Origin of the sequence: Mucilaginibacter endophyticus (assembly GCF_003351025.1) — a bacterium.
Classification (GTDB): Bacteria; Bacteroidota; Bacteroidia; order Sphingobacteriales; family Sphingobacteriaceae; genus Mucilaginibacter; species Mucilaginibacter endophyticus.
Genome location: NZ_QPCG01000001.1, coordinates 288358 through 346028, shown reverse-complemented (window position 1 = coordinate 346028; position 57671 = coordinate 288358). Strand labels below are relative to the sequence as shown.

48 protein-coding genes (2 of these 48 only partly in view) are annotated in these 57671 nt (G+C 42.8%); 18 read left to right on the top strand and 30 right to left on the bottom strand.

The features are described from left to right. Together porG and DUL71_RS01460 are read right to left on the bottom strand one after the other, a co-directional pair. On the bottom strand, positions 1-272 hold the start of the coding sequence (porG, locus tag DUL71_RS01465) for a type IX secretion system protein PorG (RefSeq protein ID WP_114936420.1). The gene continues 514 nt to the left of window position 1, outside the view; the window shows 272 of its 786 coding nt (coding positions 1-272); the start codon lies at positions 270-272; the stop codon falls past the left edge of the window. A 9-nt stretch (positions 273-281) separates the two neighbouring features. Beyond that, positions 282-1163 carry an NAD kinase gene (locus DUL71_RS01460; RefSeq protein ID WP_114936419.1) on the bottom strand — a complete coding sequence of 294 codons (882 nt, stop codon included), beginning with the start codon at positions 1161-1163 and terminating at the stop codon, positions 282-284. 273 nt (positions 1164-1436) lie between these two features. On the opposite strand from DUL71_RS01460, the gene DUL71_RS01455 reads away from it, so the two are divergent. Beyond that, the gene (locus tag DUL71_RS01455) at positions 1437-2099 is read left to right on the top strand and encodes a response regulator transcription factor (protein WP_244228676.1); all 663 of its coding nucleotides are present in this window, start codon (positions 1437-1439) and stop codon (positions 2097-2099) included. Positions 2100-2168: 69 nt separating this feature from the next. On the opposite strand, the gene DUL71_RS01450 is transcribed toward DUL71_RS01455, so the two are convergent. The 6 genes from DUL71_RS01450 to ubiE form a co-directional block, all read right to left on the bottom strand. Then, complete coding sequence (locus DUL71_RS01450; RefSeq protein WP_114936418.1) at positions 2169-2831, bottom strand: CBS domain-containing protein; 663 nt, start codon at positions 2829-2831, stop codon at positions 2169-2171. Next, positions 2832-3605 (bottom strand): alpha/beta fold hydrolase, encoded by a 774-nt coding sequence (locus DUL71_RS01445; RefSeq protein WP_114936417.1) that lies wholly within the window; start codon positions 3603-3605, stop codon positions 2832-2834. Between the two features lie 216 nt (positions 3606-3821). Further along, positions 3822-4271: a GatB/YqeY domain-containing protein gene (locus tag DUL71_RS01440; RefSeq protein ID WP_091172583.1), complete on the bottom strand. Its 450-nt coding sequence runs from the start codon at positions 4269-4271 to the stop codon at positions 3822-3824. 35 nt (positions 4272-4306) lie between these two features. Beyond that, the gene (locus tag DUL71_RS01435) at positions 4307-5065 is read right to left on the bottom strand and encodes an SDR family oxidoreductase (RefSeq protein ID WP_114936416.1); all 759 of its coding nucleotides are present in this window, start codon (positions 5063-5065) and stop codon (positions 4307-4309) included. Positions 5066-5317: 252 nt separating this feature from the next. Then, positions 5318-6052: a type IX secretion/gliding motility protein PorT/SprT gene (gene porT / locus DUL71_RS01430; RefSeq protein ID WP_114936415.1), complete on the bottom strand. Its 735-nt coding sequence runs from the start codon at positions 6050-6052 to the stop codon at positions 5318-5320. Then, a complete protein-coding gene (gene ubiE / locus DUL71_RS01425) occupies positions 6049-6780 on the bottom strand; it encodes a bifunctional demethylmenaquinone methyltransferase/2-methoxy-6-polyprenyl-1,4-benzoquinol methylase UbiE (protein WP_114936414.1) in 732 nt (243 codons plus the stop codon). Before ubiE ends, porT begins: the two co-directional genes overlap by 4 nt. A gap of 358 nt (positions 6781-7138) precedes the next feature. Between ubiE and DUL71_RS01420 the strand changes: the two genes are divergently transcribed. Together DUL71_RS01420 and DUL71_RS01415 are read left to right on the top strand one after the other, a co-directional pair. Further along, entirely contained in the window at positions 7139-8509 is a 1371-nt protein-coding gene (locus tag DUL71_RS01420; RefSeq protein WP_114936413.1) for a Gfo/Idh/MocA family protein, read from the top strand. A 23-nt stretch (positions 8510-8532) separates the two neighbouring features. After that, positions 8533-9270 (top strand): 3-keto-disaccharide hydrolase, encoded by a 738-nt coding sequence (locus DUL71_RS01415; protein WP_114936412.1) that lies wholly within the window; start codon positions 8533-8535, stop codon positions 9268-9270. A 215-nt stretch (positions 9271-9485) separates the two neighbouring features. Here DUL71_RS01415 and DUL71_RS01410 read toward each other — a convergent pair whose 3' ends face one another. Continuing rightward, a complete protein-coding gene (locus DUL71_RS01410) occupies positions 9486-9974 on the bottom strand; it encodes a VOC family protein (RefSeq protein ID WP_114936411.1) in 489 nt (162 codons plus the stop codon). Between the two features lie 149 nt (positions 9975-10123). Between DUL71_RS01410 and yihA the strand changes: the two genes are divergently transcribed. From yihA to DUL71_RS01385, 5 genes are all read left to right on the top strand, one after another. Further along, the gene (yihA, locus tag DUL71_RS01405; RefSeq protein ID WP_114936410.1) at positions 10124-10750 is read left to right on the top strand and encodes a ribosome biogenesis GTP-binding protein YihA/YsxC; all 627 of its coding nucleotides are present in this window, start codon (positions 10124-10126) and stop codon (positions 10748-10750) included. Between the two features lie 12 nt (positions 10751-10762). After that, on the top strand, positions 10763-11617 hold the full coding sequence (locus tag DUL71_RS01400; protein ID WP_114936409.1) for a UbiA-like polyprenyltransferase: 855 nt from the start codon (positions 10763-10765) through the stop codon (positions 11615-11617). Beyond that, positions 11605-12210, top strand: a complete 606-nt coding sequence (locus DUL71_RS01395; RefSeq protein WP_114936408.1) for a Crp/Fnr family transcriptional regulator — start codon at positions 11605-11607, stop codon at positions 12208-12210. Before DUL71_RS01400 ends, DUL71_RS01395 begins: the two co-directional genes overlap by 13 nt. A 271-nt stretch (positions 12211-12481) precedes the next feature. Then, positions 12482-13408, top strand: a complete 927-nt coding sequence (locus DUL71_RS01390) for an NAD-dependent epimerase/dehydratase family protein (RefSeq protein ID WP_114936407.1) — start codon at positions 12482-12484, stop codon at positions 13406-13408. 232 nt (positions 13409-13640) lie between these two features. Next, positions 13641-15344 carry a M3 family oligoendopeptidase gene (locus tag DUL71_RS01385; RefSeq protein ID WP_114936406.1) on the top strand — a complete coding sequence of 568 codons (1704 nt, stop codon included), beginning with the start codon at positions 13641-13643 and terminating at the stop codon, positions 15342-15344. Between the two features lie 149 nt (positions 15345-15493). On the opposite strand, the gene DUL71_RS01380 is transcribed toward DUL71_RS01385, so the two are convergent. The 12 genes from DUL71_RS01380 to DUL71_RS01325 all read right to left on the bottom strand — a co-directional run bounded on the left by DUL71_RS01380 (position 15494) and on the right by DUL71_RS01325 (position 28513). Continuing rightward, positions 15494-16501, bottom strand: coding sequence for a glycosyltransferase family 4 protein (locus tag DUL71_RS01380; RefSeq protein WP_114936405.1), 1008 nt, complete (start codon positions 16499-16501; stop codon positions 15494-15496). Continuing rightward, on the bottom strand, positions 16502-18778 hold the full coding sequence (locus DUL71_RS01375; protein WP_114936404.1) for a glycosyltransferase family 4 protein: 2277 nt from the start codon (positions 18776-18778) through the stop codon (positions 16502-16504). A gap of 403 nt (positions 18779-19181) precedes the next feature. Next, a complete protein-coding gene (locus DUL71_RS01370) occupies positions 19182-20375 on the bottom strand; it encodes an aspartate aminotransferase family protein (RefSeq protein ID WP_114936403.1) in 1194 nt (397 codons plus the stop codon). A gap of 343 nt (positions 20376-20718) precedes the next feature. Further along, positions 20719-21225 carry a hypothetical protein gene (locus DUL71_RS01365; RefSeq protein WP_146749958.1) on the bottom strand — a complete coding sequence of 169 codons (507 nt, stop codon included), beginning with the start codon at positions 21223-21225 and terminating at the stop codon, positions 20719-20721. Positions 21226-21241: 16 nt separating this feature from the next. After that, entirely contained in the window at positions 21242-22273 is a 1032-nt protein-coding gene (locus DUL71_RS01360) for a hypothetical protein (protein WP_154402291.1), read from the bottom strand. Positions 22274-22336: 63 nt separating this feature from the next. Further along, the gene (locus DUL71_RS01355) at positions 22337-22891 is read right to left on the bottom strand and encodes an RNA polymerase sigma factor (protein WP_114936401.1); all 555 of its coding nucleotides are present in this window, start codon (positions 22889-22891) and stop codon (positions 22337-22339) included. A 31-nt stretch (positions 22892-22922) separates the two neighbouring features. After that, positions 22923-23888: a transketolase family protein gene (locus DUL71_RS01350; RefSeq protein ID WP_114936400.1), complete on the bottom strand. Its 966-nt coding sequence runs from the start codon at positions 23886-23888 to the stop codon at positions 22923-22925. A 102-nt stretch (positions 23889-23990) separates the two neighbouring features. Beyond that, entirely contained in the window at positions 23991-24836 is an 846-nt protein-coding gene (locus tag DUL71_RS01345; RefSeq protein WP_090531971.1) for a transketolase, read from the bottom strand. A 52-nt stretch (positions 24837-24888) separates the two neighbouring features. Further along, positions 24889-25350, bottom strand: a complete 462-nt coding sequence (gene bcp, locus DUL71_RS01340; RefSeq protein WP_114936399.1) for a thioredoxin-dependent thiol peroxidase — start codon at positions 25348-25350, stop codon at positions 24889-24891. 15 nt (positions 25351-25365) lie between these two features. Further along, positions 25366-27087, bottom strand: coding sequence for a M23 family metallopeptidase (locus tag DUL71_RS01335; RefSeq protein ID WP_114936398.1), 1722 nt, complete (start codon positions 27085-27087; stop codon positions 25366-25368). 2 nt (positions 27088-27089) lie between these two features. Next, the gene (locus DUL71_RS01330; protein ID WP_114936397.1) at positions 27090-27701 is read right to left on the bottom strand and encodes a fumarylacetoacetate hydrolase family protein; all 612 of its coding nucleotides are present in this window, start codon (positions 27699-27701) and stop codon (positions 27090-27092) included. Between the two features lie 368 nt (positions 27702-28069). Next, positions 28070-28513 carry a T9SS type A sorting domain-containing protein gene (locus tag DUL71_RS01325; protein ID WP_161964353.1) on the bottom strand — a complete coding sequence of 148 codons (444 nt, stop codon included), beginning with the start codon at positions 28511-28513 and terminating at the stop codon, positions 28070-28072. 269 nt (positions 28514-28782) lie between these two features. Here DUL71_RS01325 and DUL71_RS01320 point away from each other — a divergent pair, with 269 nt between their 5' ends. Further along, positions 28783-30732: a KUP/HAK/KT family potassium transporter gene (locus tag DUL71_RS01320; RefSeq protein ID WP_114936395.1), complete on the top strand. Its 1950-nt coding sequence runs from the start codon at positions 28783-28785 to the stop codon at positions 30730-30732. A 179-nt stretch (positions 30733-30911) separates the two neighbouring features. Here the strand turns inward: DUL71_RS01320 and DUL71_RS01315 are convergent, their stop codons facing one another. Both DUL71_RS01315 and DUL71_RS01310 read right to left on the bottom strand, forming a co-directional pair. Beyond that, positions 30912-31325, bottom strand: a complete 414-nt coding sequence (locus tag DUL71_RS01315) for a DUF5655 domain-containing protein (RefSeq protein ID WP_244228675.1) — start codon at positions 31323-31325, stop codon at positions 30912-30914. 7 nt (positions 31326-31332) lie between these two features. Next, positions 31333-33267: an amino acid permease gene (locus tag DUL71_RS01310; protein ID WP_114936394.1), complete on the bottom strand. Its 1935-nt coding sequence runs from the start codon at positions 33265-33267 to the stop codon at positions 31333-31335. Between the two features lie 79 nt (positions 33268-33346). Between DUL71_RS01310 and DUL71_RS01305 the strand changes: the two genes are divergently transcribed. Beyond that, positions 33347-34027 (top strand): phosphatase PAP2 family protein, encoded by a 681-nt coding sequence (locus tag DUL71_RS01305; protein ID WP_114936393.1) that lies wholly within the window; start codon positions 33347-33349, stop codon positions 34025-34027. On the opposite strand, the gene DUL71_RS01300 is transcribed toward DUL71_RS01305, so the two are convergent. Continuing rightward, positions 34024-34692 carry a hypothetical protein gene (locus DUL71_RS01300; protein ID WP_114936392.1) on the bottom strand — a complete coding sequence of 223 codons (669 nt, stop codon included), beginning with the start codon at positions 34690-34692 and terminating at the stop codon, positions 34024-34026. The two genes, DUL71_RS01305 and DUL71_RS01300, sit on opposite strands and share 4 nt — an antisense overlap. Before the next feature lie 318 nt (positions 34693-35010). Then, on the bottom strand, positions 35011-36471 hold the full coding sequence (locus DUL71_RS01295) for a glycoside hydrolase family 130 protein (protein ID WP_114936391.1): 1461 nt from the start codon (positions 36469-36471) through the stop codon (positions 35011-35013). Between the two features lie 199 nt (positions 36472-36670). On the opposite strand from DUL71_RS01295, the gene DUL71_RS01290 reads away from it, so the two are divergent. Both DUL71_RS01290 and DUL71_RS01285 read left to right on the top strand, forming a co-directional pair. Then, complete coding sequence (locus DUL71_RS01290) at positions 36671-37348, top strand: response regulator transcription factor (protein ID WP_091221836.1); 678 nt, start codon at positions 36671-36673, stop codon at positions 37346-37348. 13 nt (positions 37349-37361) lie between these two features. Next, positions 37362-38681: a sensor histidine kinase gene (locus DUL71_RS01285; RefSeq protein ID WP_114936390.1), complete on the top strand. Its 1320-nt coding sequence runs from the start codon at positions 37362-37364 to the stop codon at positions 38679-38681. Between the two features lie 124 nt (positions 38682-38805). Here DUL71_RS01285 and DUL71_RS01280 read toward each other — a convergent pair whose 3' ends face one another. The 3 genes from DUL71_RS01280 to DUL71_RS01270 all read right to left on the bottom strand — a co-directional run bounded on the left by DUL71_RS01280 (position 38806) and on the right by DUL71_RS01270 (position 41407). Further along, positions 38806-39726, bottom strand: a complete 921-nt coding sequence (locus DUL71_RS01280) for a DUF58 domain-containing protein (RefSeq protein WP_114936389.1) — start codon at positions 39724-39726, stop codon at positions 38806-38808. Positions 39727-39832: 106 nt separating this feature from the next. Continuing rightward, positions 39833-40153, bottom strand: a complete 321-nt coding sequence (gene trxA / locus DUL71_RS01275) for a thioredoxin (protein WP_090531998.1) — start codon at positions 40151-40153, stop codon at positions 39833-39835. A gap of 489 nt (positions 40154-40642) precedes the next feature. Beyond that, positions 40643-41407: an SDR family oxidoreductase gene (locus DUL71_RS01270; RefSeq protein ID WP_114936388.1), complete on the bottom strand. Its 765-nt coding sequence runs from the start codon at positions 41405-41407 to the stop codon at positions 40643-40645. 132 nt (positions 41408-41539) lie between these two features. Between DUL71_RS01270 and DUL71_RS01265 the strand changes: the two genes are divergently transcribed. Then, positions 41540-41950 carry a winged helix-turn-helix transcriptional regulator gene (locus DUL71_RS01265; protein ID WP_114936387.1) on the top strand — a complete coding sequence of 137 codons (411 nt, stop codon included), beginning with the start codon at positions 41540-41542 and terminating at the stop codon, positions 41948-41950. A 290-nt stretch (positions 41951-42240) separates the two neighbouring features. Here the strand turns inward: DUL71_RS01265 and DUL71_RS01260 are convergent, their stop codons facing one another. After that, positions 42241-42441, bottom strand: coding sequence for an addiction module protein (locus DUL71_RS01260; protein ID WP_114936386.1), 201 nt, complete (start codon positions 42439-42441; stop codon positions 42241-42243). A 12-nt stretch (positions 42442-42453) separates the two neighbouring features. Beyond that, positions 42454-46038, bottom strand: coding sequence for a DNA polymerase III subunit alpha (dnaE, locus tag DUL71_RS01255; protein WP_114936385.1), 3585 nt, complete (start codon positions 46036-46038; stop codon positions 42454-42456). A 212-nt stretch (positions 46039-46250) separates the two neighbouring features. Between dnaE and DUL71_RS01250 the strand changes: the two genes are divergently transcribed. The 5 genes from DUL71_RS01250 to DUL71_RS01230 form a co-directional block, all read left to right on the top strand. After that, positions 46251-51422, top strand: a complete 5172-nt coding sequence (locus DUL71_RS01250) for a translocation/assembly module TamB domain-containing protein (RefSeq protein ID WP_114937432.1) — start codon at positions 46251-46253, stop codon at positions 51420-51422. Positions 51423-51426: 4 nt separating this feature from the next. Beyond that, the gene (gene tamL / locus DUL71_RS01245) at positions 51427-53709 is read left to right on the top strand and encodes a translocation and assembly module lipoprotein TamL (RefSeq protein ID WP_114936384.1); all 2283 of its coding nucleotides are present in this window, start codon (positions 51427-51429) and stop codon (positions 53707-53709) included. Between the two features lie 109 nt (positions 53710-53818). Beyond that, positions 53819-54283 (top strand): aspartyl protease family protein, encoded by a 465-nt coding sequence (locus DUL71_RS01240; protein ID WP_244228674.1) that lies wholly within the window; start codon positions 53819-53821, stop codon positions 54281-54283. A gap of 277 nt (positions 54284-54560) precedes the next feature. Then, positions 54561-55391, top strand: a complete 831-nt coding sequence (locus tag DUL71_RS01235; RefSeq protein WP_114936383.1) for a M57 family metalloprotease — start codon at positions 54561-54563, stop codon at positions 55389-55391. Between the two features lie 103 nt (positions 55392-55494). Further along, positions 55495-57671, top strand: the 5' portion of a protein-coding gene (locus DUL71_RS01230; RefSeq protein WP_114936382.1) for a S8 family peptidase. The gene runs 625 nt beyond the window's last position; 2177 of the gene's 2802 nt are visible here — the first part of the coding sequence; its start codon is at positions 55495-55497; its stop codon lies off the right edge, out of view.

Below are 57671 nucleotides of genomic sequence, written 5' to 3'. Positions count from 1 at the left end.
TTGAGGTTACGTTCGCGAAACTGAGGATAGCCGGAACGGTTGTCATAAGCTGAGATAGTGCCAACGCCTACATTAAGCTTAGCCGAAAAATAGCCGTCGAAATTTCTTTTACCAAATATGCCTGCTGATACGCCACTTATTTTGACAGGGTTATTGGGGTTAAGATCACCAATATAGCCTGCACCACCTATCGAGCCGCCTATTTCCCAGGTTTGGGCCTGCAGCTGATAAGTTAAAAACAAGAATATCGCTAAAAGTAGATATTTAGGCATTAATCAAATTTAGTAGTTACGGGCGTCAAGACCCCAAAGCAGTTTATTTCTTAACGTAGTTAAGTAACTTTCATTACTAAGCCGTATTAAATTTAACTGAAAACTGGCCTTTTGTACATGAAACTTAACTGTTTGATCCAAAACTTCTGTCCGCGAATCGCATGAAATGATGTAATTGGCACTCCGGCTTTCAACCTCGAAGCAAAGCTTGCTCGTATCCGGGATCACTATAGGCCGCACGTTAAGGTTATGCGGTGATACAGGGGTTACCACAATACTGTTTGACTGCGGAAAAATAATAGGGCCACCGCAGCTTAACGAATAAGCCGTTGAGCCGGTTGATGTAGAGATAATAAGCCCATCGCCCCAGTATGAATTTAAAAATTCATCATTTAAAAACACATGGGTTATAATCATGGCAGCATCATCGCGCTTATGGATAGTTATATCATTAAGTGCGAAATTATTACTGCCAAAAACGTTAGGGTTTGAGTCGACAGTGAGCAGCTCCCTGCAATCGCAGGTAAATTGCCTGTTTACCACAGCATGAATAGCCGCGGTAATATCGCTTTTATTAACACTGGCTAAAAAGCCAAGGCGCCCAAAGTTGATACCTATAACAGGGATCCCCGAATCGCGGATCAAGGTAACCGTATCAAGCAGGGTTCCGTCACCACCAAGTGTTATAAAAATATCGATAAAACCTTTCAATGTTTCGGCCGGGCGCAATACTTTATATTGTACTGTGGTTAGCTTATCCTGCAAGTATTCGTGAAGTTGCTGATGCACGTAAATATCAACACTGTGTTGTGCAAGGCTATCAAAAACCTGCTGTATAAAAGGTAAAACAGATGGCTCATTAAATGGCCTGCCGTAAACTGCTATTTTCATTTTTTAAAAAAGCGAATATCGAACTTTGAAAGTACATTAATGCAGCAAGGCATAAATAATTAATACCGGCACAACCATTACATTCCAATTGCCTCCTGATTTGCCTGTTATATGAACTATACCTCTATAAAGACAAACCCCATGCTATTGTTTGCTTATATTTCCGAATACGGGCGATTTAATTGCTTTAACAGATAAATAACTTCAAAGTAAAATAATTAAGTTTAACTATTTTGGCCTATCTTACAGATATTAAACAACGGTTATTTATATATGGATCAAACCTTTACACAAAAATTATCCCATATACAGTCAATTGCAGATGAACTTCCCTCGGCCCTGATCATACATGAGGTTGAAACTTTGCAGATAGTGTATATGAACAGTGTAGGCCTTAATATATTGGGTACAACGCTTAACGAGTTAAAGGCTATGGGGCCGGAAACCTATCACATAAAATATTTCAACACCGAAGATAGCGACGAATACGTGCCTAAAATATTACATCTTATAAAAAGCCGCACCCAGGACCATGTATCTTATTTTCAGCAGGCCCGCGCCTCACAACATGCAGAATGGCAGCTTTTTGTTAGTACCACAAATGTTTTTTCCCGTAATGAAGCAGGCGATGCCACTCACATTTTAACTTTGGCCAGCATGCTGGATCCTGTTCACCACATCACTACCAAAGTGAACCGCCTTATGGACGATATCTCGTTTTTAAGGCAAAACAACCTGCTGTTTTTAACCCTTACCCGGCGTGAGAAAGAAGTGTTGAAATACATAGCCATGGGCATGAGTTCGGCAGAGATAGGCACCAAACTGTTTATTGCCCCAGCCACCGCCGAAACCCATCGTAAAAACATCAAGAATAAGTTGCGGTTAAAAAATCACTATGATGCCGTGCGGTTTGCACAAGCTTATAATTTGGTTTAGTCTCAAGTCGGAAGTTCTGAGTCCTAAGTCAATAATTTAAATTGCAGATATCCGACTTCGGGCTTAAGACTACAAATTAAGATAATTCATGAGCGAATCATACCTGTCGCGGGCGGTATCGTTGATATCTTTGTGATTGAAGGTGGCTTTGATATCATATTCATACCTCAGGAAACTGGCTATGATGCCAGAAATATCCTGCTTATTGATTTTAAGCGTAACCTCCATCCGGGTTGAATCGGGGAAAGACTGAACGTAGGAGCTCAGGATCTGCGCATTATCCGACTCAACTATCTGAGCCATGTGCGCCAGCGAATTATTTTTATTATTAATCTCGAGCACAATGATCCCTCCCGGCTGTGCTACCGAGGTTATCTGTGCAAAATATTCTGTAATGGCGTTAATGGATATCAGGCCAAGGTAATTGCTTTTGGCGTCAAGCACCGGTACAACAGTTAGCTGCTGTTCGTAAAACAAACGGATAACATCATAAATATGCTGATCTTCCAGTACGTACGGATTCACCAGCGAAAGTGCCAATGATCCTATTGGCGCCTGGTAATCGCTTTCGCCTATAAGGTCATCCTCGGCAAGCAACCCTAAAAACTGCTCTTCGTTTACAATAGGCAAATGCCTGAGGCGAAACTCAACCATACGGTCCAGCACTTTCTGAATAGAATCAGAGGTGTGTACCGGTGGTATCGAGTCAGCTATCAGGTCAAGTGCTATCATCTACGCATTTACTTTGGTCTCTAATTTAGTTAAAAACTGCTTAAGTAAAACATTAAATTCTTCAGGATGCTCCATCATTGGGGCATGACCGCATTTATCAATCCAATGCAGCTCTGAATCCGGAAGCAATTCGTTAAATTCAACAGCTACCTCTGGCGGCGTGATCTTATCATTACGGCCCCAGATCAAAGATACCGGGATAGTGATCTTATGCAGATCTTTTTTCATATTATGCCTGATGGCCGATTTTGCCATCGCCAGCAAGCGGATCACCTTATGCCTGTCGTTAATGGTCTGGAAAACATCCTGCACCAGGTCATCAGTAGCTATAGCCGGATCGTAGAAAGTGAACTGCACTTTTTCGCGCACAAAATCTATACTCTCCCTACGTGGAAATGAACCACCAAAGGCGTTTTCGTATAGGCCCGAACTTCCGGTTAAAACCAACGCTTTTATATTTTCGGGATGTGTAGTTAAATAAACCAGTGCCACATGTCCGCCAAGCGAATTGCCAAGTAAAGTAATATTACTAAGCTTTTTAAATTTTATAAACTTATGTACAAATTTCGATAAACTTTTCACCCCGGTGCTAATCAGTGGCATGTCGTAAACCGGCAACATGGGGATAATAACCCTGTACTTTGATTTAAACTCGTTAATAACTCCATCCCAATTACTCAACGCCCCCATTAAACCATGCAGCAGTAACAGCACTTCTCCTTCGCCCTCATCGATGTAACTAAAACCGTGTTCCTCTTTAAGCACGAACTCCATATAAATATCAAAAATTAATTTCTAAATTATCCTATACCAAATTCACTTTCAGTATAAATTCCCGTTATTCCGCTGCAAAATTAGTTTATTACCAACGGCATTTAGCAAGTATAGTAATTATTTATCAATGTAGTAATGTTAAGCTTTTATTAAACAAGTTAACATTAAAACAACATAAACATTTAAAAAGCTCAGTAATAATTGAATGCCGATTGCTTAGCCCAGCAACTGTTTAACTACCTCTGATATTGTTTTGCCATCGGCCTTGCCAGCAAGTTCTTTACTGGCCATACCCATTACACGGCCCATATCTTTTACCGATGTAGCACCTATCCTGCCAATGAGTTCTTCAAGATAACCTTCAATTTCAAACTTGCTCATTTGTTGCGGAAGGTACTCTTCAATAACCAGCATTTCGGCTATCTCAACCTGGTAAAGATCATCACGATTTTGCTCTTTATAAATATCTGCCGACTCTTTACGCTGTTTTACCAGCTTTTGCAATACTTTGATCTCCGCGTCTTCGGTAAGTTCATCAGCAGCACCTTTTTCGGTTTTAGCTAATAACAATGCCGATTTAATGGCACGTAAGCCCTGTAAACGATCTGCCTGCTTGGCAAGCATAGCCAGTTTAATGTCCTGGTCTATTTGTGTAATTAATGACATATCTTTAATTAGTGAATTGTTTTTGATGTGCAAATTTACCCCCTGAATATCGTACCCGCATTTGCCTGTGCTGTTGGCATGATCAATATATCATTGATGTTAACATGCGCCGGGCGCGATGCAATGAACCATATAGTTTCGGCCACATCTTCGGCTGCAAGCGGTTCAAAACCTTCATATACCTTTTTTGCACGTTCCTTATCCCCTTTAAAGCGTACTTCCGAAAACTCGGTTTCAACCGCACCCGGATGTATCGCCGTAACCTTAATACCGTGTGGCAAAAGATCAATCCGCATACCTTTATTTAGGGCGTCAACAGCATGCTTGGTAGCGCAATATACGTTTCCGTTGGCGTAAACTTCCTTACCGGCAATTGAACCCAGGTTTATAATATGACCTTTGCCATTCGCTATCATCCAGTTTGATACCACGCGGCTTACGTACAGTAAGCCTTTAATATTGGTATCAATCATGGTTTCCCAATCGTCGATATTACCTTTTTGAATAGGATCAAGTCCCTGGCTTAAGCCTGCATTGTTAACCAACACGGTTACTCTCTTCCATTTTTCGGGCAAGGCCTCCAGGTTACTGATGGTATCCTCGCGGTTACGAACATCAAATGATGAAATCGCGACTTCTACATTATATTTATCGTTCAGATGTTTGGCCAGCTTCTCCAGCCGCTCCAACCGCCGACCGGTTAATACCAGATTATATCCCTCGCGGGCAAAAACGTGTGCGCATGCTTCGCCAATGCCGGCGGTAGCTCCTGTAATTAAGGCAATCTTACTCATAGGTTTGATAACTATAAACAGCGAAATTATGTTTTTTAGTTTGAAATATTGTCGGTTGGGAGTAAGGTTGTTTTTGAATGTAAGTTAAAACATTCTTCCCCTATCAAAATCTGAAAAGATATCATAAACGAATTGTCATCCTGAGGAACGAAGGATCTTCTTCGCCTGGCATAGTGACTCTTAATATTGAATAAGATTCTTCGCTACCGCTCAGAATGACAGGCATTTTTAATTATAATTTATGCTTCTCTCCTACTCAAAAATCAGACTGAACATAATAGTATGTAAACCCAACCTGCTAAGAGGCGCAGAATATGGATTATTTTCGCTGACCAACACGTTACCTATCGAATTAGAGATCTTGATTTCGGGCGAAAGTTTGAAAAATTCAAAGTAGATATCACAACCTACACCTGCTTCATACGAGGCGTAGCCGCTAACATTTTTCACCAGTTTTTCGGAAAGATCAAGATTGGCATCTGAGTTTTTCTTAGAGCCGATGGTCTGACTATATTTCAATCCACCAACTACGTAACCTCTGAAATCGCCCAATCTGTCTGACTTTAATTTTATTTGCAGGGGTACATCAACCGAAGTGGTCTGCACTTTTTTATCTACATCTTCCGATGGGTCAACATATGAATAATGCAGGTATCTGTCGGCAAAAATTAATGACGGCGTGGTGCGTACTTCCAGGTGCTCGGTAAGCCTGTACCTTGTTAAAAAACCCACACCAAAGCCTGATGAATTTTTTGAGCTGATGCTATTGAGCGGCCCTTTAATTTGCACACCGGTTTCATCTAAAAAAGGGCGACGAAAATAGGGTTGATTAACGATTTTGAAATCGCTGCTTACATAAGTAAAACTAAAGCCAAAGCTCAAATCCTGCTGATCGGCACCGCCCCCCCATGCAGGTACACGCTGAGCAAGCAGTACATTGCTGCTAAATATCAGTACAACTACAAGCAGGTAACGGTTTATAATCATTTAATACCGGTGTATATTGAACAGATACCAAACGTTAAAGGCCTGCATTTGGTATTTTTAAAGCCTACTTTATCCATCAAAGCCACAAAAGAAGGTCCATCAGGAAAAGCTGCTACCGACTCGGGCAGGTAACTATAAGCCCTCGCATCCTTGCTAAACAACTTGCCTATTCCTGGTGTAATATAGCTGAAATAAAAATTATATAGCTGCTTTATCGGGAATACCTTGGGTTTAGAAAACTCAAGCACCACTACTTTGCCACCGGGTTTAAGTACGCGGTTGATATCTGCAAGACCTTTCTCCAGGTTTTCAAAATTGCGGACACCATAAGCTACGGTAACTGCATCAAACTCCGCCCCTTCAAAAGGTAGTTTTTCCGAATCGCCCAGCTTTACACCAAATTTATCGCTTAAACCGCGTTTTGTTATTTTTTGCTCTGCAATATCAAGCATGCCCCTTGAAATATCAACACCAATAATTTTTTCAGGTTTCAAGATAGATAAAGCCTCAAAAGCAAAATCGCCTGTGCCTGTAGCAACATCCAGTATCAGTTTTGGTTTATCCTTTTTTAACTCGTTGATGGCTTTTTTTCGCCAGATGATATCAATACCAAGCGACATGAAATGGTTCAGGAAATCATATGTTTTTGATATATTATTAAACATATCCGCTACCTGTTCTTTTTTGGTAGCCTGCTGGTCATGGTACGGTGTTATGGTTTTGCTCATCGCGGGCAAAGATAATGATTGTATACTGAATGCTTTAATATTAAGACAGCCGAAAAATGAATACTGAAACAGCGCTGACAAGTTAACTCACCCCGACATCGCTGCCCTCGTCACCCCTCTCTGCTTCGCAAAGAGGGGACTTTATTCTTTATTTTCTTTTCCCTCTTTGCGGCGAAGCCGAAGAGAGGGTGGTCCAGCGAAGCGCGGACCGGGTGAGTAAACTATACACCAGGAAGTTATTACCCCGATATTAAGTTGCCCTGATTATGTAAATGTTAAGTCAATTCATTATTTTTAGAAACCAATTATTGCCGGCATATGCCGGCAAATCACATTTAAAATTTGCTTCCTTATCCTTATGAAAGACGAACAAGAATCCTCGCGCCGTAGTTTCATTAAAAAACTAACCACTGCAACAGCGGCCGTAGCTGCCGGATCGGGCCTTTTGGCCAACCAAAGCCAGGCCAAAACTTTTTCTATCCAGAAACGCCTTGTAGGCAACAGCCCTAACGACCAGGTAAACATCGCCCTCATTGGCGCCGGTGGCATGGGCACACAGGATACAATTACCGCACTTCAGGTGCCAGGCGTAAAACTGGTAGCCGTTTGCGACTTGTATGACGGCCGACTGAAAGATGCCAAAACCCGCTGGGGCGCCGACATTTTTACTACCCGGGTTTATAAAGAGATCCTGAACCGCAAAGATATCGACGCGGTGATCATCGCTACTCCGGATCACTGGCACCAGCAAATTTCTGTTGATGCCATGCATGCCGGTAAACACGTGTATTGCGAAAAACCAATGGTACATGCCATTACCGAAGGCCCCGCGGTGATCAAAGCTCAAAAGGAAACCGGCATGATTTTCCAGGTGGGCAGCCAGGGTGTATCTTCATTAGGTAATGAAAAAGCTCATGAGTTGTTGAAAAGCGGAGCCATTGGCGAATTAAATTATGCCGAAGGTTTTTGGGCGCGAAGAGCACCGCTTGAGGTTTGGCAATATCCTATCCCAGAAGACGCATCGCCGCAAACCGTTGATTGGGAAACTTACATCAGCAACACCAAGAAACGCCCGTTTGATGAGAAACGCTTTTTCCGCTGGAGAAATTATACAGATTATGGAACAGGTATGGCAGGAGATCTTTTTGTCCACCTTTTTTCGAGCCTGCATTTTATAACCGATTCTGTTGGCCCTAATAAAATTTACGCTTCGGGCGGTTTACGTTTCTGGAACGATGGCCGCGAAGTGCCTGATGTGCTTTTAGGAACTTTTGATTATGGGAAAACACAGGCTCATCCGGCTTTTAACCTTTCATTAAGGTGCAACTTTGTTGACGGCACCAGCGGCACTACCTATCTCAAACTGGTAGGCAGCGAAGGCTCAATGGATATAACCTGGGACAAAGTAACCTTAAAACGCAACAAGATATTAGCTTCTGATGATCCGTTTTATCTTGATAAGCTCAAAAAAGCGGGAAGCGGCTACGCCGAACGTAAAAAAATGCTTCCGCCCGAAGAAATTGTTTACGATGCCGAAAAAGGGTACCTCGGCGGACCATATGATCACATGAACAATTTCTTTACAGCCATCCGTAACAAAGGCAAAGTAACCGAAGATGCCATATTTGGCTATCGTGCCGCAGCGCCTGCCTTGTTATGTAACGATAGCTATTATAACAATACCCCTATGTTCTGGGATCCTGAAAAAATGCAGCTTATCAAAAAATAACCGTTCACAGCAAATACCTTATTATGAAACAACAACTCAAAAAACTCGGCTTAGTAATGGCTGCCGCGGGTTTGGTTTGCGTACAAACGTCGGCCATTCCTGTTAACGACCATAAACCGGTTAAACAGGCTACCCCTGCAAAAGGTGGCTGGGTAAACCTTTTTGACGGTAAAACGCTAAAAGGCTGGCATGGCTTTAATAAAAAAGGCCCGGTAAAAAACTGGACCATTATTGATGGGGCCCTCGTTTGTCTTGGTGCGGCACAGGGCGATACCGGCAGCGATATTGTAACCGATAAAGCCTACACTAATTTTGAACTTTCATGGGAATGGAAAATAAATAAAGGCAGCAACAGCGGCGTGATGTACCATGTAGTTGAGGATCCTAAATATCACGCGAGCTATGAAACCGGCCCCGAGTATCAGATCATTGACGATGCCGGCTGGCCTGATAAACTGGAAGATTGGCAAAAAACCGGCTGTGATTATGCTATGTACTTGCCAAATGCTTCAAAAAAAGTAGCCCCTGTTGGTACCTGGAACACCAGTAAAATCGTTTTCAATAACGGGCATGTTGAACATTGGCTCAATGGCAAAAAGATCATTGCTTTTGAAGCCTGGACCGACGACTGGAAAAAGAAAAAAGCCGAAGGCAAATGGAAGGATTATCCGGATTATGGCACAGCAAAAACAGGTTTGATTGCCTTGCAGGATCATGGTCACAAAGCCTATTTCCGGAGCATTAAAATAAAGGAATTATAAAGCATTATAACTTTTTGCTTCGTGCCTGCGTATAACAGTTTTTTAAAAGACTCATTGCGAGGTACGAAGCAATCCTTAACAGCAGGCAACCATGCAATATCGCCGGCAGTGGATTACTTCGCCGTTCCACCTCCCAATGATCGGGAAAGAAATAATCTTTTGATCCCCCGTTGCAAATATAACCCGCAATGAGTTTTTTTGTTTGTTTTTATCTGTTAATTAGCGAGTTGTAACAAATTTTCTATATTTAAACGGCGGGTAAACATCGTTAAATCTCCATTTTCATCTACCGGCCATTCTTCTTTTGGCCTATCCCAATAAAGCTCAACACCATTTTGATCAGGATCGTTCAGATAAATAGCTTCAGATACCCCATGGTCAGATGCGCCTGTGATTTGATAACGCACATCGATCAACCTTTTGAGTATAAGGGCGAGGTCTTTTCTTTCAGGATATAAGATAGCTGTATGATATAATCCCGGTGCATATTCCGGAGCCGGTGAAGCGCTTTTGCTGTGCCAGGTATTTAAGCCTATATGGTGGTGATAACCGCCGGCCGAAATAAATGCAGCCTGGTCGCCGTACATCACCATTTTTTCAAACCCCAGCAAACCGCAATAAAAATCAAGGGATTTTTGGAGGTCGCTCACTTTTAAATGAACATGGCCTATGCGGGTTTGAGCGGGTATTTTATAATCGTTCATAATATTACATGTTTAAACATTCAAATTTACCTATTATTGCATTACTTTTTGTTTTCCTATTGTAAAACAAGCTTATAAATAAGCGGAGGCAATTTACACATGGGTATTACAACAGTGAACGCATTAAGTAAAAATACTACCTTTGCAGAATGATCGTAAAATCGGCCGAATTTATTTGCAGCAATAGCCAGGTAAGCAAGTTACCGCCACCCATTAAGGCAGAGTATGCTTTCATAGGGCGCTCAAACGTGGGCAAATCATCCCTTATCAATACCTTAACGGGCAAAAAGGGGCTTGCCAAAACATCGCAAACTCCCGGTAAAACGCAACTGATAAATCATTTTTTGATTAACGAGAGCTGGTACATTGTGGATTTGCCCGGCTATGGTTATGCCCGTGCCTCCAAAACCGAAAAAGCCAAATGGGATAAGTTTATTCATACATACCTGGATAAACGCGAAAGCCTGCAATGTGTAATGGTACTGATAGACAGTCGCCTGGAGCCGCAAAAAATCGACCTTGAATTTTGCAACTGGCTTGGCGAAAAAGGCCTGTCATTTGTGCTGGTGTTTACCAAGGCTGATAAACAATCGAGCGTTAAAACCGATCAAAGCATAGCCAAATTTAGAAAAGCTTTAATGGCTACATTTGAAGAAGCACCACGGTTTTTCATCACATCGTCTGAAACACAGCTGGGCCGCGAGGAAATCCTGGAATTTATTGATGTAGTAAACCAGAATTTTGAAGTGCCAGCATTTTTGGGTTCCCCCTCTTGAGAATAACAAACAATGAAAAAATACTTATCCTTAGTAACTTTTGCCCACACCATTTTTGCTATGCCGTTTGCATTTATCGGCTTTTTTTTGGCGGTGACTACAACCCAATATCATTTTGACTGGCTTAAGCTGGTTTTAATGGTACTGTGTATGGTATTTGCGCGCAACTCGGCCATGGCCTTTAACCGCTACCTGGACAGGGATATCGATATCCAGAACCCCCGTACCAAACAGCGTGATATCCCGGCCGGAAGGATTACACCGAAAGCGGCTTTAACATTTGTTATTATTAACTGCTTGTTGTTTATTACAGCAACCTGGTTTATCAATAAACTTTGCTTCTTCCTGTCGCCGGTGGCTTTGTTTGTGGTGATGGGTTATAGTGCTACCAAACGTTTTACGGCGCTGTGCCATTTGGTTTTAGGTTTGGGTTTATCACTTGCCCCTATCGGAGCTTACTTGGTGGTTACCGGTCAGTTTGCTATTACTCCAATATTCTTTTCATTATCTGTATTATGCTGGGTAAGCGGCTTTGATATTATCTATGCTTTACAAGATGAAGACTTTGACCGCAGCCAAAACCTGCACTCTATCCCCGCTTACCTGGGTAAGGTGAATGCGTTGAGGCTCTCTACCTTTTTACATGTGCTTTCGGCTGTCTTTATCATGATGCCGGCTATCGAAACACATGTAGGCTTCTTGTACTATATCGGGATAGCGTTCTTTTGCGCTATGCTGATTTACCAGCACCTGCTTGTAAAACCAAACGACCTGAGTCGCGTTAACTTTGCGTTCATGACAACCAATGGCATTGCCAGCGTAGTATTTGCCGTATTGTTCTTGCTCGACAGGATATGGATACACTAAGCGCCCTCAACAAGTTCAGGAAGTATTTTGAAAGCTTTGTTCCGCTTAATGACGAAGAGTGGCAGGCTTTATCCCAATATTTAATGGTAGATCCGTTAAAAAAGAAAAAGTTTTACGTAGAGGCCGGTAAGGTCTGCGATCAGATCGGCCTGGTTGTAAAGGGATCCGCACGTTATTACCACGTTAAGGATGGAGAAGAAATAACAGGCTATTTCAGTTTTGAAGATGAAATGCTGAGCTCATACAAAAGTTTCCTTACACGTACTCCTGCTGTAAACTATATTCAGGCACTTGAAGATTCAATCATCGTAAACCTGAGCCACAAAAACCTGCAACAAGCATGCATGAATGAGTTGCTCGGTTTTAAGATGGAACGTTTTGGCAGGTTAATAGCCGAGCATTACCTTATTTGCTACGAAGAACGTGTAACCTCATTCATTACCCAATCTCCCGAAGAACGTTACAGCCAGCTCCTCGAAACCGGTGGCGAAGCACTGTACCGAATTCCGCAACATTACATTGCCAACTTTTTAGGCATTACCCCGGTTTCGCTATCGCGGATCAGAAGAAGGATCATGAAGATAAGCGCTTGATTTGAGGTGAAAGGTCAAAGGCGAAAGGCGAAAGGTTTTTTTTAAAAGCTGGAAGCAAAAAGTCGAAAAGAAAAAAGCCCAAAGCTGAAGGCTTAAAGCACAAAGCAAATAAAATTCAAAAATCCATTTAAATTCGAAATCGAACATCCGAATTCCGAAATCAAAGTAAATCCGAAATCGAACATCCGAATTCCCTTAATTCCTTATCTTTTGTTAACGTTTTGATTTACAAAGGGCACCTACCTTTGTTATACACAAAACGAAAAAGATCATGCATACTATATTAGGAGCCGGCGGTCCGGTAGCGAACGCCCTTACCAAAGAGTTAATCAACCATAACGAAACCATCCGCTTAGTTAGCCGCAAACCGGTTAACACCAATAACAACAATAAAGTAACCTGGCAAAAAGCCGACTTGTTAAATTACGATGAGGTACTGTCCGCAGCACAAGGATCAACAGTGATTTACCTTGTAGCAGGCCTGGTTTATGATAAAGACATCTGGCGGGTACAATGGCCGGTGATCATGCAAAACGTAATTAACGTTACCAAAGCAACCGGTGCCCGTTTAATATTTTTTGATAATGTTTATATGTACGGCCTGGTTAACGGCGCCATGACCGAAAACACGCCCTATAAACCAAGCAGTGTTAAAGGCGAGATTCGTGCAGGGATTGCAGAAATGCTCATGAACGAAGTCAAGGCCGGTAATATCAACGCAACTATAGCCCGTGCACCTGATTTTTATGGCGCCCCGATTAACAGCTTTGTTGATATGATGGTGCTGAGCAATTACGCCAAAAAACAAAACGCACAATGGATAGGCAATCCGGATTGTAAACACAATTTTATTTATGTGCCTGACGCAGGTAAAGCTATGTTCATGCTTGGTCAGGCCCCCGATAGCGGCAACCAGATCTGGCACCTCCCTACTCCGCCGGCCATCACCGGTAAACAGTTTTTGGATATTGCCGCCAGGGTTTATAAAGTTGAACCAAAATATAGGCGCGTTAATAAAGTAATGCTATGGCTGTTCGGTTTATTTAAAAAGGTGGTAATGGGTACAGTGGAGATGTATTACCAATACGATCACGATTATATTTTCGACAGCAGCAAATTTGAGAAAGCATTCAACTTTAAACCAACAAGCTATGAGGATGGCATAACCGAAATATCAAAAACGCTTCATAAGGGTTGAGTATGGAGTTGTAAATAACTGTTTAAAAACAAAAAACGCCATTGCGAGGCACGAAGCAATAGCGAACTATATAGAGTGGACCTGCAAATCGGGGATTGCTTCGTGCCTCGCAATGACGTGGTGGATATACTTTTCGTTTATCAAATAAAACACATTTAAACGTGTATTATTTGCACATCTCCAACCATAATCTGCACATTTGCACATAAGCATATCTGCACATCTAAAAATTATGATCCACAAAAAAACAAGAACATATATCCCGGCTTCCCTTGATATTAAATGGGAAACGCTTGAACCTTTTTATAAAGAACTGCTTGATCGTCCTATTAATTCGGTTGAAGAACTGGAAAAATGGCTGCGCGATAAAAGCGAGCTTGAAGCTGCATTGGAAGAAGACTTTGCATGGCGCTACATCCGCATGACCTGCGATACTACCAGCGAGGAGCTGCTTCAGAAATTCCAATACTTTGCTACCGAAATTGAGCCAAAAATAGCCCCTTTCAGCAACGAACTCAACAAAAAACTGGTTGCCAGCGAGTATGTTGACAAACTGGACAGCCATAAGTATTTCGTTTTCCTCCGTGCTGTAAAAAAAGCATTGGAACTTTTCCGCGAGGAAAATATCCCGGTACAAACCGAGATCCAGGTTGAGCAGCAGAAATACCAGTCGATAACCGGCTCTATGTCTGTTCATGTTGATGATAAGGAGTTTACCTTAGAGCAGGCATCTGTATTTTTAAAAGGTACCGACCGTGCCAAGCGCCAGGAAGTTTGGGAAAAGATAACCAATCGCCGTTTACAGGATAAAGAAAAGCTGAACGAGCTTTTTGACCATCTGCGCAAGCTTCGTCATACAGTAGCTACCAACGCAGGTTTTGAAAACTTCCGCGATTACATGTTCCAGGCTTTAGGCCGTTTTGATTATACCCCGCAGGATTGCTATGCCTTCCATGCAGCTATTGAGACCGAAATAGTTCCGATCCTCAAGGCTCAGGCCGAAAAACGCCGTGAGGCTTTAGGGCTACCGACCCTTAAGCCGTGGGATATGGATGTAGATATTTCGGGCAAACCAGCGCTTAAGCCATTCCAAAATGGTGAAGACCTGATCGAAAAATCTATCCAGTGCTTCAGCAACATTAACCGCTATTTGGGAGAGCGTTTAGAAATAATGAAAGATAACGGCCTGTTTGATGTTGAAAGCCGTAAAGGTAAAGCACCAGGTGGCTACAACTATCCCCTGGCCGAAACGGGCGCGCCGTTCATTTTCATGAACTCGGCCAATACATTCCGCGATTTAACCACGATGGTACACGAAGGCGGTCATGCGGTACATACTTTCCTTACTGCCGACCTCGAGCTGAATGATTTTAAACATTGCCCATCTGAAGTTGCAGAACTGGCCTCTATGTCAATGGAGCTGATCTCGATGGATAACTGGAATGTTTATTTTGATAACGAGGAAGACCTGAAACGCGCTAAACGCGACCAATTGGTGGATGTGTTGAAAACCCTGCCATGGGTAGCCGTGGTTGACCAGTTTCAACATTGGATCTATACCAATCCGGGCCACACTGATGCCGACCGCACAACGGCATGGATCGAGATCTTCGAACCATTCGGCGCAAACTTTGCCGATTGGAGCGAACACCGCGAAGCATTGTCAAACTTATGGCAAAAACAATTGCACATTTTCGAAGTACCCTTCTATTACATTGAATATGGCATGGCCCAGTTAGGCGCTATAGCCGTTTGGAAAAACTATAAAGAAAACCCTGAAAAAGGTTTACAGCAATATCTTAACGCTCTTAAGTTAGGCTACACCAAAACCATCAGGGAAATTTATGAAACTGCAGGGATCAAATTTGATTTCAGCGCGGCTTACGTAAAAGAACTGGCTGAGTTTGTGAAAGCGGAGTTGGATAAGTTGAATTAAATAATTCGATAATACTTTATGTCATTGCGAGGAACGAAGCAATCGCATGCTTTACAGAGCGGCCGTGCTTCCGTGCGATTGCTTCGTTCCTCGCAATGACATATTTTTTATCACCACAGGTTACGCTTCGTTAAACCCGCGGCAGCTATTTATTTTGCCAATATCCTCTTATACAACGCCCAATAATCACTCACCATTTTCTCGCTCGAAAACCGGGCATTAGCCCAGTTGTAACAATCAATCCTTTTAATCTCACCAACAGCAGCAACCGCTTCCACCGCTTCCTCGACGGTATCAACCAAAAAACCGGTTTGTCTATCCTTAATCAGTTCCCGCATCGATCCACGATTAAAAGCAATAACAGGCGTACCGCAAAGCATGGCTTCCGCTACACTTAAACCAAATGGTTCATTAAAACTAATAGGATGCAGCAAAGCATAAGCTTTCCCTAAAAGATCCCGACGTTTTTCCGGTCCGGCGTGACCTATATATTCTATATCTGCCGAGAGTTGCGGCTCTATCTTTTCTTTAAAATAATTAGCGTCCTGCACTATGCCCGCTATTAGCAACTTTCGTTTACTTTTTTTGGCGATCTCGATAGCCTCGGCTGTTCCCTTATCCGGATGGATGCGGCCGAAATATAGCAGGTAATCATCCGGTTGCTCATAAAAATTAAAATCCCGGGTGTCCATGCCGTTGTAAACTGTAGCGAGGTAATCAAGCTCCGGACTACGGTCTGCATTGCTGATGGATACATAATGTCCCCTACTGTTGTATTTTTTATATACCGGGACGATCTTTGGTGATGAAAAGCCGTGAATAGTAGTGATCACCGGAGTTTTGGTCAAACCCGAGTAAGTAAGCGGCAGAAAATCGAAGTTATTATGAATGATATCAAACTGCCCGGCCTTTTCCATCAGATTACTGATATGCAGGCATTCCAGCACCTTGGCGTCCTGTGTACGGTCTTCCTCGTAACCGGCAGCACAAATGGCATCAAGCGTACCCGCTGTTATAGAGTCACCGGTGGCAAAGAGTGTTACTTCCGCGCCCAGCTTAACCATACCTTCGGCTATGTTTGATGCTATTTGTTCCCATGGCCCGTAGTGCCTGGGCGGTGTGCGCCAGGCAACAGGGGCTAATACAGCTACTTTCATTTAGCAGGTCTGTAATTTTTGACCGTACTTGTTATATTCGTATTCTAACTCGAAAGCTTTCAATACAGTTAAGTGTGATATGAGGTAAGCCAGCGTGCTTTCTGCCCCCTGGTTACGGTTTATGCCGCCCGGCAGCAAGCCATCACAGCATCCTTTGGTTTCATGATCATACAACGGGGCTCGCAGGGTGTTTTCACCAAGGAACCATTTATAGCTCAGGAACATTTTTTCGATATACTGCGGAACTCTGAAAATCTGGTAAGCCTGAAAATGCATCAGTACCATAGCCATGGTTTCTATCGCCTGCTGATCAAACGTAGGGAAGGTACCACCACGGTAATACCAGCCGTCATTACCTACCGGGCTCAAATACCCGTTTGACAATGTAAGCTGATCAAGGAAAGCCATGGTTGCCAAAGCTATTTTCTTTGCCTCTTCATTTCCCGTTATCTCGCACGAATGCAGTAAAGCCAGCGGAAGAATGGCATTATCATAGGTCATCTTTTCTTCAAACCACTGCCAATCATCTGATTGAGTATTGTTATAAGCATCTATCAGCGGCTGGGTTAAATTGGCTAATATTTTTACCATACCCTCATCTGTAGGATAGACCTGCAGATATAAACTGATACCGATTATGGTATTCGCCATTCCCCTCAAATGCTTCAGAGCTGCAAAATGCGGAACGGATTTGTGGAAGATCTCTAACGAAAATTCCCGGTATGAATTACTTGCGGCACAGCCAATTAAATGACCTAATGCCCAAATAGTACGCCCAAATGAATCTTCCGATCCAACCTCATCCAGGTAACGCCTGTCGAAACTCAGGAAGTTGCGGAAGTTGCCGTCATCGGTTTGCATGTAGTGGATATAGCTCAGGTATATTGGCAGCAATTCAAAAGCTTCCCGGCTTCCATTGCGTTGGTAAGCCATGAGTGCCATAATCAGCGCGCGGGCATTATCGTCTAAACAATAACCCTCTTTCAGATTTGGGATCCCGTATTTGGCATGTTGTACAATACCTGTATCGTCGGTCAGGCGCAAAACATGGGTTAAACTGAATTTTGGAAGTATTTCAGGATCGACTATACTATTGCGAAGGATCTTGTCACTAAAGTCGTAACGTACCAATGATTCCTGGGCCACTTTAATAAACTCGGCGCCAATAACCGGCCAGCGCAAATGCAGCCCATACTGGTAAGCATTTTCTTTCAACTCGGCAAGTACACGATCCTGGTCAAGTAGTTCAATAACTGTATCGGCCAATGCATCTGAATTTTTAAAATCAAACAACCTGCCGCGTTTATCCGCCAGTAACTCGGTGGCATGCCAATACGGGGTTGAAACTACCGCCGCGCCTGCACCAACTGCGTATGAAAGCGTACCGCTAGTGATTTGGGCTTCATTTAAATATGGAGTAACGTAGATTTCACAAGCGGTAAGGTAATTCACCAGCTCTTCTTCAGAGACAAACTTAGCTATGAAAGCGAGATTTTTAGAAACCCCTAACTGCGCGGCAAGCGATTTCAGGTGGTCGCGATACTCTTCGCCCGAGCTTTTGATAACGCCAGGATGTGTGTTACCCAATACTACGTACATTACGTCAGGGTGTTTCTCAACTATTTTTGGGAGGGCCTTAACTACGGTTTCCAAACCTTTGTTGCGGCTTAACAAACCAAAGGTTAACATTACCCTTTTATTTTTAAATGACGACAGATTTTTAACCGGGTTTTCAACCGGCGCTTCAACATCAGGAACACCATGCTCAATGATCTGGATCTTATCGGCAGGGATTTCATAAATGTTAGTCAGAAATTCAACCGCACGTTTACTCATCACCACAATCTTTGACGATTGCTCGGCTATCTCGCGGATGATGATGCGCTGCACATAGCTCGGATCTTTTAATATGGTATGCAGGATAGAGATCAGCGGTTTCTCGAGGCGATTGATCAGCGGAAGAATATAAATGCCGCTTTCGCCGCCATAAATACCAAATTCATGTTCCATGATGCATACGTCGGCATCACTCGTATTGATGTAGTTTGCCGCCCGGATATAATCTTTCTGGTGGTTTTGACGGATAACATATTTTACCTCCTCCGGGTACTCGTATTCCTGTAAATTTTCCGAATCATTAAGGGCTACAACAAATCCATTTTGTGCCAGGTTTTTCCTTTCGGGAAAATTTGAACTAATGGCATGCATTAAATTATTGTTAAATGTTGCAAGACCGCATTCGCGGGGAGGATAAGTGGATATATATGCTATTTTCATAAGTAGATTGTGTATAGATTCATTTCACTGTTCTGTTTTAAAAAATTTAATTAATTGTAAAAACAGAATGACTACAAAAAAGTGCAATAAGTGACCTGAATTATTGCTTCGGATACATCCAAGGCACTATTTTCATAGATACAGGTATAAATGCACAAACCATACCAATTTAACTCAAACTAAAATTTTGCGATATTATTTAACAGTTGTAACAGGCAAGTTACAGGGAGGGATTATTGTTATAAATGTTGTCATTTCGATAGAGCATGGCCGGGGGATCACGCGGCGGGACGAAAGAGAAATCTTATACGTCATGCAAATTCAACCTGCATAGTTGCTTATCATATTGTATAAGATTTCTCCTCGTTCCTCGTTCGAAATGACAACGAAAGGATTATTTCTTTTATTTATTGGCATAGAAATCAATCGCCTCTATAATCACATCACAAGCTTTCCTGATCTCATTTGGGGTGATAATAAGCGGCGGGGCCAGGCGCATAGAGTTACTGCAATGCAGGAACCAGTCGGTTATCACGCCGTTTTCGATACAGCGGTCAATTATTTTTTTATTAAGATCGAAATCTTCTAATTCAACAGCCATCATCAGGCCTTTACCACGAACCTGGTGTATAGCGGGGTGTACAAGCAATTCGCGAAACAGGGCTTCTTTGTTTGCAACGGCAGATACAAGATCATTATCCAGCAGAAACTCTAAGGCAGCCAAACCCGCCGCGCAACATACCGGGTGCCCACCAAAGGTAGTGATATGACCAAGTATCGGATTTTCCTTCAGCGCATCCATGATCTGGTTTGATGAGATGAATGCTCCTATCGGCATTCCGCCGCCCAGGGCTTTTGCCAGCAACAGAATATCAGGGACAATATCAAAATGCTCAAAAGCGAAAAGCTTACCTGTACGGCCGAAAGCCGCCTGAATTTCATCCAGTATCAGCAAGGTACCTGTTTTGGTACAGCGGGCACGTAAAGCTTGCATATAGGTCAAATCCGGCACGCGGATCCCGGCTTCACCCTGTATAGTTTCAACGATCACGCAAGCTGTTTGCTCAGTGATCAAATCCAGATCTTCAGGATTATTAAAGCGGATAAAGTTTACTCCGGGTAATAATGGTCTGTATGCCTGTTTAAACTCTTCATTACCCATTACGCTTAAAGCACCCTGGGTACTGCCATGATAAGAATTATGGCAAGCTACAATCTGCTGCCGGCCAGTGAAGCGCTTGGCCAACTTTAATGCGCCCTCAACAGCTTCAGCTCCGGAATTGGTAAAATAAACCGATTGCAGGTTATCCGGCAATACAGAAACCAGCTTTTCGGCAAAGCGGACTTGCGGTGTCTGTACGTATTCGCCGTATACCATCAGGTGCATATATTTATCAACCTGCTCTTTTATAGCGTTAATAACATAAGGATTACTGTGTCCCAGGCTGCTAACACCAATGCCTGATATCAAGTCGATGTAAGGTTTGCCCTCCGCATTGTACATATAAACACCTTCGGCACGCTCAAATTCAAGCAATAAAGGGAAATTGGTGGTTTGAGCGTTATTGGCTAAAAAAAGCTGGCGAAGAGTTGTCATGATGCTAAGTTCTGAGTCTTAAGTTTTGAGTCTTAAGTCGATTTTGTTGTGAATCTTAAAAAGACGTCATTGCGAGGTACGAGGCAATCGCGAACTATACCAGGCGGCTCTGCTCATCGGGGATTGCTTCGTACCTCGCAATGACGAGTAGTAGAACCCAGACTTACGAAGTTTTAAAAACTTCGTAAGTCTTAGATCCGCAATGACGCTTACTTAAATTTTAGCGACAAAGATAAACTAAAACAGATGGACGAAAATCCATCTGCAAATGTTATTTGAAATACTTTAAATTTTCAAGACAGTGAGGTAACTAATCTCTAAACTCCAACCCCTAATCTCTCCCCTAATTCCCCGCTCTTTCGCTGCGTTCGCTGAGTTGTTTGATGAGTTCGTCGTTAAACTCCTGCTCGCTTTTGTAAAGCACGCTCACCTTTTCGGGCGGAAGAATTTTGGAGAACGAATCACGGTAACGTTTACGGATCCCAACCAACTGGCTTTCGTAATAAATTTCTTTATCTATTTGCTCAGTACCGTTGGTTGATGAGGTTGAGTTGTTTAAACGCTTCAGGATACGCACAGCAGTAAGCTCCTGCTGATATTGATTATAAAGCGGCCAGAATTTGGTTGCTTCATCATCGGTAAGATCAAGCTGGCGGCTGATATACCTGTTACGGGCAGCCTCAAGTCTTTTTCCCATAGCACCCTTTTTGTTGCCATTAGGGCGAACGGGATTAAGCTCGGGCCTTGAAGGTGTTTGAGCCGGAACAAAGCGGTTAACCTGCCCCACAGCTTCATAGCCTATAGCCATAACAAATAGCACAATACAAATATGCCTGATCAATTTACTCATTAAATATTTCCTCTGTTTAATTATCTATATAATCCGACAGATCTTCGTCTGCATTACTTGTATTACTTTTCTGATTAGCATCCATCAGTGTACGGGTATCGCTTGCGTCCATGTGCAACTGAAGGTAGCTTTTTATTTCATCAACCGGAACTGATGATACCTGCTCGTGTAAATAAGAGTGGTTATGATCTGAAGGCTGTAAATCTCCCCTGAAAATAACACCTACGCCAAGTATCAGGGCAAAACAAGCGGCTGTAGCATACCTGATGGTTGGTGATGACCAAAGCCTCCTTACCATGCCTTTTTTCTGTACAGGCTTAGCTTTATTAATGCTTACAACGTTATCTGCTTCCTGCTCCTCTTCTGCCTCGGCATTTACGGTTTTATCCAAAATGCGTTGGCTAAGCTTGTCAAAATAGTTTGCAGGCACTTCAAAGCCCTCATGCTCTACGTTCATAGCTTCCTCAACCGCTATGCGGCTTTGGATATTGGCGCTCAATTCCTCAAAATAATTTTCAGGAACGGTAAAGCCTTCATCGCCCATGGCCTCCTCCACCGCAATACGGCTCTGGATATTACTGCTCAGTTGGCCAAAGTAATTCTCGGGAACCGTGAAGCCTTCATCGGCCATACTTATAGCTTCCTCTACCGCAATGCGGCTTTGGATGTTACTGCTCAGTTCGTCAAAATAGTTTTCGGGCACCGTGAAACCCTCGCCCGCATCCATGGCTTCATCTACCACAATACGGCTTTGAATGTTGCTGCTAAGCTCATCAAAATAATTTTCGGGAACGGTAAACCCCGAATCACCTGCGCCAAAAGCACTTTCAATATTTATGCGGCTCCGGATATTGCTATTTAACTCGTCGAAGTAATTTTCAGGTACCGTGTACCCTGCAGATGGATAGTTCTTTAATCCCTCAAGCCTTATGCGTGTTGTAATGTGCTGCGCTAACTCATGGAAATAGCCATCAGGCACCGTGAACGGGTTAGTTTTGCTAACCTGTTTCAGCGCGATGAAATCATCCAGCCATTCCCTATTGTCCATATCGCTTTTCATACACAACTATAGATTACTATTGTGCTAAAAGGTTTAACGTAAATTAAAAAATTAATCTCTGCCAAGCAAATGAGCTTCTATCTTTTTGACTGCCAGGTGAAAAGATGCTTTTAAAGCCCCCACACTGGTACCCAAAACCTGCGACATTTCCTCGTACTTCATGTCTTCATAGTATTTCATATTGAAAACAAGCCGTTGTTTTTCGGGCAGGGTAAGCAATGCTTCCTGCAGTTTACGCTGCGCGGCGTCGCCGTTAAAATAGGTTGAGTCGGCCAGTGTATCGGCCAGCTCATAAGCAACATCATCCAACGAAACATTATTTTTTTGTTTTTTCTTATTCAAAAAAGTAATGCATTCGTTGGATGCTATCCTGTACATCCAGGTGTACAGTTGCGCGTCGTTTCTGAAACCAGCCAGGTTTTTCCAAACCTTTACAAAAACATCCTGAACCAGGTCATCGGCATCGTCATGATCAACAACCATACGACGGATGTGCCAGTATATTTTCTGCTGGTATTTTTTCAACAACAGGTTAAATGCCTCATTCCGGGTCTTTCCGTCCTGAAACTTGCTTAATATCTCTGAATCTTCAACCTGTACCGACATTTTTAGAATTTTATTAATGTTAAAGGTTTAATTAACCTTTTTTGTTTTTTCTTTCTATCACCTTTTTAACCGCTGCCACAATATGCTCGGCATCTAAGCCGTATTTTGTCATCAGTTGTTCTGGTGTACCACTTTCGCCAAAGCTATCGTTAACAGCTACGTACTCCTGTGGTGATGGGTTGTGTACCGCAAGTACCTGCGCAATGCTATCACCCAAGCCACCTAAACGGTTATGCTCTTCGGCAGTAACTACGCAACCGGTTTTAGCAACTGATTTTAATACAGCCTCTTCATCCAGCGGTTTAATGGTGTGGATGTTGATGATCTCGGCATCGATACCCTGCTCAGCCAAGATTTCGCCGGCTAAAATAGCCTGCCATACCAGGTGACCGGTAGCAAAGATACTTACATCTGCACCTTCGTTCACCATCCATGCTTTACCAATTTCAAATTTTTGATCAGGATCGGTAAAGATAGGAACAACCGGGCGACCGAAACGTAAGTAAACCGGGCCGTCATAATCAGCTATCGCGATAGTAGCAGCTTTGGTTTGGTTATAATCGCAGGTGTTGATAACGGTCATGCCTGGTAACATTTTCATCAGGCCGATATCTTCCAGGATCTGGTGGGTAGCACCGTCTTCGCCCAAAGTTAAACCAGCGTGTGAAGCGCAAATTTTAACGTTTTTGTTTGAATAAGCTACCGACTGGCGGATCTGGTCATAAACCCTGCCTGTAGAGAAGTTAGCGAAAGTACCGGTGAAAGGGATTTTACCACCGATGGTCATACCGGCAGCAATACCTATCATGTTGGCTTCGGCAATACCTACCTGTACAAAACGCTCAGGGAATGCTTTAATAAAATCGTTCATTTTCAATGAACCGATAAGGTCGGCACAAAGAGCAACAACCTGATCGTTTTTCTGGCCTGCTTCCAGCAACCCGGCGCCAAAGCCCGAGCGGGTATCTTTTTTATCTGTGTAAGTGTATTTTTTCATTTTGCCTACCCCTCCCCTCTTTCAAGGAAAGGAATTTGGATTTTAAATCGTGATAACCAAATTGATGTTTTTTTGACTCTCCCCCTTTAGGGGGCCGGGGGGCTAATAATCGCCCAGTGTTTCCTCTAACTGATCTAACGCCAGTTTAAGCTGCTCATCATTTGGAGCAACACCGTGCCATTTGTGGCTGCCTACCATAAAGTCGACACCATAACCCATTTCAGTATGCATCAGGATCATGATTGGTTTGCCTTGTCCTGTGCGGCTTTTTGCTTCTTCAAGCACCCTAACCACATCGGCCATATCATTACCTTTCATATCCAATACATCCCAGCCAAAAGCTTCCCATTTAGCGCGAAGATCGCCTAATGAAAGTACTTGTTTGGTTGGACCATCAATTTGCTGACCGTTAACATCTATAGTCGAGATCAGGTTATCAACATGATTGTGAGGAGCAAACATCGCGGCTTCCCAAATCTGGCCTTCCTGGATCTCTCCATCGCCATGCAGGGTAAACACCAATGATTTATCACCATTTAATTTTTTAGCAAGCGCGGCACCAATAGCTACCGATAAGCCCTGGCCTAATGAACCCGAAGCAATACGGATACCCGGAAGGTGCTCATGTGTAGTTGGGTGACCTTGTAAACGCGCGTTCAACTTACGGAAAGTAGCAAGTTCCGCCTTATCGAAGTAACCTGCGTGTGCCAGTGTGCTGTAAAATACAGGCGAAATATGGCCGTTTGACAGGAAGAAGATATCCTCGCCAACAGCATCCATATTAAATTTAGGATCGTGGTTCATTACCGAAAAGTACAATGCGGTAAAGAAATCGGTACAGCCCAATGAGCCACCAGGGTGACCCGATTGACAGCCGTGTACCATACGTACAATGTCGCGCCTTATTTGCGACGCGGTTTTTTCTAATGTTTGTAAGTCTGCTTTCATTAATGGAATTTAGGAACTGCTAAAGTAGCTATTATGATTGTGTTTTTAACACTTATTTTACAAGATCAAGCACCTGCTGTGATGAGGCCTTAGTATCAACCTTGCTAATCACGTGCGTAATAACTCCTTCTGCATCAATTATGAATGTAGTACGTGCCGTACCCATGTATTTTTTGCCGTACATATTCTTCTCAACCCAAACGCCATAAGCTTCAACAATTTTAAGCTCATTATCGGCAATAAGTGTAAATGGCAGGCTGTATTTGGTTTCAAATTTTTTGTGCGATTTTTCATCGTCGGTACTTACACCTATTACTTCATACCCTTTGCTTAAAAGCGATTGATAATTATCCCTGAAATCGCATGATTCGGCGGTACAGCCTGGGGTATCATCTTTTGGGTAAAAATAAAGGATCACATTTTTACCTTTGTAATCGGCAAGGGATACTTCCTTACCGTTTTGGTCTTTAGCGGTAAAAGCGGGTGCTTTATCGCCTTCTTTTAATGTTGTCATGTTTTATTTAGGTACTTATCTGGAAAAATCGGCGGAAAATTCCGAAAAATTATTCTTGTTATCAACTAAAGTCAACTTAAACACGTGTTTACCGGGTGCAATATCGTTATTAAACGTGTAACTTAATATTTTACTTTTATAATCGTGCTCCATTAGCACCCATTTACCGTCAATGGTGCCGGTATAGCTTTTAATTCCTGATAAATTATCACTCATCCTGAAGTTAATACTGCGTGCAGCCTTCATATTGCTTCCGTTTTTGATATTAAGTGGACGGATAACCGGTGCTACTGTATCTACCTTAATATAATAATCGCCAAAGGCACTCACCTGCGATATCACGTAACCATCCTTAAAATAACCTCCCTGGCAGCCTCCCCACGAGCTCACAATAACGGCTTTATCGGCATACTTACCGAGGTCAACATCCGGCTTAATCCAAATCTCATAGCTATCATGAATAGGCGTTAACCTGTTATGGATATGGTGCATGGCCGAATAAGCACCTGCTGGTTTTGCCGATGCCGAATATTGAAAATCCAGGTCATCATACAAATTACCTGGCATAATGATCACTTTCACCTTATCATTGCTAAACTCGCTTCGCTTATCATAGTAAAACATGGTGCCGGTAGGTTTTACAGGCTGAGGGTTTGTAAACGGAGAAGATTTTACTTTTAGCTTGAGCGATGATGTATTGCCTGCAACATCTTTCACTACATATTCAACATCGTGCATAGCATTGTCATCAAATGTAATAATGCCATTGTTTACCGATTGCGGATACAGCGAAATGCGGCTTCCGGGCAGAATGAAACATTTCTGCATCCACCTTCGCGATGATTCGAAGGCTGGGTAATCGATATAAGCGTTGATGGCATGGGTTTGATCAAACGCGAAACGCTCGACAGCAAAGGTGTATACCGTTTTACCGTCCAGTTTTAGTTCGATGGAATAAACACCGTTATGATTAAACGATGTGCTGTTCATATCGGTGGTATTAATACCAAACCCGATATTGCCGCTTAGCTCCAGCGTTTGCGGCTTAATAAGATGGTAATTACCGCCTGCACCGGTCACTCCTAAAAACTCCTTAGGAGTTTTTTCGCTGAAAGGTTTCCCGTTAAGGTGATAGATGCCGATAGCCGTGATTGTAGGCGGTACTTTATCCGGAATGGTTAGCCCGAACAACTGCGCGTTAATGGTTTCCTCGGTTTTACTGTCGCGAATTTCGAAGTGCACATGAGGACCGGCCGATGCGCCTGCATTACCAGAAATAGCCACAACCTCATCCTTTTTAACCGGCACCTGCGTTGGCGTCAGGTTAAAATCGGCCTCATAGGTTTGATGATCGTACTGGTATTTTTTAACCAGATCAATAACCGCCGGGCTAAAACTTTCCAAATGGCCGTAAACGGTGGTGTACCCATTAGGATGGGTAATGTAGATGGCCCGTCCAAAACCACCAAACTGCACACGTACTCGTGATATATATCCTTCGGCAGCGGCATGTACTGGATAGCCGGTACGCTGATTGGTTTTAAAATCCAACCCGGAGTGAAAATGCGAAGGCCTTAGCTCACCAAATGAGCCGGCAGTGGTGGGAGGTGTAAGATCAAGCGGATACCTGAAATAGTTTTGCGGGTACTGCCTGCTTTGTATAATATCATTCTGTGCAAATGTGTTTGAATAAAGCGCCAAACACATTGCACCTGTAACCAATAATTTTTTGATCATGCTTATTTAACGTAAAAATCAAGCATTTTCTCATCCTCAAGATATCCCTCAAGCCTGTCGCCGATTTTTACTTTTGATACACCTGGTGGGGTGCCTGTAAATATTAAGTCGCCCTTTTTAAGGGTGATGTATTTTGAAACAAATGCGATGATGCTCTCGAACGAGAAAAGCAGATCGCGGGTATTGCCCTGCTGACGTGTTTCGCCGTTGATATCCAGTTTAAAGTTGATATCATAAACCGACTCAAACTTGCTTTTAGGCACAAAATTGCTGATAGGCGCCGAACCATCAAAAGCTTTGGCTAACTCCCAGGGCAATCCTTTTTCTTTATGACGGGCCTGAACATCGCGCGCGGTGAAGTCAATCCCCAAACCAATTTCCTCGTAATAGTTAGCGGCAAATTTTTCGCTGATATGCTTGCCTTCCTTGCTGATCTTTAAAACCAGTTCTATTTCGTGATGAACATCTTCCGAAAAATCAGGATGATAAAAAGGCTTGTTTTCTTTCAGCAAAGCTGTGTCGGGCTTCATGAAGATAACCGGAGTGGTAGGTACCGGGTTATTGAGTTCTTTGGCGTGTTCGGCGTAGTTGCGGCCAATGGCAATAATTTTCATAAATGAACGCTATAATCGCCAAAGCTAAAAAATTTGATGGGTTTGGGAGAACGTTTGTAATGTTGTATTAATTATTTGACCTGCCTCAAGTAAAACTTACGTTGCAAAGTTGCGTACCTATGGCACGCGATAATACCCAACCATCCAATTGCTACAAACCTTTTGCCCCGCTGGGGCAGCCTGAAAGGTGAATAACCCATATCGTTAATCATATCACAAACATAGATCGAAGTCTCTGACTTCGATCCACTATGCCTGTAGTCTTCAGACTACAGTAATTTTATTAGTTGCAAACTACACGTATATTTAATTCGAAGTCAAATACTTCGAACAGCTATTTTTTGATTAGCTTAACAAATGAAGGGTGTTTAATTAATAACCGAAATCCTTTTGATAACAGATTCGGTGCCGGCTACTACGCGTACAAAATAAAAACCGCGCACCAGCTTATTGCTGATAGGGTAATTCAGATTATGATCGCCAGATTCAACCCTTTGCGAAAACAGGGTGGAAATATCGTTACCCAACACATCCATTATTTTAATGGTAACGTTGGTATTGCGCGATATAGAGTATTTAAGATTAATTTGATCGGTAACCGGATTTGGGTACAACTGCACATCACTTAACAGCTTGTCATCTGGCCTTGATACATTCAATTTAACATTTGAAGTAACAGCAGGTTTTAACGGAGGAAGCGAAAGATGCAGGCCATTTTTTAAATAAGATGTCTTGGCGCCCTTGGTTTTACCCCTAAGATACACGGTATCAGACTTTAGCGTATGCCCATCAACTACAAAGGCGAAGTTCATGAAAATTGCCATCGCAATCATCACGATCCACGTATACGTGTAAACATAAGAATATGTAAAATTCCGCCTCATTATTTAGTATGATTCTACAAAAGTATAAATAATGCCCTCATCCCATTAAATATTAATGTTTTTGTAAAACTTTTTAACAAATTTTAACAAAATGTGTAACCTTATTGTATTGTAGACACATTATTTCCTTATACGTTTAATCAGTATAATGGTTTAACCAAAAAAATTAATATTTTTGCCATCTCTAAATCATAAAAGTGTCAAATCATAAAGATCTGCATAAACTGTCGGCCGCTGGCTTCCTGATCAGTTTAGGAATAATTTACGGTGATATTGGTACCTCCCCATTATACGTATTTAAGGCCATAGTTGGCCAACGTCAAATTTCAGAAACGTTAATTCTTGGAGGTGTTTCGCTTATTTTCTGGACATTAACCCTGCAAACCACTTTAAAATATGTGGTAATCACGCTAAGGGCCGACAACAAAGGTGAGGGTGGCATTTTTTCGCTGTTCTCATTGGTACGTCGTAAAGCAAAATGGCTTATTGTTCCCGCGGTAGTGGGCGGTTGTGCCTTGCTTGCCGATGGTATCATTACCCCGCCAATTACCATATCATCGGCTATTGAAGGTTTGCAAACTTATTACCCCAATTTACCAACTGTATATGTGGTAATGGCCATTATTACAGTACTCTTCATCATTCAACAGTTTGGTACATCACTGGTGGGTAAAGCATTTGGGCCTATTATGTTCCTTTGGTTTACTATGATGGGAGTTTTGGGACTTACTTATATCGTGCACGATCCATGGGTTATCCGTTCTCTGAACCCGTACTATGCATTTAAATTGCTTACTTCAAGCTCAAGTGATGGCGCGTTTATTATACTGGGTGCCGTGTTCCTGTGTACTACAGGTGCAGAGGCCCTATACTCCGACCTTGGTCACTGCGGTAAAGCAAACATCCGTGTAAGCTGGGTGTATGTTAAAATATGTTTGATCTTAAACTACCTGGGGCAGGCGGTATGGCTATTACAGCGCAACGGCCACACGATGGATTTGAACTCTAACAATCCATTTTACCAGATCATGCCGTCATGGTTCCTGATCTATGGTATTGGTATCGCTACCGTGGCTGCAATTATTGCCAGCCAGGCGCTTATATCGGGTTCATTTACACTTATTGCCGAGGCCGTAAGGCTTAACCTTTGGCCAAAAGTGAGGATCAATTACCCCTCCGAACAAAAAGGGCAACTGTATGTACCAAGCGTTAATTGGTTACTTTGGGCCGGTTGTTTAGGTGTAGTACTCATCTTCAAACATTCGGACAAAATGGAGGCTGCTTACGGTTTAAGTATTACCGTAGCCATGCTCATGACCACCATACTGGTATCTAAATTCCTGAAACGTAAAAAGGTTCCTAATTATATCATCAATACCTTTTTAGCGGTTTACCTGCTTATTGAAGGTACTTTCCTTACCGGTAACCTGCATAAGTTTTTAGATGGTGGTTGGTTTACCTTGTCAATAGGCTTCGTTCTGTTCACTGTAATGTGGACATGGCATACTGCCCGTAAAATCAGGAACCGCTATGTTAAGTTTGTTGAGATTGAGGATTATTTCGATATTATAACAGAGCTGAGCCTTGACGAAAGCGTGCCTAAATATGCCTCGCAACTGGTGTACTTAACCAGCGCCAATTTCAATTCGGAAATTGAATCAAAAATTGTTTACTCAATACTGCAAAAGCAACCTAAACGTGCCGATGTTTACTGGCTGGTACACGTTGACGTTGTGGACGAGCCTTACAAACGCGAATACGAAGTTGACCACCTGGTACCAAATAAATTGATCCGTATTGACTTTAAGCTCGGTTTCCGTGTTGAGCAGCAAATAAACCTGCTATTCAGAAAAGTAGTGGAAGACTTGGTTAAAAAAGGCGAGGTTGATATTACCAGCACCTACAAATCGCTGAACAAGCACAAAATAGTAGGCGACTTCCGTTTTGTGGTGATCGAGAAGATCTTCTCACGTTCGCATAACCTGTCGTTTGTTGAACGCTTTATTATGGATTACTACAAGCAGCTTAAGAAAGTAAGTTTATCTGAGGAGCGTGGTTTCGGCCTCGACCTGAGCTTTGTAACGGTTGAAAAAGTGCCCCTGGTACTTGCTATACCTGAAGCAATTGAAATACACAGGGTTAATTAAACAGCCTTTTTAATATTGAAAGCCTTCCGGAAACGGGAGGTTTTTTTGTTTGGTATTAATTAACTTGTTATTGCGAGTAACGAAGCAACCGCATGCTATACAGGGCGGCTATGCTTCCGTGCGATTGCCACGCTTCGCTCGCAATGACATAAAATTTCATCTGCGGTAGTGTCGCTTTTCTACGCGCCCATTTCCCAGGCCATTCGCATGTACTTCCGTACTTCGTTATTAATATCTTCCTTAAAATACATCCTGAAGTAGTGGTTATACTGATTGGTGCCCGGTACCTGCTTTATCTTGCTGAAGCACAGGTTATCGTCATAAGCCTGTTTAAAGGGAAATACCACATCAATAAAGTTTTTGCCTAATTGGGAGATATAAGCAAAGTTTACCCTCGCCCCCAAAGCTATCATGCTTTTGGTGGGGTAAACTTTGACGGGGCCTATCTGCAGATATTCATCAACCAAATGATCAAACAAAGCTACGGTATGCGGCGATTTACCGTTTAGCGCTTCTGATAATTCCCTGTCGCGACATGAGTGTACCTGGTTAGTGGCTGTAAATTCACGTTCGCATAAGGGGCAGGTCCACATGATATATTTACGCGGTTACAGATTCTTTACCCAAGGCGCTGTTTTTATAGCTGTAGGTACCGTAAACAACCAATCCAATTACCAGCCAAATTAAAAACCTTAGCCAGTTGGTATAACCGAGTTCGGTCATGAGATAAAAACAACTCATCAGCCCCAAAACCGGGATCAGGGAGAAGTTTTTGATAAAGCTATAAACCGCGATGATGATGATCAGGATAAAGAAAAGATAGTTAGGGAAATTGTAAAGGAAACCATCAAAACCAAGATAGTACTTTTTGGCGTCGCTGATATCACTGGTTTGCCTTAACGCAGTATTGAATTTATCTTCTTCTATATCTTTAAAATATTTTTTGGCGGAATCTGGCTGGGCAACAACGTTGGTATTATAAAGCTGATTAGTAGTTTTAAGCAGGCTTAGCTTGTCATTGTTATCCATATTGTCAATAATGTCGCTCCTGTCCTTAAGCTTTTTAAACTGCATCATTTCAACCTGGGCAGCTGGCTTAAAATAAGCCACCGAACCCAAAATGATAAGCGTAAGAATTGGCACAATGAATTTGCCATTTACATATGGTAAGTGAAATTTACCTTTCTCTGCTTCCTGACGGGGAAGCAGCAACACACCGCCGCAAACCAATACAAAGGCAAAAAGGGTACCTATGCTGGTTAGATCTGTAACCTCGGTAAGGTTCATAAACAGCGCCGGTATAGCAACCACAAAGCCGGTTACCACAGTAGCAAAAGCAGGTGTTTGGTATTTTGGATGGATACGTGAAAACGCTTTAGGCAGTAAACCATCACGGCTCATGCTCATCCAGATACGCGGCTGTCCTAACTGAAATATCAGCAATACACTGGCCGTTGCAATAACCGCACTGATTGAGATCACGTAGCTTATTTTATTTAAACCAACCTTCGCGAAAACAAAAGCCAATGGGTCGCCAACCTGCAGATCTTTATAGCTTACCATACCGGTAAGTACCAATGCTATCAGAATGTACAACACCGTACAAATCACGAGTGAATAGATCATACCGCGGGGCAGATCACGCTGAGGCTTTTCGCATTCTTCGGCGGTAGTTGATATCGCGTCGAAACCGATATAGGCAAAGAATACACCCGATACACCTTTCATAACACCGCTGAAACCGTTAGGCATAAAAGGGTGCCAGTTGGCAGGTGTAACGTAAAAAAAGCCTACCACTATCACCGCTATAACGATCACTATTTTGAGCACCACCATAGCATTGGTAGCCTTTTTTGTTTCGCGGATACCTACGTAAACCAGGTAAGTAATGATGATTACAATTAACAGGGCGGGTAAATTAGCTATGAGTTTAAAGTTGCCAAAGCCCGGCGCCTGATCCCAGGCCAGCGCTTCTGACTTTACCTTATCACTGATATCAGCCAGATTTTTGCCCGCGGCAAGAACCTGCTCATGGCCACGTAAGGCCGAAACATAGTCCATAGTTAAAAACTTAGGCATGTGGATATGAAAACCTTCAAGCAGGTTTACAAAATACTCGCTCCAGGAAATAGCTACGGCAATGTTTCCGATGGCGTATTCCATTAATAAGTCCCAGCCTATGATCCAGGCAATCAGCTCGCCGAACGATGCATAAGCATAAGTATAGGCACTACCCGCAACCGGGATGCGCGAGGCAAATTCGGCATAACACAAAGCCGAAAAACCGCAGGTAACGGCTGTTAAAATAAATAAGATGGAAACCGCGGGGCCACCATGAAATGAAGCTTCCCCAATTGTCGAAAATATCCCCGCCCCTACAACGGCCGCTATGCCCATGAGGGTCAGGTCTTTTACATTAAGTTCTTTTTTGAGTTGGGATGATGTTGTACCGGGATGCTCACTATCACTAAAACCGCACTCAACATCATTTAAAATTTTCGCTACTGACTTTTTACGAAAGATACTTTTCGACATGTAGTTTAATTAATAAGTCTAATCAATCTCAAAATTAATCATTTTTTTGCATTGAATAAGTATATGCTTACTTTGCAGCATGAAGATAGGAATAAAAGACGTGTTGTACAGGATCCGCCCTTTTTTTATCCTTTACCTTATCCTCTTAGCTACCTGCTTAACTATCAAACTGCTATACAGCCGTGAAACTATTTTTTTCACAGTTAACAGTTGGAACCAACCCTGGCTTGACGCCATTGAACCCTACGTTACAGACATTGGAGATGGCACCACAGCCGTAGTATTGTCGCTTTTTATGCTCCTGTTCAGCTATCGCAGCTGGCTGCTGCTGGCATCAAGTTATGCTATAACATCTATAGTTGCGCAGATCCTAAAATACATTTACATAGCACCACGACCAAAGCTTTACTTTGAAAGCCAGTGGAGCAGGGTGCATACTGTGGAGGGCGTTTATATACTGGAAAAATACAGCTTCCCTTCCGGGCATACGGTGAGCGCTTTTTCGGCAGCACTTGTTATAACTTACCTTTGTAAAAACAAAGGCTGGGGAATCCCAGCCTTGTTTGTTGCCATTATGGTTGGCTATTCAAGAATGTACCTAACCGAGCACTTTTACGAGGATGTACTTGCAGGCTCGGCTATCGGTGTGTTTGTTACTATTTTTTGGCTTACCTGGCTTGATGGTAAACAATTCATCCAGTCGGCCAAATGGAACAGGGGCCTGCTCCATTTATTGAAGAAAGCCCCTGCTGTTAATTAAACTCCCGCTTCCAATTGCCTGTTTTTACGTTTGATCACGGTTAATATAATGATCAGCACGATGACCGCGCCGCCACCATAAATACCTATTTTGGCTGGAGCAGACATACCTTTAGCGTCAGACAAATACTGGTCACGACGATCTAAAGTTGGTGCGATCTGAATAGAACTTGAAAATTGTTTCAGTTCTGCCTTGGCAAGGTCGGCCCTTTGTTCGGGGTAGTTATACTCAAAAGTATAAGTTGCATCCTGGGTATATAGCAAGATAAAATTCCTTAACTCAGGAGACTCTCCTGTTGAACCGCTGTTATCAATTCTCAGGGTAAATACTTTACCTTCCAATTTGCCGATGGTAGTATCACGCGGATACATTACACTACCATTAACCGATTGTTTCTGGATACCATTGATGTAGGTTTTAAATACATCTTTCAGGTCTTTCTCTTTATTTAAGGGTTTGTTGTTAGCGTTTGGTACGCGTAAAACAAGAATATTACCTAATGATCCGGTACCCTGGTATATCTGTTGACCTAATGTATCCTTTTTTGTGAAGCCCTGCGGTAATGAAACAGTAACAAGGCTATCTATCTTTACAGGTTTAAGTGCCTGGCTAAAACCTGCAAGCGAAATCAGCATTATGCTTAAGCTTAAAATTATCTTTTTCATATTTATTTAACTTAAAAAAGAAGATTAAGTTTTAACTAATAATACATAATGAGTTTCAAATGATAGCTAAATGACTTAAAATCAACAGTTAATAAAAAAAACAAAAAGCTTAAAGCAGAAGGCTCAAAGCTTTTTCTTGAGGCATAAGTTTAAATGATAAAAACGTCATTATGAGTTTAAAAACCTAATGAGATTTTGCAGGATGAATAACAATGCAGAAGACTTACGAAGTTTTGAAAACTTCGTAAGTCTGGATTTTATAGATTGACGTGGATAGCTGCGACTTGTAAAGAATATAAAAGCTTTCAGCTTTCGGCTTTAAACTTCCTTCAGCTTATTCAATAGTTCATCCAAGGATACTTCGGCAAAGGCGGTTGAAGAGTCGGATACGCCATACGGGATAATGAGTTTATTGTTGTGCACTATTGCCCCGCATGAGTAAAGTACGTTTGGTACATAGCCCTCCCGTTCGTCGCTGGTGGGGATGAGTAGTGGCTCTTTTAAACGCCCTATCTCTACAGCAGGATCATCAAGCTTTAACAATGTTGCCCCCAGCACGTAACGCCTCATGGGGCCAACGCCGTGGGTTATCATGATCCAGCCATTGGCAGTTTCAATGGGCGAACCGCAATTACCTATCTGCACAAACTCCCAGCTAAACTTTGGTTGCTGTAGCATCACCGGCTTTTCCCAGATATTGATCTTATCCGAATACATGATGTAGTTATTACAACCATCTATCCGCGATATCATCACATACTTGCCATTCACCTTCCGCGGAAAAAGAGCGAGGTTTTTATTCTGCGCGCCTGCACCATACAAAGGCATGATCTTAAAATTATAAAAATCGGTTGTCTGCAACAGTTTAGGCATAATCAGCGAGCCATCGTAGGCGGTGTAGGTAGCATAGTAAAGTTTGCTGCCATCATCGTTGATAAACTGCACAAAACGGGCGTCCTCTATGCCCTTACGTTCATACTCGGATATCGGGAAGATCACCCTGTCGGAAATATCTGTATCCAGCGAAAAAACAATTTCATAATAGGAATCGGCCAGCCATAGCACTTTGTCGTACTCGAGGCGCTTCATATCGTTTTCCTGTAATCGTTGCGAATCCATGATAATCCGCCGCAGATTGGCATATTCAAAATGATGATCGAGCTTTGATTCCAGTTCGTTGATCACATCAATGCTGATCTGCGTAATGGCTGCCTTTTCAAAAAACAGTTTCTTATTGTAAACCGCGTTCCGCACAATTTCGGCTTCGTCAATATAACTTCCGGCGGGTTGTATGCTGATGTTATTATCCTTATCAATCATGGCCCGGCGAAAGGTAATGGATGAGATATGCCCCTCACCTACCGCCCTGAAACTGATAATTACCCGGCGCTGCCCGTCTTCGAGTTCGGTCTGATCGGGATCTTCAATTATTGATGGATTAAAAAACGCTGCTGACTCGATAGAATATTCATGCGTAAAAAACGATCCGATGAGCAGTTTACGGTTAACCGTTAAAGTATCAAAATCAATATTCAGTTCTAAAAACAGGGGCTTGAGTTTGCTGCAATGCCTGTTTAGTACGCGGGTGATATTACGGTGCCTTTTAGAGTATTCCTGCAATATTGGCGATACTATGCCGAAGGCCTCATCCTCGCTGATGAGCATCACACGCTCAATAACTTCTTTAGCGCGGTCGTTTCCGTTAAAAAAAAACCTTGCAATTACACGTTTCGGATCTGGATTTACACGGATGGGTTTGCGTTCGATAGAAAGTCTCATACGATGAAGTGGTAGCTTTTAATTGTAACAGTAATTAGCGTAAATTGATTTATGCTTTTTTAATTTAAACGCAACATTTAAAAAATGACATTCCACGGGCCGTGATAAAAGCCTATCTTCATGGTTTGTTAATCTTCGGTACGGTATTTTGCCTGCCGTGAACAATCCCGATCCTGTAACCCATTTTGAATGCACAGTTATGAACGTGTTAATTGTTGAAGACGAAAAAGGCCTTGCGCTTGAAGTTGATGAATTTTTAAGCCATGAAGGTTTTACCGTTGAACATGCCCGAACTAAAAAGTCGGCATCTGAAAAAATCTTCGTAAACAATTATGATTTTATCCTGCTCGACCTCGGTTTGCCCGATGGCGATGGTTTCGATCTGCTTAAAATGCTGAAAGGCATGAACAACCGCGAAGATGCTGTGATCATCCTCACGGCCCGCGGTGCTGTTGACGACCGGGTATCGGGCCTTGAACAAGGCGCCGACGATTACCTGGCAAAACCATTTTCTCTCAACGAGCTACTGGCGCGCATGCACGCCATTACCCGCCGCAAGCACCGCCTGGAGAGTAATGATATCAATGTAAAAGGCTTAAAGATCAATATCCAAAACCGCACCGTTACCTATAACGACGAACGGATAGCGCTCACTAAAAAAGAATTTGAGATCTTTAACTACCTGGTTTTAAATAAAAACCGTGTAATATCACGTACTAACTTAACTGAACACGTTTGGGGCGATGTACTGGAAATCAATTCCGACTCAAACTTTGTGGATGTGCATGTTAAAAACCTGCGCAAAAAGCTGTCGGCATATATCCCTATCGACTGGTTTGAAACTGTGAGAAGCATCGGTTATCGCATCAACATCTGAAACAAAAAACCTTATGAAATTACAGGTAAAACTGGCCCTTTATAATACCCTAACCAAATTAGCCATTATACTTTTTACGGGCCTGCTTATCCTGCTTTCTATCGAGAAGATTTCTTATGACCACGTAGAGTTGAGGCTTGAGGAGAATGAACGCGAAACGCTCAAAAACCTGAGCTCAAAAGAAATCAATAGTAAACTTTCAGATCAAAAACCCTATACTGATTATAATATATTAAAAGAGGAGTTCATTATAATTAAACCGGTTAAGTTTCAACCCACAGAAACCCAGGCCGCGAGATTTACAACCGAAACCCGAACAAGCGAACAGGTTACGCAAACATATCGCATACTAACCCATCAGTTTAATTTCAACAATCATACTTATCTGCTTGAAATTGGCGTTGCTATTACTTCCATTGAAGAGTTAAAATCAATCATAAAAAGGTTTACACTCTTAACACTGGTAATAGCACTTGCCCTTACTTTGGTAAGTGACCTGGTGTTTACCAAATTCCTGCTTGCTCCGTTTTATAAGATCATTGACCGCAAACTGATCAAGGTAAATGACCCCATGAACTTTGATTACGAAAAAATCCAGACAACCACACAGGATTTCGAGCTGCTTGACGATAGCATCAGCACGTTGATGAAAAAGATCAGTAACCTGTTCAGTCTCGAAAAACAGTTTATTGCTAATGTATCACATGAGCTGCTTACGCCTATATCAATTATCAGTTCCCGACTGGAGAATATCTTGCTACAGGAAGAGCTTAGCGAAGCCAGCGAAAACAAAATGCACGCTTCGCTGAAAACGTTAAACCGGCTTAAATCTATCATTAACAGCCTTTTGCTGATATCAAAAGTTGAAAACAATCAGTATGCAAAAACCGATGTGGTGATGATAGCCGGTGTAATTATGGAGATTGAGGAGGAACTGGAGGACCGACTGGAAGAAAGACACCTTATTTTTAACAACAACATCAAATACATTTATTCGCTTATGGGTAACCGCCCGTTGATGCATACTTTGCTGTTTAACCTCATTAATAATGCTATCAAGTATAACAAGCCCAAAGGCAGCATTACTATTGCCGACGAATTAAAGGAAGACGTTTACATACTGGAAATCACCGATACCGGCGCCGGCATGGATCAGCAGCAGATTGAAAACGCTTTTAACCGTTTTGAAAAGTTTGAGACCGAAGAAAAGGAAAGCTATGGCCTGGGTTTAGCTATCGTAAAAAGTATCACCACATTCCACAACATCAGGGTAAAAATAGATTCGATGAAAGACAAGGGTACAAGTGTGTACCTCATCTTTCAGAGGGAATAAGGCTTCACCTAATCTTCACATTGTATCAATACCTTTACAAAGTTTATTTTATAAGTAGATCCCCTATTTAACTATAGAGGCTGTTTCCCCGATGGAGATGGCCTTTTTTGTTGAAATAATCCATTCATATCATCTTATTGCGCTTAACCAGGTAGGTGTTCAGGATATGCTGATAACCTTCATGAATATCGGCGTCAACCAGGTCGATATGATATTGAGCACACTTGAGCTCCAACTGATGACGGTATTCTTTTAATGATGCTTTATAGGCGTCGCGGATCCGGGCAGGGTTTACTTTTAGCTCTTCGCCGCTTTCAATATCTACAAAATGATGCGGACGGTTATCGAAATTAAACTCCAGTTCCTTTTGCTTATCGGTAACATTGAAGATCACCACCTCGTGTTTATTAAACTTCAAATGTTGAATAGCAGCAAATAAAGCCTGCTGTTTCTCGACGTCCAGATTATTCTCCAACATATCGCTAAAAACAATCACTAATGAACGCTGGTGAATTTCCTGGGCTATATGATGTAGTACGTTGGTAATATTGGTTTGAGTATTTACCTTGGGACTGCCATACATTTTTTCCAACTCGGCATATAAATAAAACAGGTGCGTAGTGGTTGATTTAGCCGCGCTGATCCAGTCTATCTTATCCGAAAACAGGCAAAGCCCAAACGCGTCGCGCTGTTTTTTAAACAGGTACATCAGCGAAGCAATAGCATAAACCGAGAACTGAAGCTTATTGGTGCCCGTTTCAGGAAAGTTCATTGACGACGAAGTATCCAGCAGCAGAAAACAACGCAGATTGGTTTCCTCTTCAAATTGCTTAACAAACAATTTATCGGTACGGGCCAGCAACTTCCAGTCGATATTTTTGACAGACTCGCCATTGTTGTATAAACGGTGTTCGGCAAATTCAACCGAAAAACCGTGGAAAGGGCTTTGGTGCAAGCCGGTGATAAATCCTTCTACTACCTGCCGGGCCAGTAATTCAAGATTGGCCAGTTGCCTTATCTGCTGATCTTCGTTTAATTTGGGCATAGGCTAATATAGGGACATAAAAAAAGCGTTGCAATTTTGCAACGCTTTTCATTAAAATATGTTGTGTTAATGCTACAGCGCGTAGCATCAAATAAGCATCTATGAGTTATGCTAACTGTTTTACCAGTTTATCAGTTAATACTGATTTTGGCACAGCACCGATTTGTTTATCCACAATTTCGCCATTTTTGAAGAACAATAAGGCAGGGATGTTACGGATACCGTATTTTACAGATATACCTGGGTTGTTGTCAACGTCTACTTTACCAACAACAGCTTTGCCTTCATATTCTTTAGCAATATCTTCAACTACCGGACCTACCATCCTACACGGACCACACCATTCTGCCCAAAAGTCAATTAATACCGGTTTGTCTGATTTCAGGACAAGCTCGTCAAAGTTTGCATCAGTTATTTCTAAAGCCATGATTTCTATTTTTTAAATTTTGTACTTACAAATATATGCTATTCAAATTGCTTGCCACAAGTGCGTTACTGACATTGTGACAATTATATTATTATAATACGCGCAGTTAACGCATGTATGACCATTTGTCGCATTTGCACCTCAAAATACCACTTTGCGACATGACGTATTTACACAAATAACCTGTTTCCGGAGCATATTTACAACTGTAGCGGCGGGTTACTTTTTAACATTGGGGGTATTAATTAACATTACGGATGTACAATATGTTGATGTCTGAACCCGAATTTTAAAGAATTATTTGAATTTATTGAATTGGACTTTTATTCTGCTAATTCGTTCGATTCCTTAAAATTCGAGTTCAGACAACAAAAAATGACCGGAAGCTACAGCCGCCGGTCATCAGTTAATAAATTGTCCGTGTCCTCAATAACAACGCTCACATTACCCAAATTTGTGAGGACCCGGACAAATATTCTCTTTTATTAATTAAGCACCTTTTAAAGTGGCCATACCACCATCAGCAATTAGTTCGGCACCAGTTATAAAGGTTGAATCGTCTGAGGCGAAGAAGGTAACTGTTTTAGCAATCTCCTCTGCTAAACCAAAACGGCCCATCGGAATTTGCTTTACCAGTTCGGCGCCCATACCTTCAAATTGTTCCTGGGTTAAGCCTAATTTATCGGCAGTATGTAAAGGTGTTACAACCGGGCCGGGGCTTACAGAGTTAACCCTGATACGACGTGGCAATAACTCGGCTGAAATGTTTTTAGCTAATGAAAGCAAAGCTGCTTTACTTGCTGCGTAAACAGTTGCACCGGCCATACCGATATGCGCGTTTATTGAGGTATTCAGGATGATAGAGCCACCATCATTAATTAAAGGCAATAATTGCTGAATACTGAAGTAAGCCCCTTTAAAGTTGATGTTCATGATATCATCAAACATCTGCTCGCTCATTTGTTCGGTTGAATTGAACTGACCGATACCGGCATTAATAAACACAATGTCAATTTTTTCGGCAACGGCTTTTACTTTTTCGCCTAATTGGTTCACCTGGTTCATGTCACCACTGTCGGCAATTACACCTTTAGCATCAGCACCAAGTATTTCAAGTGCCTCATTAATTGAGTTTTGATTTCTGCCGGTGATGATCACTTTAGCACCTTGTGCAATGAACTCCTGTGCTGTGGCCAGGCCTATACCACTGTTTCCGCCTGTTATTACTGCTGTTTTTCCTTGTAACTTTTTCATTATCTTTGTTATTGATACATCAAAGGTACAGTGAGTTACGGTGCTGGTCAAGAATGCACCATTTTGTGCGGAACGTACTTTTTGGTAGGTTATAGACCGGTTTGATGCAATCGATATATCGCCTTTTTCATTATGACAAAAAACAGACATTCTGATCATTCCTGCACCATGGCAGCGGCCCTGAGCGTGATCAGCGGGAAGTGGAAACTGAGTATAATAAACCAATTATTATCCGGACAGAAGCGCTACAGCGAGATAAACCGGGCCATTCCGGGTATGACCGAGAAGATGCTTTCACAACAGATCCGCGAACTGGAAGAGGATGGTATTGTAAGCCGCCATATTTTCCCCGAAGTGCCACCAAGGGTAGAGTACTCCCTTACCCCCATCGGCCAGGAACTATCATCCATATTTTATACCCTCGAAAGATGGGGCAGTCATTACATGACCATCACTAACGACAACGGCGAAGTGATCCAACCTGATTATACTTGTTATACTTTGGTGAAACAGGATGATGAGGTGGTGAAGGAAAGTGTATAAGGCTTGCGCTCGTTGCGTTGTAAACGCAAACCCAGGCTACGCACTCGTTACAAACATACCGTGCACCCATAAGTTTTTAATAAAAAAATGTCATTTCGATAGAGCAGGGCAGGCCTAAGCATGGGGGCGAAAGAGAAATCTTATACGCCCTGTACAACAGTTTTACATGGTTTAGAGCTGGATGTATAAGATTTCTCCTCACCACATCCGCACATTCCCTCACCGGTTCGTTCGAAATGACATCTTCTTTTATTCATAATAATAATTAAAAGATGTGGGTACACGGCAGGTTACAAACGAGCGCGAGTTGAGAAAGGTTTAACTATAGAAGATTCATCTTTCGAGCGATTCCTAATTTTTGCCTTAAACTCTTCCCATGGGATCCCTTTCACCCTACCACTTTCATAATCATCAACCCTTGATTGCATTTCGTTTAAGAAACCCTCGTCGTTCCAATGATCTTTCGGTACTATCTGTTTCTTATCACCCATAATAAAGACTTTTTAACTCAACACCGGCTCTTCATTAGTCAAGCTCAGTATCCCGGCCATAAAATCATCGCTTGGGTTTACTTTGAATGATTTGGATGAGAGTTCTACCAGCATCACTTCTTCCCTGTCCTTAATCTGGAAACGGAGCTTGCAGTTTTTTACCGGGTACTTTTGGTTATTATCATCTATCATATGCTGAATGTCATCAAGCAGTTTACTGTTGAGCATATTCACATCAATACAAACCGTTAATGATTTGGTGAGCTTATCCCTCATTTCAGATAACAGTTCCATCACCCCTATCCGCAAGTCCCAGTTATCCTTCTGACGGAATTTTTCTTCGATGTTTCCTTTAATGTGCAGGAAGTAGCCCTCCATCATCATATTACGGAACTTCACATAGTCATCGCCAAACAGGGCAAACTCGTACGATTCATTGTAATCCTCAAAAACAAACGTACCAAATGGCTTACCCGTTTTTGTCATTTTATGCTGAACGCTTGATACCAGGCCACCAATCCTTAACTCACCACGACGGCGCAGCTCATTAAATGCCGCCGTCACGTCTTCGCCGCCTTCGCCTGAGCGGGCCTTTTGCATCAGTTTCAGGTCGCTGATGTTGGCATTACAGAAACGCTTCAGCTCAACTTTATAATTATCCAAAGGGTGACCGGTTAAATAGATCCCGATAACCATTTTCTCATACTTCAGCTTTTCTATCAGCGCCCATTCCTCAACATCGGGCATAGCAGGCTCAGGTACATACGAAGCTACCGAACCACCAAACAATGATGACTGCGAACTGCTTTGCACATTCTGATAATCGTTAGCATATTTGATCAGACGTTCGACACCGGTCAGGGTACCCAACTCTGTTTTGGCAAAAAACTTAGCACGGGGGATTTCAAAACCATCAAATGCGCCACCGTACACCAGGTTTTCATACGATTTACGGTTAACGCTACGGGTATTTGAACGGCGGGCAAAATCATATACCGTTTCAAACGGGCCGTTAGCGGTACGTTCTTCAATAATACTTTCTACCGCTTTATCACCCACACCTTTTACACCCGTTAAACCAAAACGTACCTGACCACGTTTGTTCACCGCAAAGGCCATGTCCGATTCGTTGATATCTGGCCCCAAAACCTCAACCCCCATGCGGCGGCACTCCTCCATAAAGAAGGTAATTTTTTCAATGTTATTTTGGTTATTCAAAACCGCCGCCATATATTCTGACGGATAGTGCGCTTTTAAATAAGCAGTTTGGTAAGCCACGAAAGCGTAGCATGTGGAGTGCGATTTATTGAACGCGTACTGGGCAAACGCTTTCCAGTCGGTCCAGATTTTGGTAAGCTTATCTTTTGGATGGCCTTTGGCAACTGCCCCGTCCATAAACTGGGCCTCCATCTTGTTCAGTACCTCAATCTGCTTTTTACCCATCGCCTTACGCAAAACGTCGGCATCACCTTTACTAAAGCCTGCCAACTTTTGCGATAAAAGCATCACCTGTTCCTGGTATACGGTAATACCATAAGTTTCGCCCAGGTATTCTTCCATATCAGGCAAGTCGAACACGATAGGTTCGCGGCCGTGCTTACGGGAAATAAAGTTAGGAATGTACTCTATCGGCCCCGGACGGTAAAGGGCGTTCATGGCTATCAAGTCTTCAAACTTATCGGGCTTAAGCTCGCGCAGGTACATTTGCATACCATCACTTTCAAACTGGAAAGTACCGTTGGTATCACCACGCTGATAAAGCTCATAAGTTTTAAGGTCATCAAGCGGAATGTAGTCAATATCTATCACTACACCATGATTTTGCCTGATCATGCGCAGGGCGTCCTTAATAATGGTAAGGGTTTTCAGACCCAAAAAGTCCATCTTAATTACACCGGCATCTTCAATTACACGTCCATCATATTGCGTAACCAACAAGTCCGAGTCTTTAGCTGTAGCTACCGGAACAATATCGGTAAGGTCATATGGGGCAATGATGATACCCGCGGCGTGTACACCGGTGTTACGTACAGACCCTTCCAACTTTTCGGCCTCACGCAGTACCTGTGCCTTAAGGTCATTACCATTCAGGATTTCTTTTAGTTCCGGAACCTGCTCAATGGCATCTTTAAGGGTGATACCCAAGGTTTCCGGTACCAACTTCTTCATTGCACTTACGTCGGCCAACGGCATATCCAACACACGGCCTACGTCCTGGATACTGGTACGGGCAGCCATAGAACCATAGGTAATGATCTGCGCCACCTGATTTTTACCATACTTATCAACCACGTAGTCAATAACCCGCTGACGGCCTGCATCGTCAAAGTCCGTATCAATATCGGGCATCGATTTACGATCGGGGTTCAGGAACCTCTCAAACAGAAGGTTATACTTCATAGGATCGATATTGGTAATGCCTGTACAATAAGCCACCACCGATCCGGCTGCCGAACCACGGCCCGGACCAATAAATACACCCATATCGCGCCCTGCCCTGATAAAGTCGGCCACAATGAGGAAGTATCCCGCAAAACCCATGGTACGGATAGTGAACAACTCAAAGTTAATGCGTTCCTCAGTCTCCGGACTAATATCTATATAGCGCTCCTTGGCACCCATAAAAGTAAGGTGCTTCAGATACTCCCATTGGTTAAGGGTATCTGCATCGGGCGTATTGTGAATTTTAAATTCGTCGGGGATGATATAGTTAGGTAGCAGGATATCGCGCTTAAGCTTTAGCGTCTCTACCTTATCAACAATTTCGTTGGTGTTATCCAATGATTCTGGCACGTCATGGAACAGCCGTCCCATTTCCTCCTGGGTTTTAAAATAAAACTGATCATTAGGAAAACCAAAACGATAGCCTTTACCACCCTCTTCATCGGTAGCTATCGGGGTGCTTTGCATATCACCTGTGTTTACGCAAAGCAAAATATCGTGCGCGTTCGAGTCCTGCTGATCCACATAATGCGAATCGTTTGAACAGATCACTTTTACATTATACTTTTTAGCGTAGGTGAGCAACACATTATTGATGATTTGCTGCTCGGGGATCTCATGGCGCTGAATCTCGATATAAAAATCCTCGCCAAACAAATCAAGCCACCATTTAAATTCCTTCTCGGCATTTTCGGGCGTATCTTTTAAAATAGCCTGCGGTACTGATGCACCAATACAGCAAGTAGTAGCGATGATACCTTCGTGGTATTTCAGGATTAATTCTTTATCAATACGTGGCCATTTGCTGTACAAGCCTTCCATATACCCTAATGAGCATAGCTTAACCAGGTTTTTGTAACCTGTAGGGTTTTTAGCCAGCATCAGCTGGTGGCGGCGTACGTCCTTATTTTCTTTGGTAAACTGTTTTTTATGCCTGTCTTCAACCACGTAAAACTCGCAGCCTACAATGGGTTTCACATTGTGTTTACCGGCTTCGGCCACAAACTTAAATACGCCAAACATATTACCATGGTCGGTAATAGCAAGGGCTTTCATCCCATCTTTAGCGGCTTTTTTATACAGCTTGGATATATCGGCTGCACCGTCAAGCAGGGAGAATTGGGTATGTACGTGGAGGTGAGAAAAATCAGGCATAGTAAATCCGTTTCAACAAAATCTTTATGAGGTACAAAGTTAAAACAAGTTAAGGATGTAGACTGTTAAAAAATAGCGCTGTGGAAATTTTTAATTAAAGCCGGTCCCGCCCTTTTGTAAATTATATAGCTACACACAGCAAACTGCTATACTTAGCATGTTATTTGCATATATTAAGCAACCCTATCATCACCTTTGAAATACATATACAATTGAAAAAAATACTACGAATAACCCTTAAAACGATACTTTGGATACTGGTTAGTGTAGTTCTGCTGGTTATCCTTGTAGTAATTTTAATACAGGTACCTGCTGTTCAAAACTTCGCGAAGGATAAAGCAGTAACTTTTTTACAGAATAAAATACATACCAAGGTTAAGATTGGTCATATAAGCCTTGGTTTGCCCAAGCTGTTGGTTTTGGAGGATGTGTATTTTGAAGACCAGAAAAAAGATACCCTGATTGCCGGCGAAAAATTAAAGGTTGATATCAGCATGCTTAAGCTGTTACATAGCCAGGTTGAAGTAAACGAGATAAACCTGCAGGGCATCACAGCCAACGTAAACCGCGGTGCCGACAGCGTGTTCAACTTCGACTATATTATGAAAGCTTTTGTTGGCGAACAAAAGAAAGAGGTAAAGCCTACCGATACCACATCAACTATGAAGTTTTCTGTTGATAAGATCATCCTCGATAAGATCAACGTAAAATATAAAGACGCCATTACCGGCAACGATGTTAAGTTTTTGCTTGGGCACTTTGATACCCGTGTTAAGGATTTTGATATGGATAAAATGAAGTTTACCATACCCAAAATCACGCTGAGCGACGTTAACGCCAGGATCATCCAAACACCAACCAAAGCAATCCCACCACCTGATACCGCAACTACTCCACTTAACATGGATCTGAATTTAGGGGTGATCGATATCTCTAAAATCAAGGTTGATTACCAAAGTGCGGAGATGGGCGCCAAAGTAGACCTCAGCAAATTTTTGGTAGAGATGGACAAGATCGACCTGAAAAACCAAAAGGTAGGCATCAAAAACATTGAATTAAGTGATACCAAAGCAGGGCTCAGTTTAGCCAAGCCCAAAACCGTTGTTAAAGAGGTTGTTAAAACCGTTAAAAAACTGGATACACTGGTATCCTCCCCTACCAAATCGGCATGGCGGGCTACCATTGGTAAAGTCACCTTTACTAACGATAACATTAAGTTCGATAACGAAGCGCAAAAGGCTATACCCAAAGGCCTTGATTTTGGCCACATGGATATCCGCAACCTGAACGCCGAAGCCGAAAATATCTCTTACAGTCCCGATACCATTTCGGGCAAGATCAACACTTTTACTTTTGCTGAAAAAAGCGGCTTAAAGATCAATAAATTCCATACGGCGTTCCTGTACGGGCCAACTACAGCCTACATGAATGATCTGTTGTTGGAAACGCCAAATACCACCCTGCAAAAATCGGTTCAGGTACGTTACCCATCTATTGATGCCATCACCAAAAACATCGGCGCGCTTGGCATCAATGCCAATTTGGATGGCAGTCGTTTAGGATTGAAAGATGTTTTATTGCTGATGCCTACCATGGCGAGTATGGAGCCTTTTAAATCATCGCCGGGTACGGTGTTTAAGATCAACGGCAGAGTAAGCGGGCAGGTTGATAACCTGGATATTCCTAATCTGGAAGTTACCGGCTTAAGCAGTACCCATATTAAGGCATCGGCAAAGATGAAAGGTTTGCCCGATGTAAACAAGGCTACCTTTGATGTTAACATTGCCGATTTCAGCACCAGTCGCAGCGATATAGATAAACTGGCCCCTGTCGGGAGCATTCCATCAAACGTAAGCATTCCCGAAAAAATGAACCTTAAAGGTAACTTTAAAGGAAGCATGTACACCTTTAACACCAAAATGAGCCTGCGCTCAAGCTATGGCGCGGTTGATGTGGTAGCTGCTTTAAAGAATGGGCAAAACAAAAACGCGGCAACTTACACCGCCAATATTAAAGCTAACGAACTAAATGTTGGCGCGCTTACCAAGCAACCGCAAATGGTTGGCCGCATTACCATGAGCGCCAATGTTAAAGGCACCAGCCTCGACCCTAAAAAGGCAAGCATAGCATTTAACGGTAACGTAGCTAAAGCATACGTGAAAGGTTATACCTATCAAAACCTGGTCATGAAAGGCACATCGAGCAATGGCGCTTATACCGCTGTTGCCACCATGAAAGCCCCTAACATCAACTTTAGCCTGGATGCTAAGGCTAACCTTAATAAAAAATATCCGGCAGTTAAGGCCACTTTGAATGTGGATAGCATCAACCTTAAAAACCTGAATTTTGTAAAGGATGATATGCGTTTTCATGGCAAAGTTGTGGCCGATGTACCAACCGCCGATCCGGATTATCTGAATGCCAACATCCAGGCAACCGATCTGCTGGTAGTAAACAAAGGCCAGCGGATCCAGATGGATACCATCAGCCTGATCTCAACGGCCAGCGCCGATAGCAGCACATTGCGCCTGAAAACCCCTATCATGTCTGCCCATATGGCCGGTAAGTATAAACTTACCCAGATAGCCCCGGCCCTGCAGGATGTGATCAATAAATATTTCAATACCGCTATTGCAGGCGGTCAGCAGGTTGCGGTAAAAACCAAAGGCGGCAAAACCGTAAAAACCAAGCCGGCGCCGGTGGTTAAATACGATGCACAACAATTTAAGTTTGAAGCCCGCCTGGTTAAAACCCCGCTGCTTAACCAGTTTGCTCCGGACTTGAAACAACTCGATCCTGTTTTACTAAACGGCAGTTTCAACAGCCAAACCGGCGAGCTGATTGTTAAAGGCTCGATACCCAAAGTGGTTTACGGCACCAACACTGTTAATAAGGCATCACTTAATATCAATACCAACAACAACGCGCTTAACTATAATTTCTCGGTTGATGAAGTTAAAGTTGGTTCCTCTGTCGATCTGTTATATACCAGCATTTCCGGTTCGGCACAGGATAACAAAGCGGGCGTAAGCATACAAATTCGCGATGCGGCCAAAAAAGAACGTTTCCGTATAGCGGGTACCTTTAGCTTATTGCCAAACGAATACCAGTTTAGCTTTAATAAAGATGGCCTGTTGCTTGATTACCTGCCATGGGCGGTTAGCGATGATAACTTTTTACAATACGGGCCAAAAGGGATCCTGGCGCATAATTTTACCATTACAAACAGCAACCAGGTGCTTAGCGTTAACAGCAGTACGCAGGAGTTTAACAGTCCGCTGAATATCAAATTCAACAACTTCCATATCGAGGCACTTACCAAAATGGCCAAGCAGGATTCGTTACAGGTAGGCGGTACCATCAACGGCGATGCTACGGTAAGTAATTTCCAGGCCTCACCGGTGTTTACTGCCGCCATCAACGTTAATGATTTTAACTTTAAAGGCGATACTGTAGGTAACATCGCCCTCAAAGTAAATAACCAAACCGAAAACGCCTACGCCGCCCAAATGAGCATCACCGGCAAAGGCAACCAGGTTGACCTAAACGGCACTTACTATACTTCGCCCGAAAGCCGCTTTGACCTCGATTTGAATATTGTGAACCTAAGCATGAAGAGTATTGAAGGTTTCAGCTTTGGCAGTTTGCGTAACGCCACCGGTAATATTACCGGGGCACTTAAAATATCGGGTACCACCACAGCGCCATCCGTTCGGGGTGATATTAACTTTAATAAGGTGGGCTTCAATGTGGCCATGCTCAACTCCTACTTCAGGATGCCACAGGAAAGCATTACGTTCAACAACGAGGGTATCCGTTTTAATGATTTTACTTTAGTTGACTCGACCGGCAACAAGGCGGTGGTTAGCGGCAGCATCTACACCAAAACCTACACCGACTTTGCCTTTGGCATGGATATCAATGCCGATAATTTCAGGGTTACCAACTCTACCGAAGCTGATAATAAACTTTATTATGGTAAGCTTTATGTAGATACCCGCATCAAGATCCGCGGTAATATGGCCAAGCCGGTTGTTGATGCTAACCTCACCGTGAACGATAAAACCGATATGACCTTTGTGCTGCCAACCAATGACCCGGCGGTTGAAGACCGTAAAGGTGTGGTTGATTTTATTGATAAAGACGCGCCAAAAATGGACTCTATCCTATTGGCAAGACAACTGGACTCGCTCAAAAAATCGGATGTTACAGGCCTTGATGTATCGGCTACCATCACCGTAAATAAAAACGCCGCGTTTACCATTGTGGTTGATGAGCGTAACGGCGATATTGTACATCTGAAGGGTGAAGCCAACTTAAATGGCGGTATCGACCCAAGCGGCAAGATCAACCTTACCGGTACTTATGTAGTTAACTCGGGATCATATAACCTGGCTTATGCCACAGTTAAACGTACTTTTAACTTTAAACAAGGCAGTACCATAGTCTGGACGGGCGACCCAACCAGTGCCAATATCGACCTTACCGCTATTTATGTAGCCAATGTACCGCCGATAGACCTGGTAGCCAACCAGCTTTCGGATGCGCAGAACAGTACGATGTACAAGCAAAAACTGCCTTTTAATGTTAATCTGAACCTGAAAGATCAGCTGCTTACACCAAATATCAGTTTTGATATTGTACTGCCTGATAGCACATATTCGGTATCATCAGATGTGGTGAGCACCGTAAATACACGCCTTACCCAGATACGGCAGGATCCTAACGAGCTTAACAAACAAGTACTGGGTGTTTTAGTATTGGGCCACTTTATCGGCGATAACCCGCTGCAGAGCCAGGGAGCGGGTACATCTATAGAAGGTACTATTCGTAATAGCGTAAGTAGCTTATTGTCCGATCAGTTGAACCGTTTGGCAGGTAGCCTGATCTCGGGCGTTGACCTTAATTTTGGCTTAACATCTGGTGAAGATTATTCGTCGGGAACGGCAACCAATCGTACCGATCTGAACGTAGGCTTATCCAAACGTTTCCTGAGCGACCGGTTGACGGTTAGCGTGGGCAATAACTTTAACCTGGAAGGTAATCAACCAGGGCAAAAAGCATCAAACATTGCCGGCGACGTATCTATAGCCTATAAATTAAGCAAGGATGGCCGTTACACCCTGCGCGCCTACCGCCGCGACGAATTTATAGTGATACAAGGCCAGATCATTGAAACCGGCGTAGGCTTTACCCTAACTGTTGACTATAACCGTTTCAGGGAGATCTTCCGCAAGCGTACCCCTGAAGAACGCAGGTTGCGCCGCCAGTATCAGCAGGAACAAAAAGAGAAAAAAGAAAAACAGGACGAGGCGGATAAAGCGCTGGAGCAAAAGAACATGCAGCAGCAACAGGACAACAAACCGCAAACCACTTCAAACTAAGCCCATGACCAAACATTTAAAATATATACTGCTTTCATCATGTGTTTTACTGAGTGCCTGCAGTACCACTAAGTTTTTGGCGCCGGGCCAAAAGTTATACACAGGCGGCGAGGTAGTGATCAAAGATTCGGTTTTGAAAAAGAGCGAAAAGAACGCCCTTAGCGAAGAACTTGGCGCTTTATTACGACCTGTACCCAATAGTACCATATTAGGAATGCGTTTTAAATTATGGCTGTACTTTAAAACTAAAACCAATAAAACTAAAGGCCTTGCCCACTGGCTTAATAAAAAAGGCGAGCCACCTGTGCTTATCACTTCTGTAAACCTTGATCAAAACAGCAAGATCCTCCAAAACAGGCTGCAAAATGAAAGCTATTTCCAGGCACAGGTAAGCGGGGATACAGTAAGCAAAAAACCAACATCAAAAGTTGCCAAGGCGGTTTATACGGCAGTAACCGGACCGGGATATAAAATCAGGAAAGTGGTATTTCCACCCGGTAACCGGACTATAGATACAGCTGTTACAGGAACATCGGCAAAAACACTGTTAAAGGTTGGTGATAAATACAATCTTGATGTTATAAAAACCGAGCGCCTGCGGATTGACGCAAGATTGAAGGAAGAAGGCTTTTATTACTTCTCGCCCGAAGACTTGATCATGCACGTGGATAGTACCATAGCCGGTCACCAGGTTGATATATTTGTGGCTGTAAAAAATGAGACCCCTGGGCGCGCGCAAAATATTTATACCATCAACAACATTTACGTTTATCCAAGCTACTCATTAAGGGATACTTCGCTGATGAAGGATAAAGCCGTTTTTTATAAATGGTATAATATTGTTGAGCGCCGCAATACGGTGCATACCTATACTTTTGCCAATACAGTGTTGATGCGTCCTGGTCAGGTTTATAACCGTACCGCACATAACAACTCACTTAACCGCTTCATTAACCTCGGCCCTTACAAATTTGTAAAAAACAGGTTTGAGGATGTATCTGCCGATTCATCAAAACTGGATGTTTACTACTTTTTAACTCAATACAAAAAGAAATCACTCTCGCTTGATGTGCTGGGTCGCACAACATCGGCCAACTTTACCGGTACGCAGGTAAACCTTAACTGGCTTAACCGTAATGCCTTTAAAGGAGCAGAATCTTTAAAAATAACACTTTTTGGAAGTACCGACGTCCAAGCGGGTGGACAAAACTCCGGTTATAACGTATACCAGGCTGGTATTCAAACCACACTTTCCTGGCCCCGCTTTATAGGGCCGATATATCCTAAAGCAGCCGATGCCTATATTCCGCATACAAACTTAAGCCTGGGCTACTCCATTGTAAACCGTCAAAAACTGTATAACCTAAATTCCTATAACCTATCATTTGGTTACCAATGGCGCGAAACGGAGCACCGTTCACATGAGCTTAACTTGATCAACTTTCAGTTCGTAAATCCGCTAAGCGTATCTGACGAATATAAAGCGAGTATTAACCCTGCCAACGGCCCTGTTAATCCTGCTTTAAAACACGTTATCGACAAGCAATTTATATTAGGCCCAAGCTACAGCTATACCTTTACCAATACCAACGAGGATTATCGTACCAACACATTTTACTACAATGGTAAAGTTACCCTCTCCAACAACATATATGGCTTAGTAACCGGGGCCGATAGCGCGGGCGGCAAGCCCAAAAAACTTTTCGGGGCTATATTTAACCAGTTTGTAAAGTTGGAAAACGAAATCAGGTATTTCCATAAAACCGGACCAAACAGTACTGTGGCCACAAGATTTATAGTTGGCGTTGGTTTACCTTATGGCAACTCTACACAGTTACCATACAGTCAGCAGTTTTTCATAGGCGGACCAAACAGCTTACGGGGGTTTAGGGCAAGAGCTATAGGACCGGGTTCATTTGATCCGCAAACCGGTGTAGGTACCGGTGGTTTCCTGGCAGATGAATCGGGCGATATCAAAATAGAAGCTAACGTTGAATACAGGCCTAAACTGTTCAGTATTGTACGGGGTGCATTATTTGTTGATGCAGGTAACATTTGGTTGCTGCACTCAAATAGCCAACAACCCGGAGCAGTGTTCAGTAATAAATTTTATAATGATTTCGCTGTCGACTGTGGTTTTGGTTTAAGGTTTGATTTAACGGTATTGGTGTTACGTACCGATCTGGGTATCCCCTTACGTACACCATACGTACGTGCCAATGAACCACGTTGGGATTTTAACTTTAACCGCAGCGTATTTAACCTTGCCATTGGATATCCGTTCTAACTTAACATAACATTCAAACAGAAAAGCCCCGGTCAGCAAGCCGGGGCTTTTCTGTTTGAATCCACTGCTTTAATCTGCACATTTGTAATTCGTAATTTTCACACCTACCATGATTATATCTGTTCCTTTACAAATCATCGATCTGCATGGCGATGGTTTTCATCCGCTGATTGAAATCACCTTGTTTGGTAAAGCCTTTATTATGGTACTGGATACCGGCGCGTCTAAAACCGCTTTTGATCAAACCTCATTAACAGAAGCCAATGAAACCATGAACATACTGGCCACCGAAAAGCTCTCAACCGGGCTTGGCACCAATACTATGGAATCTTTCACGGCAACGGTAAGCGACATGTACATTGGCGAACTACCAATCGCCGAATTTGAAGCAGCCGTGCTTGACCTCTCCACCATTAATAGCGCTTATGAACAAATGGGCCATCCGCAGGTATTAGGCGTTTTGGGCGGCGATATTTTAATGAAATATAAAGCTGTTATTGATTACGGAAAACATGCAGTAAAATTAAGTAAGCCGCGATCAGCTAAACGCCGAATTATGCATCTTGCTACATAACTGGCCTGTAGGCCTGATAACAATTGTCCATTACCCCATCCAATCTTTAGTACACCTTTAGTTAAAACCGATCTATAGTTCGAGCAATACAACCATTAGCAATTATAATTTCTATATAAACTAAAAAGAAAGACAATAATTCTTTAAAAGAATACTTTTTTGTAATTTTATATTAATAACCAAATAACCTTTTATTTACATATTGCGTATAGGTTAATAGCACTGGCCAGTTGCTGAAAATTTTATTCTTCATTTACATCTAAACGTAACTAAAACGATGAAAAGAAAACTATTATTAGGGGTCGGGCTAAGCGTGATCGTGAGTGCCTGTGTACTATTCTCATGCTCAAAAGACAAAGGAGCAAAAACCACAACTACCAGCCAAACGGCAATTCCGGATGATGTGCTGAAAACTATTTCAAACTTAGGCTTCAGTACCGATGAAGTGCGTAAACAGGGCGACGGCTATCTTGTTGAAGGCGATATCCTTTTAACCCAGGCCAATTTATCAGAAGCGAGCACCAGCCCTACCTTAAGAATTGCCGATGTTGAGCAGTACCGTACCACCAACCTGGTTAAAAACCTGCCCAGAACGGTAACCGTGTCGGTTTCAAACTTACCTACTGTTTACCTTAACGCGGCTACCGCCGCGGTTGCGCGTTATAATGCGTTAAACCTTACCCTTAAGTTTCAAATGGTAAGCAGCGGAGGCGCAATCCAGATCATTGGCTTTAACCAGGGGCCAAGTGGTGGTTACATCACCTTAGGCTCATCGGGCTTCCCTACCTCATCGGGCAACCCGTATAATCAAATTCAGATGAATACCAATGAGCAGGCTTACGGTGCAAACCCTGATCTGGGTTATGTAACTTCCGTTATCCAGCACGAACTTGGCCATTGCATCGGTTTCCGCCATACCGATTATATGAACCGCGCCTTTAGCTGCGGGGGCAGCCGGAGTAATGAAGGTTCAGCCGGTATTGGCGCTATCAAAATTCCCGGTACACCAACCAAAGCTGATGCCGGTTCATGGATGTTAGCATGCTCAAGCGGTACCGACCGTACATTTAACGCTAACGATCAAATTGCGTTAAACTACTTATATTAATATCGCCTATAGTTGTTTCACTATCTCAACTAAATAGCTTTATCAAAACCACTAAAGGGGACACTGCAGTAACCCTTTAGTGGTTTTGAACATATCACCGCCTATGACAAAAAGAATACCTGTTACTGTATTGCTCTTTTTTTTATGCCTTAAAGTGTCATGGTCACAAAAACACATGGGCGATGATGCTATCAACTCCATTTATAAGACATCTGTTTCCGCTCCCCAAAATACTACATCAAAACAATACTACCTCGTTAAGTTTAAAGACCCGGCACATATTGATAGCCGGAAATACAACATCACCAAACGCATATCCTACAACTATTACATTGTATCGTCGGTCTCGGCCATCAATGGCGATGCTAACGTCATCAGTACCAGCCCTGCCGCCCCACTATGGAAAGCTTCTGATAACCTGGCGAAAAACTGGAAACAACATCCGGCACGCACACAAGCCATTGAGGTTACAGTTACTGCAGCCAATGATACAGTGATCAATCACATCAAAAACTCCGGTACTATTACCAGCCAAACTGGCAACCTTATACATCTCAATATCAAATTAGAAAACCTTCCGGCGTTACTACAGCAGGATTATATATTATTCGCTACCGAGGCGCGCCGGCCTCATGAAGAACTTGCCATTAGTGATATCGATCTTGGCTTAAATACCATGTCGGCCATAGGGGCTAATTTCCCGGACATAACAGGGTCCGGCATTAATGTCTCTGTAAAAGAAAACCGCTACGACAATGACCTCGACCTTTTAGGCCGCAGCTTCAAATCATTTAAAACATCTGATATCACTTCGGGCCATGCTACCACTATGGCAACACTAATAGGCGGCAACGGCAACTCATACATTAAAGGCTTAGGAGTTGCACCTAAGGTAAACTTCACCTCATCGTCATTTGAACAATTAATGCCGGATAGCACTGCCATTTTTAAATCGTACAATATCTCGGTGCAAAACCACTCTTATGGTACGGGCATTGAAAACTATTACGGCCCCGAAAGCGCGGCCTATGATCAGCAGATCTTTGAAACCGACTCGCTGGTACATGTATTTTCATCTGGCAATGTTGGCACTTCGGCACCCGAAAGCGGTGTTTACAGCGGTATAAACGGAGTGGCCAACCTATCTGGCGATTTTAAGCAGGCCAAAAATGTATTAGTGGTAGGTGGAACCGACAGAATGGGCAATCCTGAGTCCTTAAGCTCGGCGGGGCCAACGTATGATGGCCGCATTAAACCCGAACTGATAGCCGATGGTGAGGATGGCACCTCTGGTGCAGCCGCCCTGGTATCGGGCACGGTTGCTTTGCTGCAACAGGCCTATAAAACACAATTTAAACAGTTACCCTCTGCCGCATTGATAAAAAGCATACTCATCAACTCGGCGGATGAGATTGGGCCACAGGGGCCGCAGCATAAAACGGGCTTTGGCTCATTGAATGCGCTTGAAGCTTTACGCACTATTAATGATAAGCGCTTTTCTTCCGGCTCCGTGAGCAATAACACGCAAATGAATTACAATATAACCGTACCCTCAAACTGCAGGGAGCTTAAAATTTCATTAGCATGGAATGATCCGGCTGCAGCCCTCAATGCGCCAAGGGCATTAATCAATGACCTCGACCTTAGCGTCAGCACACCATCCGGTCAGGAAATTTTGCCATGGGTACTCAGCAGTTTCCCTTCTGCCGATTCATTGTCTGCTCCGGCAAAAAGACAAGTAGATACCCTGAACAATACAGAGCAGGTGAGTTTACAAAACCCGACAGCGGGTATATATATAGTACATGTTAAAGGCAGCCAGGTTACGGCCAGCACGCAAAAGTTCTATGTTACCCACCAGGAGACCATGGCAAACCGGTTTGAATGGATCTACCCATCAGCCGGCGACCAGCTTTTTGCCCGCGAGGATAATTATCTGAGGTGGCAAAGCTCATTCAACGCAACATCGGGTACAATAAGTGTCAGCTTTGATCATGGCCTTACCTGGCAAGCCATAAGTAACGCTACCTTAAAAAACCGCTACTATACCTGGGCGACACCCGATGTTTTCACTAAAGCCATGCTTAAAATGGTTATCGGCGACCAGACTTTTATAAGCGGCGAATTCAGCATCTCTAAACCACTTACCCTTGATGTTGGTTATAATTGTAGCACCGGCACCCTGCTGCAATGGAAACCTCAACCTGGCAGTACAAACTATACCGTTTATACTATTAAAGACAACCTGTTACAAAAGTTAGCCTCAACTACCGATACCAG

What these genes read in the sequence shown, in the direction of transcription:
- DUL71_RS01460 (WP_114936419.1), bottom strand. Translation starts at nt 1,163, where the DNA reads ATGAAAATAGCAGTTTACGGCAGGCCATTTAATGAGCCATCTGTTTTA.
- DUL71_RS01455 (WP_244228676.1), top strand. Translation starts at nt 1,437, where the DNA reads ATGGATCAAACCTTTACACAAAAATTATCCCATATACAGTCAATTGCA.
- DUL71_RS01450 (WP_114936418.1), bottom strand. Translation starts at nt 2,831, where the DNA reads ATGATAGCACTTGACCTGATAGCTGACTCGATACCACCGGTACACACC.
- DUL71_RS01445 (WP_114936417.1), bottom strand. Translation starts at nt 3,605, where the DNA reads ATGGAGTTCGTGCTTAAAGAGGAACACGGTTTTAGTTACATCGATGAG.
- DUL71_RS01440 (WP_091172583.1), bottom strand. Translation starts at nt 4,271, where the DNA reads ATGTCATTAATTACACAAATAGACCAGGACATTAAACTGGCTATGCTT.
- DUL71_RS01435 (WP_114936416.1), bottom strand. Translation starts at nt 5,065, where the DNA reads ATGAGTAAGATTGCCTTAATTACAGGAGCTACCGCCGGCATTGGCGAA.
- porT (WP_114936415.1), bottom strand. Translation starts at nt 6,052, where the DNA reads ATGATTATAAACCGTTACCTGCTTGTAGTTGTACTGATATTTAGCAGC.
- ubiE (WP_114936414.1), bottom strand. Translation starts at nt 6,780, where the DNA reads ATGAGCAAAACCATAACACCGTACCATGACCAGCAGGCTACCAAAAAA.
- DUL71_RS01420 (WP_114936413.1), top strand. Translation starts at nt 7,139, where the DNA reads ATGAAAGACGAACAAGAATCCTCGCGCCGTAGTTTCATTAAAAAACTA.
- DUL71_RS01415 (WP_114936412.1), top strand. Translation starts at nt 8,533, where the DNA reads ATGAAACAACAACTCAAAAAACTCGGCTTAGTAATGGCTGCCGCGGGT.
- DUL71_RS01410 (WP_114936411.1), bottom strand. Translation starts at nt 9,974, where the DNA reads ATGAACGATTATAAAATACCCGCTCAAACCCGCATAGGCCATGTTCAT.
- yihA (WP_114936410.1), top strand. Translation starts at nt 10,124, where the DNA reads ATGATCGTAAAATCGGCCGAATTTATTTGCAGCAATAGCCAGGTAAGC.
- DUL71_RS01400 (WP_114936409.1), top strand. Translation starts at nt 10,763, where the DNA reads ATGAAAAAATACTTATCCTTAGTAACTTTTGCCCACACCATTTTTGCT.
- DUL71_RS01395 (WP_114936408.1), top strand. Translation starts at nt 11,605, where the DNA reads ATGGATACACTAAGCGCCCTCAACAAGTTCAGGAAGTATTTTGAAAGC.
- DUL71_RS01390 (WP_114936407.1), top strand. Translation starts at nt 12,482, where the DNA reads ATGCATACTATATTAGGAGCCGGCGGTCCGGTAGCGAACGCCCTTACC.
- DUL71_RS01385 (WP_114936406.1), top strand. Translation starts at nt 13,641, where the DNA reads ATGATCCACAAAAAAACAAGAACATATATCCCGGCTTCCCTTGATATT.
- DUL71_RS01380 (WP_114936405.1), bottom strand. Translation starts at nt 16,501, where the DNA reads ATGAAAGTAGCTGTATTAGCCCCTGTTGCCTGGCGCACACCGCCCAGG.
- DUL71_RS01375 (WP_114936404.1), bottom strand. Translation starts at nt 18,778, where the DNA reads ATGAAAATAGCATATATATCCACTTATCCTCCCCGCGAATGCGGTCTT.
- DUL71_RS01370 (WP_114936403.1), bottom strand. Translation starts at nt 20,375, where the DNA reads ATGACAACTCTTCGCCAGCTTTTTTTAGCCAATAACGCTCAAACCACC.
- DUL71_RS01365 (WP_146749958.1), bottom strand. Translation starts at nt 21,225, where the DNA reads ATGAGTAAATTGATCAGGCATATTTGTATTGTGCTATTTGTTATGGCT.
- DUL71_RS01360 (WP_154402291.1), bottom strand. Translation starts at nt 22,273, where the DNA reads ATGGACAATAGGGAATGGCTGGATGATTTCATCGCGCTGAAACAGGTT.
- DUL71_RS01355 (WP_114936401.1), bottom strand. Translation starts at nt 22,891, where the DNA reads ATGTCGGTACAGGTTGAAGATTCAGAGATATTAAGCAAGTTTCAGGAC.
- DUL71_RS01350 (WP_114936400.1), bottom strand. Translation starts at nt 23,888, where the DNA reads ATGAAAAAATACACTTACACAGATAAAAAAGATACCCGCTCGGGCTTT.
- DUL71_RS01345 (WP_090531971.1), bottom strand. Translation starts at nt 24,836, where the DNA reads ATGAAAGCAGACTTACAAACATTAGAAAAAACCGCGTCGCAAATAAGG.
- bcp (WP_114936399.1), bottom strand. Translation starts at nt 25,350, where the DNA reads ATGACAACATTAAAAGAAGGCGATAAAGCACCCGCTTTTACCGCTAAA.
- DUL71_RS01335 (WP_114936398.1), bottom strand. Translation starts at nt 27,087, where the DNA reads ATGATCAAAAAATTATTGGTTACAGGTGCAATGTGTTTGGCGCTTTAT.
- DUL71_RS01330 (WP_114936397.1), bottom strand. Translation starts at nt 27,701, where the DNA reads ATGAAAATTATTGCCATTGGCCGCAACTACGCCGAACACGCCAAAGAA.
- DUL71_RS01325 (WP_161964353.1), bottom strand. Translation starts at nt 28,513, where the DNA reads ATGAACTTCGCCTTTGTAGTTGATGGGCATACGCTAAAGTCTGATACC.
- DUL71_RS01315 (WP_244228675.1), bottom strand. Translation starts at nt 31,325, where the DNA reads ATGTGGACCTGCCCCTTATGCGAACGTGAATTTACAGCCACTAACCAG.
- DUL71_RS01310 (WP_114936394.1), bottom strand. Translation starts at nt 33,267, where the DNA reads ATGTCGAAAAGTATCTTTCGTAAAAAGTCAGTAGCGAAAATTTTAAAT.
- DUL71_RS01305 (WP_114936393.1), top strand. Translation starts at nt 33,347, where the DNA reads ATGAAGATAGGAATAAAAGACGTGTTGTACAGGATCCGCCCTTTTTTT.
- DUL71_RS01300 (WP_114936392.1), bottom strand. Translation starts at nt 34,692, where the DNA reads ATGAAAAAGATAATTTTAAGCTTAAGCATAATGCTGATTTCGCTTGCA.
- DUL71_RS01295 (WP_114936391.1), bottom strand. Translation starts at nt 36,471, where the DNA reads ATGAGACTTTCTATCGAACGCAAACCCATCCGTGTAAATCCAGATCCG.
- DUL71_RS01290 (WP_091221836.1), top strand. Translation starts at nt 36,671, where the DNA reads ATGAACGTGTTAATTGTTGAAGACGAAAAAGGCCTTGCGCTTGAAGTT.
- DUL71_RS01285 (WP_114936390.1), top strand. Translation starts at nt 37,362, where the DNA reads ATGAAATTACAGGTAAAACTGGCCCTTTATAATACCCTAACCAAATTA.
- DUL71_RS01280 (WP_114936389.1), bottom strand. Translation starts at nt 39,726, where the DNA reads ATGCCCAAATTAAACGAAGATCAGCAGATAAGGCAACTGGCCAATCTT.
- trxA (WP_090531998.1), bottom strand. Translation starts at nt 40,153, where the DNA reads ATGGCTTTAGAAATAACTGATGCAAACTTTGACGAGCTTGTCCTGAAA.
- DUL71_RS01270 (WP_114936388.1), bottom strand. Translation starts at nt 41,407, where the DNA reads ATGAAAAAGTTACAAGGAAAAACAGCAGTAATAACAGGCGGAAACAGT.
- DUL71_RS01265 (WP_114936387.1), top strand. Translation starts at nt 41,540, where the DNA reads ATGACAAAAAACAGACATTCTGATCATTCCTGCACCATGGCAGCGGCC.
- DUL71_RS01260 (WP_114936386.1), bottom strand. Translation starts at nt 42,441, where the DNA reads ATGGGTGATAAGAAACAGATAGTACCGAAAGATCATTGGAACGACGAG.
- dnaE (WP_114936385.1), bottom strand. Translation starts at nt 46,038, where the DNA reads ATGCCTGATTTTTCTCACCTCCACGTACATACCCAATTCTCCCTGCTT.
- tamL (WP_114936384.1), top strand. Translation starts at nt 51,427, where the DNA reads ATGACCAAACATTTAAAATATATACTGCTTTCATCATGTGTTTTACTG.
- DUL71_RS01240 (WP_244228674.1), top strand. Translation starts at nt 53,819, where the DNA reads ATGATTATATCTGTTCCTTTACAAATCATCGATCTGCATGGCGATGGT.
- DUL71_RS01235 (WP_114936383.1), top strand. Translation starts at nt 54,561, where the DNA reads ATGAAAAGAAAACTATTATTAGGGGTCGGGCTAAGCGTGATCGTGAGT.